This is a genomic window from Frankia sp. AgPm24, assembly GCF_023243055.1.
In the GTDB taxonomy this organism is placed as follows: domain Bacteria; phylum Actinomycetota; class Actinomycetes; order Frankiales; family Frankiaceae; genus Frankia; species Frankia umida.
On the sequence record NZ_JALKFW010000165.1, the window covers coordinates 1 to 56,654 of the forward strand.

General features: G+C 71.8%; 43 protein-coding genes and 2 pseudogenes. 25 read left to right on the top strand and 20 right to left on the bottom strand.

Translation table 11 applies throughout. From position 1 onward, the window contains the following. Window positions 1-735: 735 nt before the first annotated feature. Both MXD61_RS09580 and MXD61_RS09585 read right to left on the bottom strand, forming a co-directional pair. Window positions 736-915, bottom strand: coding sequence for a hypothetical protein (locus MXD61_RS09580; protein WP_248812488.1), 180 nt, complete (start codon window positions 913-915; stop codon window positions 736-738). A 50-nt stretch (window positions 916-965) separates the two neighbouring features. After that, on the bottom strand, window positions 966-2,195 hold the full coding sequence (locus MXD61_RS09585) for a transposase (protein WP_248812489.1): 1,230 nt from the start codon (window positions 2,193-2,195) through the stop codon (window positions 966-968). Window positions 2,196-2,217: 22 nt separating this feature from the next. On the opposite strand from MXD61_RS09585, the gene tnpA reads away from it, so the two are divergent. After that, window positions 2,218-2,634, top strand: coding sequence for an IS200/IS605 family transposase (gene tnpA, locus MXD61_RS09590; RefSeq protein ID WP_248812490.1), 417 nt, complete (start codon window positions 2,218-2,220; stop codon window positions 2,632-2,634). Between the two features lie 40 nt (window positions 2,635-2,674). On the opposite strand, the gene MXD61_RS09595 is transcribed toward tnpA, so the two are convergent. Beyond that, entirely contained in the window at window positions 2,675-3,022 is a 348-nt protein-coding gene (locus tag MXD61_RS09595; protein WP_283096671.1) for a hypothetical protein, read from the bottom strand. 49 nt (window positions 3,023-3,071) lie between these two features. Further along, entirely contained in the window at window positions 3,072-4,499 is a 1,428-nt protein-coding gene (gene galT, locus MXD61_RS09600) for a galactose-1-phosphate uridylyltransferase (protein ID WP_248812491.1), read from the bottom strand. A gap of 417 nt (window positions 4,500-4,916) precedes the next feature. Between galT and soxR the strand changes: the two are divergent. The 3 genes and pseudogenes from soxR to MXD61_RS09615 all read left to right on the top strand — a co-directional run. Next, a pseudogene (gene soxR, locus MXD61_RS09605) lies at window positions 4,917-5,366 on the top strand (redox-sensitive transcriptional activator SoxR); the annotation flags it as partial. A 501-nt stretch (window positions 5,367-5,867) separates the two neighbouring features. Next, window positions 5,868-6,767, top strand: coding sequence for an NADPH-dependent FMN reductase (locus MXD61_RS09610; RefSeq protein ID WP_248812492.1), 900 nt, complete (start codon window positions 5,868-5,870; stop codon window positions 6,765-6,767). Window positions 6,768-7,142: 375 nt separating this feature from the next. Continuing rightward, on the top strand, window positions 7,143-8,435 hold the full coding sequence (locus tag MXD61_RS09615) for an ABC transporter substrate-binding protein (protein ID WP_248812493.1): 1,293 nt from the start codon (window positions 7,143-7,145) through the stop codon (window positions 8,433-8,435). Window positions 8,436-8,546: 111 nt separating this feature from the next. Here the strand turns inward: MXD61_RS09615 and MXD61_RS09620 are convergent, their stop codons facing one another. Together MXD61_RS09620 and MXD61_RS09625 are read right to left on the bottom strand one after the other, a co-directional pair. Beyond that, window positions 8,547-9,323 (bottom strand): ABC transporter ATP-binding protein, encoded by a 777-nt coding sequence (locus tag MXD61_RS09620; protein ID WP_374628699.1) that lies wholly within the window; start codon window positions 9,321-9,323, stop codon window positions 8,547-8,549. Then, on the bottom strand, window positions 9,323-12,535 hold the full coding sequence (locus MXD61_RS09625; protein WP_248812494.1) for an ATP-binding cassette domain-containing protein: 3,213 nt from the start codon (window positions 12,533-12,535) through the stop codon (window positions 9,323-9,325). The genes MXD61_RS09620 and MXD61_RS09625 overlap by 1 nt, the downstream gene beginning before the upstream one ends. A 407-nt stretch (window positions 12,536-12,942) precedes the next feature. Between MXD61_RS09625 and MXD61_RS09630 the strand changes: the two genes are divergently transcribed. Beyond that, window positions 12,943-14,040, top strand: coding sequence for a CAP domain-containing protein (locus MXD61_RS09630; RefSeq protein WP_248812495.1), 1,098 nt, complete (start codon window positions 12,943-12,945; stop codon window positions 14,038-14,040). Between the two features lie 101 nt (window positions 14,041-14,141). Here the strand turns inward: MXD61_RS09630 and MXD61_RS09635 are convergent, their stop codons facing one another. After that, entirely contained in the window at window positions 14,142-15,272 is a 1,131-nt protein-coding gene (locus MXD61_RS09635) for an amidohydrolase family protein (protein ID WP_248812496.1), read from the bottom strand. 110 nt (window positions 15,273-15,382) lie between these two features. Next, on the bottom strand, window positions 15,383-15,754 hold the full coding sequence (locus tag MXD61_RS09640) for a hypothetical protein (protein ID WP_248812497.1): 372 nt from the start codon (window positions 15,752-15,754) through the stop codon (window positions 15,383-15,385). 529 nt (window positions 15,755-16,283) lie between these two features. Here MXD61_RS09640 and MXD61_RS09645 point away from each other — a divergent pair. Beyond that, window positions 16,284-17,324: a hypothetical protein gene (locus MXD61_RS09645; protein WP_248812498.1), complete on the top strand. Its 1,041-nt coding sequence runs from the start codon at window positions 16,284-16,286 to the stop codon at window positions 17,322-17,324. 9 nt (window positions 17,325-17,333) lie between these two features. Here MXD61_RS09645 and MXD61_RS09650 read toward each other — a convergent pair whose 3' ends face one another. Then, window positions 17,334-18,674 carry an alkaline phosphatase PhoX gene (locus MXD61_RS09650; protein ID WP_248812499.1) on the bottom strand — a complete coding sequence of 447 codons (1,341 nt, stop codon included), beginning with the start codon at window positions 18,672-18,674 and terminating at the stop codon, window positions 17,334-17,336. 581 nt (window positions 18,675-19,255) lie between these two features. Then, window positions 19,256-20,185 (bottom strand): annotated as a pseudogene (locus tag MXD61_RS09655) (LysR family transcriptional regulator); the annotation flags it as partial. 167 nt (window positions 20,186-20,352) lie between these two features. Here MXD61_RS09655 and MXD61_RS09660 point away from each other — a divergent pair. From MXD61_RS09660 to MXD61_RS09675, 4 genes are all read left to right on the top strand, one after another. Then, window positions 20,353-21,018: a succinate dehydrogenase cytochrome b subunit gene (locus tag MXD61_RS09660; protein WP_372512033.1), complete on the top strand. Its 666-nt coding sequence runs from the start codon at window positions 20,353-20,355 to the stop codon at window positions 21,016-21,018. 13 nt (window positions 21,019-21,031) lie between these two features. Beyond that, window positions 21,032-22,969 (top strand): fumarate reductase/succinate dehydrogenase flavoprotein subunit, encoded by a 1,938-nt coding sequence (locus MXD61_RS09665; protein WP_163550416.1) that lies wholly within the window; start codon window positions 21,032-21,034, stop codon window positions 22,967-22,969. A 79-nt stretch (window positions 22,970-23,048) separates the two neighbouring features. Further along, entirely contained in the window at window positions 23,049-23,795 is a 747-nt protein-coding gene (locus tag MXD61_RS09670; protein WP_163550417.1) for a succinate dehydrogenase/fumarate reductase iron-sulfur subunit, read from the top strand. A gap of 157 nt (window positions 23,796-23,952) precedes the next feature. After that, window positions 23,953-25,194, top strand: a complete 1,242-nt coding sequence (locus tag MXD61_RS09675) for an FAD-dependent oxidoreductase (protein WP_248812540.1) — start codon at window positions 23,953-23,955, stop codon at window positions 25,192-25,194. A 333-nt stretch (window positions 25,195-25,527) separates the two neighbouring features. Here MXD61_RS09675 and MXD61_RS09680 read toward each other — a convergent pair whose 3' ends face one another. The 3 genes from MXD61_RS09680 to MXD61_RS09690 form a co-directional block, all read right to left on the bottom strand. Continuing rightward, entirely contained in the window at window positions 25,528-26,793 is a 1,266-nt protein-coding gene (locus MXD61_RS09680; RefSeq protein ID WP_248812501.1) for a hypothetical protein, read from the bottom strand. Window positions 26,794-26,889: 96 nt separating this feature from the next. After that, window positions 26,890-28,794, bottom strand: a complete 1,905-nt coding sequence (locus MXD61_RS09685; RefSeq protein ID WP_248812502.1) for a DUF4012 domain-containing protein — start codon at window positions 28,792-28,794, stop codon at window positions 26,890-26,892. Between the two features lie 242 nt (window positions 28,795-29,036). Then, window positions 29,037-30,929 (bottom strand): polysaccharide biosynthesis tyrosine autokinase, encoded by a 1,893-nt coding sequence (locus MXD61_RS09690; protein WP_248812503.1) that lies wholly within the window; start codon window positions 30,927-30,929, stop codon window positions 29,037-29,039. Window positions 30,930-31,046: 117 nt separating this feature from the next. Here MXD61_RS09690 and MXD61_RS09695 point away from each other — a divergent pair, with 117 nt between their 5' ends. Next, the gene (locus tag MXD61_RS09695; protein ID WP_248812504.1) at window positions 31,047-33,041 is read left to right on the top strand and encodes a nucleoside-diphosphate sugar epimerase/dehydratase; all 1,995 of its coding nucleotides are present in this window, start codon (window positions 31,047-31,049) and stop codon (window positions 33,039-33,041) included. A 254-nt stretch (window positions 33,042-33,295) separates the two neighbouring features. On the opposite strand, the gene MXD61_RS09700 is transcribed toward MXD61_RS09695, so the two are convergent. Continuing rightward, on the bottom strand, window positions 33,296-34,333 hold the full coding sequence (locus MXD61_RS09700; RefSeq protein ID WP_248812505.1) for an NAD-dependent epimerase/dehydratase family protein: 1,038 nt from the start codon (window positions 34,331-34,333) through the stop codon (window positions 33,296-33,298). A 197-nt stretch (window positions 34,334-34,530) separates the two neighbouring features. Here MXD61_RS09700 and MXD61_RS27980 point away from each other — a divergent pair, with 197 nt between their 5' ends. The 3 genes from MXD61_RS27980 (at window position 34,531) to MXD61_RS09715 (ending at window position 36,917) form a co-directional block, all read left to right on the top strand. Beyond that, window positions 34,531-35,394, top strand: coding sequence for a UDP-glucose 4-epimerase (locus MXD61_RS27980; protein ID WP_308222714.1), 864 nt, complete (start codon window positions 34,531-34,533; stop codon window positions 35,392-35,394). Window positions 35,395-35,601: 207 nt separating this feature from the next. Beyond that, window positions 35,602-36,357 carry a tyrosine-protein phosphatase gene (locus MXD61_RS09710; RefSeq protein ID WP_248812506.1) on the top strand — a complete coding sequence of 252 codons (756 nt, stop codon included), beginning with the start codon at window positions 35,602-35,604 and terminating at the stop codon, window positions 36,355-36,357. 35 nt (window positions 36,358-36,392) lie between these two features. Then, window positions 36,393-36,917, top strand: coding sequence for a lytic transglycosylase domain-containing protein (locus MXD61_RS09715; protein ID WP_248812507.1), 525 nt, complete (start codon window positions 36,393-36,395; stop codon window positions 36,915-36,917). 66 nt (window positions 36,918-36,983) lie between these two features. Here MXD61_RS09715 and MXD61_RS09720 read toward each other — a convergent pair whose 3' ends face one another. Then, window positions 36,984-37,190 carry an RNA-binding S4 domain-containing protein gene (locus MXD61_RS09720; protein ID WP_175084788.1) on the bottom strand — a complete coding sequence of 69 codons (207 nt, stop codon included), beginning with the start codon at window positions 37,188-37,190 and terminating at the stop codon, window positions 36,984-36,986. Window positions 37,191-37,412: 222 nt separating this feature from the next. Between MXD61_RS09720 and MXD61_RS09725 the strand changes: the two genes are divergently transcribed. From MXD61_RS09725 to MXD61_RS09750, 6 genes are all read left to right on the top strand, one after another. Then, a complete protein-coding gene (locus tag MXD61_RS09725; protein ID WP_248812508.1) occupies window positions 37,413-38,870 on the top strand; it encodes a CdaR family transcriptional regulator in 1,458 nt (485 codons plus the stop codon). A gap of 215 nt (window positions 38,871-39,085) precedes the next feature. After that, window positions 39,086-40,126: an ACP S-malonyltransferase gene (locus MXD61_RS09730; RefSeq protein WP_248812509.1), complete on the top strand. Its 1,041-nt coding sequence runs from the start codon at window positions 39,086-39,088 to the stop codon at window positions 40,124-40,126. Beyond that, a complete protein-coding gene (locus MXD61_RS09735; RefSeq protein WP_248812510.1) occupies window positions 40,123-41,061 on the top strand; it encodes a beta-ketoacyl-ACP synthase III in 939 nt (312 codons plus the stop codon). The genes MXD61_RS09730 and MXD61_RS09735 overlap by 4 nt, the downstream gene beginning before the upstream one ends. A gap of 106 nt (window positions 41,062-41,167) precedes the next feature. Further along, window positions 41,168-41,413: an acyl carrier protein gene (locus MXD61_RS09740; protein WP_163548692.1), complete on the top strand. Its 246-nt coding sequence runs from the start codon at window positions 41,168-41,170 to the stop codon at window positions 41,411-41,413. Further along, window positions 41,410-42,636, top strand: a complete 1,227-nt coding sequence (gene fabF, locus MXD61_RS09745; RefSeq protein WP_248812511.1) for a beta-ketoacyl-ACP synthase II — start codon at window positions 41,410-41,412, stop codon at window positions 42,634-42,636. Before MXD61_RS09740 ends, fabF begins: the two co-directional genes overlap by 4 nt. 297 nt (window positions 42,637-42,933) lie before the next feature. Beyond that, complete coding sequence (locus tag MXD61_RS09750) at window positions 42,934-44,337, top strand: carboxyl transferase domain-containing protein (protein ID WP_248812512.1); 1,404 nt, start codon at window positions 42,934-42,936, stop codon at window positions 44,335-44,337. Between the two features lie 156 nt (window positions 44,338-44,493). Here the strand turns inward: MXD61_RS09750 and MXD61_RS09755 are convergent, their stop codons facing one another. Continuing rightward, window positions 44,494-44,961 (bottom strand): DUF222 domain-containing protein, encoded by a 468-nt coding sequence (locus tag MXD61_RS09755; RefSeq protein ID WP_248812513.1) that lies wholly within the window; start codon window positions 44,959-44,961, stop codon window positions 44,494-44,496. Window positions 44,962-45,372: 411 nt separating this feature from the next. Here MXD61_RS09755 and MXD61_RS09760 point away from each other — a divergent pair, with 411 nt between their 5' ends. Beyond that, window positions 45,373-46,581, top strand: coding sequence for an MFS transporter (locus tag MXD61_RS09760; protein WP_374628716.1), 1,209 nt, complete (start codon window positions 45,373-45,375; stop codon window positions 46,579-46,581). On the opposite strand, the gene MXD61_RS09765 is transcribed toward MXD61_RS09760, so the two are convergent. Both MXD61_RS09765 and MXD61_RS09770 read right to left on the bottom strand, forming a co-directional pair. Then, window positions 46,512-49,049, bottom strand: a complete 2,538-nt coding sequence (locus MXD61_RS09765) for an AAA family ATPase (RefSeq protein ID WP_374628707.1) — start codon at window positions 49,047-49,049, stop codon at window positions 46,512-46,514. The two genes, MXD61_RS09760 and MXD61_RS09765, sit on opposite strands and share 70 nt — an antisense overlap. A gap of 2 nt (window positions 49,050-49,051) precedes the next feature. Continuing rightward, window positions 49,052-49,705 carry a hypothetical protein gene (locus MXD61_RS09770; protein WP_163548711.1) on the bottom strand — a complete coding sequence of 218 codons (654 nt, stop codon included), beginning with the start codon at window positions 49,703-49,705 and terminating at the stop codon, window positions 49,052-49,054. 400 nt (window positions 49,706-50,105) lie between these two features. On the opposite strand from MXD61_RS09770, the gene MXD61_RS09775 reads away from it, so the two are divergent. Further along, window positions 50,106-50,519 carry a hypothetical protein gene (locus tag MXD61_RS09775; protein WP_248812516.1) on the top strand — a complete coding sequence of 138 codons (414 nt, stop codon included), beginning with the start codon at window positions 50,106-50,108 and terminating at the stop codon, window positions 50,517-50,519. Here MXD61_RS09775 and MXD61_RS09780 read toward each other — a convergent pair. Continuing rightward, window positions 50,483-51,136, bottom strand: a complete 654-nt coding sequence (locus MXD61_RS09780) for a molybdenum cofactor guanylyltransferase (protein WP_248812517.1) — start codon at window positions 51,134-51,136, stop codon at window positions 50,483-50,485. The two genes, MXD61_RS09775 and MXD61_RS09780, sit on opposite strands and share 37 nt — an antisense overlap. A 20-nt stretch (window positions 51,137-51,156) precedes the next feature. Continuing rightward, window positions 51,157-52,143: a GTP 3',8-cyclase MoaA gene (gene moaA, locus MXD61_RS09785; protein WP_248812518.1), complete on the bottom strand. Its 987-nt coding sequence runs from the start codon at window positions 52,141-52,143 to the stop codon at window positions 51,157-51,159. 169 nt (window positions 52,144-52,312) lie between these two features. Here moaA and ppgK point away from each other — a divergent pair, with 169 nt between their 5' ends. The 3 genes from ppgK to MXD61_RS09800 all read left to right on the top strand — a co-directional run bounded on the left by ppgK (window position 52,313) and on the right by MXD61_RS09800 (window position 56,236). Next, on the top strand, window positions 52,313-53,182 hold the full coding sequence (gene ppgK, locus MXD61_RS09790) for a polyphosphate--glucose phosphotransferase (RefSeq protein WP_248812519.1): 870 nt from the start codon (window positions 52,313-52,315) through the stop codon (window positions 53,180-53,182). Between the two features lie 278 nt (window positions 53,183-53,460). Beyond that, window positions 53,461-55,878 (top strand): septation protein SepH, encoded by a 2,418-nt coding sequence (sepH, locus tag MXD61_RS09795; RefSeq protein ID WP_248812520.1) that lies wholly within the window; start codon window positions 53,461-53,463, stop codon window positions 55,876-55,878. A 157-nt stretch (window positions 55,879-56,035) separates the two neighbouring features. Beyond that, window positions 56,036-56,236: a hypothetical protein gene (locus tag MXD61_RS09800; RefSeq protein WP_163547434.1), complete on the top strand. Its 201-nt coding sequence runs from the start codon at window positions 56,036-56,038 to the stop codon at window positions 56,234-56,236. Window positions 56,237-56,654 lie beyond the last annotated feature (418 nt).

A 56,654-nucleotide genomic window follows, 5' to 3' on the forward strand; every position in this document is an offset into this window, starting at 1 on the left:
CCTCCGTCCCCCGCGATCCCGGCCCTCCGTCCCCCGCGATCCCGGCCCTCCATCCGCCTCCGTCCCTCCCCTCCCCACCGATCCCGGCCACCTCCAGCCGCCTCCGTCCACCCCGGCTGCAGCCGTCGCCACAAGCACCCAACCCATTACCATTGGCAACACCCATCCCTCGCCGCCGACGCCATTCGGCCCCTATCGCCGATGGCGTTTCCCCCGCCCCTTTCACGCGGGCCACAAAGGTCCTTGATCGAATCTGCCGGGGTCCAGTGAAAAGGATCGGCTCCAGATCCTTCGCCAAGCTCAGCAGAATCGCCTGAACCTCGGCGATGCGGTCGTCCGAAGCCGACCTTCGCACTCCACCACTCACCCGACGCGACCGAGAACCACGCTCCGCAACGAAGAAGGCGACCGGCGCGGCCCGCTCCAGCTCATGCCGAGGGTTGTTCGGTAATCAAGTGGCCCATTTCCCGAAAAACCCTCGGCGCGCCCTCGCATATACCTCGGCAACGGCGAGCACTCGGCATTCCACACCCAAAAGTCACCGGGCGCGCACCCAACGTCCAAAGAAGCTCGGACGCCACCCGGGGGGACGCCGCCCGGGAGACAGTCGGCCAGGTCAACCCACCGGGTCAGCCGGCCAGGTCCGGCTGCCGGGTTACGACGTCACCGGGTCACCGGGTCACCGGGTCGCGAGGTCACCGGGTTGGCGGATCACCAGATCACGAGAGCACCAGGTCACGAGGTCGCGAGGTCGAGAGTGGTGATGGAGGTGCCGTCGGAGGCCGCGCAGATGTGGAGGACTGCGCGACGTCCGGTCCGTGCGGTGTAGGCGGGACGGAACGTCGAGCCGAAGGCATCCACCTGGGTGCGGTCGACGATGGCGATCGCACATCCGGCGAAACCACCGCCGGTCATCCGGGCGCCTTGACATCCTCTCCACCCTGAAGGGTGGAGATTCCAGCCTGCTACGCCGCTGTGGGCGTGAGCTTCTGGCGGGTTCCCGTTTCGCGGCGCGATGCCGGCACAGGTGCCGGTCTGACTCGCACTCCACGGGCGTGTACGGTCTCCGCCTGTCCGGCGGCGACCCTGCGTCCTTCGGTCTGGATGTTCCGGGCCGCGTTCACCTCCCGGTCGTGGACGATGCCGCAGGCCGGGCACGACCACGCCCGCACGTCCAGCGGCTTCGGCCCGTCCTTCACCCCACAGGCCGAACACACCTGCGACGACGGAAAGAACCTGTCCACCTTCGCGAACGTCCGACCGTACCGGGCGGCCTTGTACTCCAGCATGCCGACGAACTGGGACCAGCCCGCGTCGTGCACCGACCGCGCCAGCCGGGTCCGACCAAGACCGGTGACACACAGATCCTCGACGTAGACCGCTTGGTTCTCGCGGATGATCGCCGTGGAGAGCTTGTGCTGCCAGTCCCGCCGGGCGTCGGCCACCTGCGCGTGTACGCGGGCTACCCTGACAACGGCTTTCCTGCGGTTACCGCTGCCTTTCTTCTTACGGCACAGGTCTTTCTGTAACCGGCGCAGCTTACGGTGCGCGCGGCGCAGGAACGTCGGTGAGGTGACCTTCGTGCCATCCGAGAGGATCGCGAAGTGCGCCAGACCCAGGTCGATGCCCACCTCGGCCTCGACCGCCGCCCACGGCTCGTCCGCCGTCCGCACGACGAACGACGCGAAATACCGTCCCGCCGCATCCCGGATCACGCTCACCGACGATGGTTCGGCGGGCAGGTCCCGCGACCAGCGCACCGCCACATCCCCGATCTTCGGTAGGCGCAGCTTCCGCCCCGCCGTGACCGTGAACCGGGCGTTCTTCGTGAACCTGATCGCCTGCCGGTTGTCCTTCCGTGACCGGAACCGCGGCGGGGAGACCTTCCGGCCTTTCCGCTTCCCCGACAGGGAGGAGAAGAAGTTCCGGTAGGCGGTGTTCAGGTCGGCCAGCGCCTGCTGGAGCACCACGGCGGACACCTCGCCGAGCCATGCCCGCTTTGGGGTCCGCTTCGCCTCGGTGAGGATCCGCCGGGACAACTCCCCGTCGCAGACATAGGCCAGCCCGGCCACGCGGGCGTCCTGCCGCAGTCTCAGCCCGTCGTTGAACACGACCCGGGCACAGCCCAACGCCCGGGACAACGCCGCCACCTGGCCCGGCGACGGGTCCAAGCGGTAGTTGTACCGAAGCTGCACCCCACCATCGTACACTTGGTCTATGGCTTCTGACCTCGACATTCGCACTGGCAGGCACTGCGTTTTCGTGCTCCACGCCCACTTGGTCTTCACGACCAAGTACCGGCACCGCGTGTTCGAGGACAGGCACCTGACCCGGCTCGAAGAGATCACGCGAGCGGTGTGCGCAGACTTCGACGTCGAACTGGCCGAGTTCAACGGCGAGAGTGAGCACGTCCACCTTCTCGTCAACTTCCCACCGAAGGTCGCACTCGCCCGACTGGTCAACAGCCTCAAGGGCGTCTCGTCCCGCAGGATGCGGCAGGAGTTCCCCGAACTCGCCCAGCACTACTGGCGGGCCAACCGGCTCTGGTCCGCGTCGTACTTCGCCGGCTCCGTCGGCGGGGCGCCGCTGACCATGCTCCGCCAGTACATCGAGCAGCAGGAACACCCGGCCTAGAACACACCCAGACCGCGAAGCGGCCTCCCCGAGCGGGCCTTCACCCCCGGCCTGAAGACCGAAGCACTCGCCCGCAACTTGGTAGCCCCGTGGCCGCGCCGACCCACTCGTTCTCCGCCCGCTGGCCCCATCGGGCCAGTTCCACCACATCCACCACGCGGGCCAGTCCTGACCCGTCCATCGGCGGCACCGTCGGCGGCATGCGTGACGGCGCGTCGGGAGAGGTCGTGCCCTGCTGGCCCGTCCGGGCCAGGGAGAGACCCGCCACCGCCACCGCCAGTTCGAGTGCGGCGGACGACGACAGCCCGGCTCCCACAGGTATGTCGCTGGTCAACGCACCGTGCCAGGCAGTCAGGTCAACGCCCGCGGCGGCGAGCTGGACGACCATGCCTTCCACGTACCGGGCCCATCCGCTGGCCCGTGCGGAGGGTGGGGGGTCACGGGAGGCGGACGGGGCCGGGCGAGGCGTTGGACAGGGCGGCGACCTGGGCCATGGTCAGGCCGGACGGTGGCAGGGTCACCGCGCTGTCCCAGGAGGCCGACATCACCGTGCGCAGGCGGCCGGCGGCGTCCTCGGGGGTCATGTCGCGTGCGGGCTCGGCGAACATCTCGTAGCCGACGACGTGTTTGCGGATCGTCGGTGACCGTAGCAGCGGCGGGTAGACATGGGCGTGCAGCTGCCAGACGGTCTCGGGGCGCTCCGCCGCGCCGACCCTGGTCACGGTGGGATGCGGGCCGGGGGCGCCGTGCCATCCCATGGAGAACGGGAACGGGTAGTCGAACAGGGCGTCGTAGCCGGTGAGCAGGCGGCCGAGGACATGGGCGAGGCCGCTGCGCTGGGTGTCGTCCAGTTCGGCGAGGCGGGTGACGGGACGGCGCGGCAGCAGCAGGGTCTCGAACGGCCACATCGCCCAGTAGGGGACCACGACCAGCCAGTCCTCCTCGTCCAGGACGATCCGTTCGGCGGCGGCCGTTTCGGCGCGGATGTAGTCCAGCAGCAGCGACCGACCTGACCGGGCGTAGTGCTCGCGCTGGTGGGTGTCCTCGGCGGCGGCTTCGTCGGGCAGCGCGTCACAGGCCCAGACCTGGCCGTGCGGATGCGGGTTCGACGCGCCCATCGCCGTCCCGCGGTTCTCGAAGATCTGCACCCAACGCCACCGGCGGGAGAGCTCGGCGTCCTGCGCCGCCCAGGTCTCGACGACGGCGCGCACCTCGGCGTGGGACATGTCGACGAGTCCCCGGCCGTGATCGGGGCCGAAGCAGATGACCCGGCAGGTCCCGTGCGCGGGCGCGCTACGCAGCAGCCCGGACCCGGTGGGATCGACCGCGGGAACGTCGCTCGCCCGCGCGACACGGTCGACGCCAGCGACACCTTCCCGCCCGGCGGCGCCGTCGGACGTGCCGGGGCTGCCGGACGTGCCGGGGCTGTCGGAGGCGGCGGGGCTGTCGGAGGCGGCGAGGAGGGCTTCCCGCGCGACGACGCCGGGTGCCGGGACGGACCCGGTGGCGGAGCTGGTCGGCGCGGCCGATGGCGAGGTCGACGCCGGAGGCTGGGACGGGAGCGGGAGATCCTCGACGATGTGGCCGGGACCGGGGTCGGGGCCGGGGGGAGGCGTGGGGTTCGGTGCGGGCTGAAGCGCCGGGAAGTCGTTGGTGAAGACGTACGTGCCGCGGTAGTCGGGGTTACGGGCGCCACCGGCGCGTCGGTTGCCGGGGCACAGGTCGCAGTGCGGGTCGTGGGCGGCTGGCGACGGTAGGACGGGGGCATCCTGGCCGCCGTGCCACGGGCGGCGCACACGGCCCGGGGAGACCAGGACCCAGCGACCGGTGAGCGGGTTGAACCGCCGATGCGTGGTGTCGTCCATCGCTTGGACAGCCTGCCATGGCGGGCGCGGGCACGCGGGCCTGTGTGGACCACCCCGGCGGGTCGGCGCGGACGGTCCAGGCGCACCGGCCCGCCCGTACGACCCTCGAACGACTACCCCGGGAGTTCCCTCGACCACGATGTGCTCACCAGCTGACCGGATGGGCAGCCGTACCGCAACCGCACGCCGAGGCCACGACCCCGGTGTGACACACCACGCAGCGCCGCCGGGCCGGTCCGGCGTGGGCCCTGCAACACGGATCACAGTGCACCCGGATCGCCGCCCGCCGGCCGACCGCACCCCCAGCCGGGTGGCACACCCCCCAGCCGCGGGTGCGCCGGAGGAACCGGCCGGCGGCGGCACAGGTTCGGCAAAAACATAAACCTGAACTCAACTTCACCTCCTTACACTGGGGCCATGCTTCCCACCGACCTGATGACCGTCGGCGACCTGTCCGCACGAAGCGGCTTCGCGCCGTCCGCGCTGCGTTACTACGAGCGACAGGGCCTGCTGACCGCTACCCGCACCAGCGGCGGGCAGCGGCGTTACGAGCGACACGTGCTGCGCCGCCTCGCGTTCATCCGGGCGGCGACCGCGGTCGGCCTGAGCCTGGACGAGGTCGCCGCGGCGCTGGCCGCGCTCCCCGACTCCCGCACCCCCACCAAGGCGGACTGGACGGTGATCTCGCGCCGCTGGCGGTCCCGGCTGGACGAGGAGATCGAGGCGCTCACCGCGCTGCGGGACGGCCTGGACGCCTGCATCGGCTGCGGCTGTCTGTCGCTGCGCCGCTGCCGGATCTCCAATCCGAATGACTGGGTCGGTGCCTACGGCTCCGGTGCCCGCGTCTTCCCCCCGGCGTTGCGCCGCGCGGGCCACGGCCACCACGGCGGCCACCGTCCGTCACCATTGCTGGGCGTCGAGCCGGCGGGCGAGCCGACCGGCGGGTGCTCCGACAGCGTCGTGGACGAGCCGGCCTGCCACCCGAGCGATGAGTTGGACTGTGCGACCGCGGGCGATGTTCGGGCCGGCGCGACGGTCACCACGGCCGACGTGATACCTGACGGGCCAGCTCAGGTGACTGAAACAGGCGAACCTGGCGGGATCCGCGGGACCGGCGAAACGCCTTTTGTTGACCGGCGGCGGACCTGCGCAAGCCAACAAGAAGATCACATTGCGAATTCGCCGCGACCTTGACACCGGACTGTCCAGATCTCGAAACTTCCGGCCGGGATAGTAACCCGTACCCCCCGTCTGTGCACGATCTCCACGGGTCCGATAGGAACAAAGGTGGGGGTTCGGTCGTCCGAGGGTGACCGGTAACCGACGGACACACGTGAAACGGCCGGGCACAGGGACCTAGGAGGGATCGTGGGGGATTCGTACGGCGCGGGGTGGTCGTCGGGAGGCGAGTCGGGCGAGCACACGGGCGACACAGGTCCGCTGGCCGCGTCCGAGGCGCCTCGCCCACTGCCCACGCGGACGTCCCGCCGCACCGGCCCGACCGGACCAGGCGGCGGTCTCGGCACTGGACCGTCCGACAGTGGGATGGGGGCCGGGGCGGCCAGCCCACTGGGCACACTGACCGCGAGCGATCTCGGGGCGCTCTCGGCGTCCGGGCCTGGCCTGGGCGGGATACCTGCTGGTGGGCTGAACGGGACGGCCTCCGGGGGCCTGGGGACGGTGCGGACCCGGCGACGGCGTCCGATGATCGTCGGGCTTGGTGGCACGACCCAGCCCAACTCGCTCACCCAGTGGCTGCTCGCCGGCGCGCTGGGCACGATGGCGCAGGCCGGGGCGGAGACGCTGCTGTTCGGGTCCGGTGAACTCGATCTGCCGATGTACGCCCCCGAGCGACCCGAGCGCGGGCCGGGGGCACTGCGGCTGCTGGCCGCCGTCGAGCAGTGCGATGCGCTGGTCCTCGCGACGACCGCGCATCACGGCAGGGTCTCCGGTCTGGTCAGCAACGCCCTCGACTACCTCGACGATCTGCACGGCGCACCCCGCCCCTACCTCGACGGTCGGCCGGTCGGGCTGATCGTCACCGCCCCGAACGCCCATTCGGCGGGGACGGCGATGACCGCGTTGCGCTCGACCGTCCACTCCCTGCGCGGCTGGCCGACGCCCCAGGGCATCACCCTCGACACCTCGGCCTCCCCCACCATCGCCGACGCCGACGGCCGCCTCACCGACCAGACCACCGCGAACGCCCTGGAGACCCTCGTCGACCAGATCATGGGCTTCACCTACGCCTGGTCCCAGGTCATCTGAACCCGCCGCGGTCCGCCGCGGTCCTCGCCGCCCGCGGGCCCTGACGCGCCAGCGCCGGGGCCCGCGCCGGGTGCGCCGGTCGCACCGCGGAAGTTCACCCCCCTGATCGCGCGGGGATCGCGCCGGTCTACCGTGACGGAACCTCGGTGGCACATCACCCGCTGCGTCATCCGGGGCTTCGCACCGTGGCCTCGGCGTGCCATCACATGGCGTGTGCGTAGCCCAGAGGTGCTACCCGCGACGCGACATCCGGTGCTCGACGCTCCTGTCGGGTTATCGAGGTAGTCAGATGTGTAGTCCCCGTAGGGGGCATCCCGGGCGCACGGTCGCTGCTCTCGGGCAGCGCGGTCAGGACACGAACGAGGAGGCGGCAGGGTGCGAGGACGATCCGGGCTGGGCAGGCTGGCCGTGACGGCGGTGGCCGCCGTTCTCGCGGCCACACTCGCCGCCTGCGGTGGCGGTTCCGGCTCGGACGGCTCGGCTGGCTCGAGTGGCTCGAGTGGCTCGACGTCCGGTTCGGGCGGAGCCAAGGGCTCGCCGGTCAAGCTGATGATCATCGCGCCGACGGGTACCGCCGGCACCAACTATCCCGACATGGTCGCCGCGACGAAGGCCGCCGTGCGTGGCGTCAACGCCCGCGGCGGCATCGGCGGGCACCCGGTCGTCCTCGAGCACTGCAACGAGCGCAACGACGCCGCCACCGCGAAGAAGTGCGCCGAGCGGGCGGTGGACGAACACGTGCTGGCCGTGGTCGGCGAGATCAGCGGGTCCGGCGGGATCATGCCCATCCTGGCCAAGGCCGGCATCCCGTCGATCGGCTCGGCCGGTGTCTCCGCGGACGGTTCCGAACTCAGCTCGCCGATCAGCTTCGTCATCAGCCCCCTGACCTTCTACCCGGCGGTCTGCCCGAGCCTGCTCGCCAAGGCCGGCGCCACGCACATCGGTCTGGTCGGGTACGACCTCAGCGCCAGCGACCGTCTGATCACGATGGCCGTCGGTGGCGGCAAGGCGGTGGGCCACCCGATCGACCCGAAGATCCGCATTCCGATCACCACCAGTGACTTCGCACCGACGATCACCCAGCTGTCCCGCTCCGGCGCGGACGGTGCGGTCCTCGTCGTGTTCGACCAGGCCGCCTACGCCGTCATCGCGAAGTCCGGCCAGCAGGTCCGCACCTGCCACGCCGCCGGCACCCTCTCCCCGACCTTCCTGGCCACACTCGGCTCGGCCGCCGACCGTCTCGTCGTCGCCACCGCGTTCCCCGAGCTCAGCCAGACCAGCCAGTACCCCGAGGTGGCCCGGATGGTCCGCGAACTCGACGCCGAGCAGGCCACCGGTGACGCCGACGCGGCCCCGGCCCTGCGCTCGAGCACGTCCACCACGGGCGCCTGGCTGTCCGTGCAGATCGCCGAGAAGGTCGGCAACCAGGTTTCCGGCGACCTGACCGCGGCGAGCCTGCTCGCCCAGCTGAACAGGACGAGGAACCTCGACCTCGGCGGCATCATCCCCCCGCTGGACCTGACGACTCCCACCCCGATCCCCGGAGCCGAGCGCATCTTCAACTCGACCCTGCGCGGCGCCCGCTGGGACAGTGCCTCGAAGTCCTTCGTCTCCCTGGGGAACGAGACCTACAACGGCCTCGACATCCTGCGCCGCGCCGCCGGCTAGCCCCCGCCCCGCCGCCGTCCTCGAACCGTCTCCCCCACCCGCACGGAGAGCACCGGGCGGCATCCCGCGCATCCCGCCCGCAGGTGGGTGGACGGTGACGTGGGGCGACGATCAGGGTGTGTCGAGGGGGAGGTAGGCGCCGAGCAGCAGGTCGCGGTCGGCCTTCGCCTCGGCGGCCGTCCCGGACCAGGCCACCGTGCCGTGGCGCAGCACGTGGACCCGATCGGCGACGGCCAGGGCGCTGCGCACGTGCTGTTCGACGAGGACGACGGCGAGCCCGGCGTCAGCCGCGGCGCGCACGGCCCCGAGCAGACGCTGGACGACCTGGGGGGCGAGACCGAGGGACAGTTCGTCGGCGAGCAGGATCGTGGGCCGTCGCGCGAGGGCCCGGGCGAGGGCGACCATCTGCTGCTGCCCGCCGGAGAGCAGACCGGCCCGGCGGTCGAGGTGTTCGCCCAGTTCGGGGAAGATCCCCAGGGCCAGGTCGGGGTCGCACCGCCCGACCCGCAGGTTCTCCCGCACGGTCAGGCTCATCACGACCGAACGCTCCTCCGGCACCAGGCTCAGACCCCGCCTGGCCCGTTCGTGCAGGGGCGCCCGGGACGGCTTCCCATCGATGTGGACGGCACCGCCCATCGGGACCAGGGCGCCGGCGAGGGCCAGCAGCGTCGTCGTCTTGCCCGCCCCGTTCGGGCCCAGCAGGGCGACGACCTCCCCCACCCGGACCTCCAGGTCAAGGTCCCGCACGACCGGCCCGGCCCCGTACCCCGCGGACAGCCCGCGGGCGGCCAGCATCACCGGCCGGCCGCTGATGTCAGCCCCGGCACCCCGGCCCCGGGACGCCTTCGCACCCGGGCCCGTGGCTCCGCGCGACAGCAGGCGGGCCATCAGACCTTCTCCACCCGGGTCGGCCTTGGCGACGAGAACATCGCCGAGGAGACCGCACCCGACGAGGACGACGGACGGTGACGGGTCGCCGGCTCGTCGGTACCCGGATCGCCGAGATAGGCGGTGCGCACGCGTGGGTCGGCGGCCACCCTGGCGGGTGGTCCCTCGGCGATCAGTTCGCCGGCGTCGAGCACCACGACCCGGTCGCAGACTCCCATGATCACATCCATGTCATGTTCGTTGAGCAGAATTCCGAGTCCCCAGTCGTCGGCGAGCCGGCGCAGCAGGGCTGCGACCTCGGCGCTTTCGGACTCGTCCAGTCCCGCGCACGGCTCGTCGAGCAGCAGCACCCCCGGCCCCGCGGCGATGGCGCGGGCGATCGCCAGCAGACGACGACGTCCGTAGGGCAGGTCGGAGACAGTACGCAGCAGATCGTCGCGCAGGCCGAAGGCGTCGATGGCGGCAAGCGCCGGCGCCGGCAGCGGACGTGACCGCGGCAGTACCAGATCGGTGAGATAGGCGGCGGCGTCGCGACGATCACTGGCAGCCTGGATGTTCTCGAGCACCGTGAGGTCGTCGAAGAGCTCGAGGTTCTGGAACGACCGGCTGATCCCGGCCCGGGCCCGACGATGCGCGGACAGCCGGTCCACCCTGATGTCGCCCAGCGTCATCGACCGCACGGTGGACGGCGTGTAGCCGGTGATCGCGTCGATCACCGTCGTCTTGCCCGCGCCGTTCGGGCCGATCATGCCGACCACCTGACCCGGTTCGACCCGCAGGTCGACGTCCCGTACCGCCGCCACCGCCCCGAACCGGACCGTGAGCCCCCACACCGACAACGTCGCCGGTTCCCCCGATCGGCCCCCCCGCCCCGACCAGCCCGCACCCGGCGACCCGGCCGTACTCACCGAACCGGCCGTACTCACCGGGCCTGCCGTACTCGCCGGGCCGGTGCCCTCGTCCGACCGGGAGGTGGGGCCCAGGGCGCGGTGCAGGCGGGTGGCGTCGGCGCGGCCGCGGCGTTCGGCGGCGCGCGGGACGAAGCGGTCGTAGAGCGCGGCGGCAGCGCGGGCGTTCTCCGGCGCCATCCCACCGCCGGAGCGGGACAGGACGACGACGAGGATGATCCCGCCGATCAGCGGCACGTACCGGTCCGGATGGGTCAGTACATGTCGCAACGCGCCGCTGAGCAGGGCCGCGATGGCCGCACCGAGAACGGCGCCGAGCCAGAGCAGCGGGCGGCGGGCGCCTGGGCCGACCAGGCGGTGCCCCGCGCCCAGGCGGTACGCGGTGCGCGGATCGCGGTGCAGCGCCGCCATCCCGGCGAAACCCAGCAGGCCACCGACCGCGGCGAGCAGCACCCGAAGCAGCCATCCGAGCCGACTGATCCACCCTCCCAGCGCCATCCCCGCACGGGCCAGCAGGGCCCCGGGGGCGAGCAGCGCCCCGGTGAACGCGCCGCTGACCCAGCCCACCCCGCCGACCACCGCGTAGGAGATCAGCAGGATCGACGGGAACGGCGAGAAGTTCCCATGGCCGTAGTCGATGTTGCCGTTCTCGCCGAACAGGTAGAACGCGTAGAGCACACCGCCGAATCCGGCGATCGCCGCCGAGAGCGCGAACGCGTACAGCTTGGCGCCGACCACGCTGATGCCCAGCGCCGCCGCGGCCCGCTCGTTGGTACGCACGGCGATGAGGCGGCGTCCGGCCCGGCCCCGACGCAGGTTGGCCACCGCGAGCGCGACGAGCACGAACGCGACCACCGACAGGGTCGCGAAGCCCCGCGGATCACCCAGCGGGTCCAGCCGCACCCCCAGGAAACGCTGGTGGCCCACCACCGTCCCCTCCGGACGGGCCAGGTCACCGAACAGCGAGCCAAGCCCACCGGCCCCGTCGGGGGGTGGCGAGTGGTAGCCCCGTTGGAACAGCAGCGCGTCGACCGCCGCACCGAGGCCCAGCGTGACCACGGCCAGCTGGAGCCCCCGGGTGCGCAGCGCCGGGAGCGCGAACAGCAGTCCGACCAGCGCGGTCCCGGCGACACCGACGGCCATCGCCGCCTCCAGCGGCCAGCCACGGGTCGCCACCAGGCGTCCGGCGATCAGCGCGGCGATACCGGAGAAGGCCAGCTGCCCGAGCGAAAGCTGCCCGGTGAACCCGACCAGCACCACCACCGACAGCAGGATGAGCGCCCACAGGGCGTTCGCGTCGAGCGCGTCCACCCAGTCGGTGGGCAGCACCCACCACACCGCGGCGAGCGTGGCCGCGAGCACGACAGCGAGGGCGCGCGGATGGACCCGTCCACTGCCGAGCACCGGATGACGTTCGGCGACATGGCCCCGTTCGGGCAGGCCACGGCCACGCACCGCGAGGTAGAAGACGATGACGGCCAGCGGGATGGCCCGGTCGACGCCCCGCCAGAACGGGTGATGCGCCACCAGTTCGTACTGGGTCTCCACCTCGACCAGGCCGAGGACGAGCCCGCCGACGAGCACCACCGGAAACGAGTGGAACCGTCCGATCAGGGCCACGGCGAGCGCCGGCACGATCAGCAGCAGCAGGTTCGCCGAGGACAGCGGGTTCTGCAGCGGCGCGAGCAGCACACCGGCGAGGCCCGCGAGGCCCGCGCCGACACCCCAGGCCGCGGCGGCCAGCGCGTCCACCGACCAGCCGAAGGTCTCCGCGGCCCGCGGGTTCTCGGTGGCGGCGGTCGCGGCGAGCCCCAGCGTGGTGAACCGGAACACCGCCCACAACGCCCCGACCAGCACCGCGACCGCGCCGAGCCGAACGAAGATGCTGACCTCGATGTCCGTGCCGGCCAGTTCCACGCTGCCGCGGGGCAGCACCGCCGGGGACGTTCGCACGGCGCCGGCGAACATCAGCGTCAACGACGACTCGAGGATGATCAGTAGCCCGAGGGTCGCCATCAGCCGCAGCAGTGCCGTGGCCTCCCGCAGCGGGCGCATCACCAGGATGTGGAAGGCGACACCGATCGCCGAGGTCGAGGCCACCGCCAGCACCGCCGCGGGCAGCAGGGGCAGCCCCCATGGCCCGTGCAGCCCATGCAGGACGTAGGCCGACCAGGCGACCAGCGCGCCCTGCGCCATGTTGAGCACGCCGGCGCCACGGGCGATCACCACCACCCCGGCGGCGACCAGTGCGTAGAGCGCACCAGAACCAAGACTGAGCAGGGCGAAACCCATGACGTCGTCCACGACCGGTCCACATCTGCTCTGGACGCGTGCCTCCCGGCCGCGCCCTACCGTTATCCCCCGGCGGTTCCCCCCACCGCCGTATCCCGACCACGCCCGATCACACCAGGGCCTACCTGATCATGCCCGATCGCGCGTGGCCTGGTCGGGGCAGGTCGGCAGGAGACCTGGATTCCCGATCACGGCAACGGACGTGACGGTACGACCCTCCGAACGGGCCAGACAAGCAAACCGCCCACAACGGCGACCACGGACGGGCCCGCCCGGGCGGGCCATCCCCCGGATGGCACTCGCACCAGTTCGTAGGGTGTCGTCGCCCGGACCGGGGATGGTGATGCCGCTGTTCACCCGGTACACCTAGAAGGGACGGACGTGGCGCCTGCCTGGTCCGGCGGACGAGAGTGGGACGGATGACTGAGCTGGTGCCAGGCGCGAACGCGCCGCTGCCTCCGGGCCCCGTCCTGGTCCGCCTGCGCGGGCCGTTCGACCTGTGCGCGCTGGTCGTCTCGGTGAACGGCAAGGTCAGCGGCGACGACGACTTCGTCTTCTACAACCAGCCACGCACGCCCGGGGTCACCCTGGCCGACACCGAGATCACCATCGATCCGGCGGCGCTGCGCCCCGGCGCCGAACGCGTCGTGCTCGCGGCCAGCCCCAGGGACGACACCTCCTCCTTCGGCCAGCTACCGCCGCCCGTGGTGACCCTGCACAACCTGCGGGGGACCCTGCTGGTCCACTTCACCCCGCCGCCGCTGTCCCGCGAGACCGTTCTCACGCTGGTCGAGATCTACCGCCGTGGGCAGGACTGGAAGGTCCGCGCCGTCGGCCAGGGCTACGCCGACGGGCTCGCCGGCCTCGCCCGCGACTTCGGGGTGGTGGTCGACGACGACGGTCGCGCCGCCGCACCCCCACCGGCCGCCCCGTCGCCCCCCGCGATCCGGCCGCTGTCGCCACCCCAGGCCCCGTCCCAGGCCCCGCCTGGTCCCGGGCCGGCGCCGACATCGTCTGTTCGGATCCCACCCGGGATGGGGTCACCGGGCGAGGCGCACCAGCCGGTGGGGTTCAGGTCCGGCGCGGCACCCGCCTGGCACGGTGGGGCGGCGTCGTTCGGCGACGGCCTCCCGCCGATGCTCGCCCAGGTCGTCACGCTGACGAACCTCGAACGCGGACGGGCCGGGCTCTCGGCGCTGAGCATCGACCCGGTGCTGACCGCGGCCGCCGACGGGCACAGCACCGACATGGCCAGACGCGGCTTCTTCGCCCACACCAGCCCCGACGGACGCACCGTCTCCGACCGGGTGACCGCGCTCGGTTATCGCTACTCCCGCGTCGCCGAGAACATCGCCGCCGGTCAGACGTCCGCCGAGGAGGTCGTCGCCGGCTGGATGGACAGCCCCGGTCACCGCGCGAACATCCTGCTGCCGCAGCTACGCGAGATCGGCGTCGGCTACGCCGTCGGCGGCGAACACGGCACCTACTGGACCCAGGTCTTCGGCACGAAGCTCTGACCGACCCCGACCCCGACCCCGACCCCGACCAGTCCGGCCCGGGCCCGAGCGGTCCGGTCCGGACCGACCCAGTCATGGCCAGGCCGGGTGACGAACGACGATCACCCGGCGATCGGACGTCCCCGCAGGATGACGAGCTCGGGGGCGGCGAGGACGCCCAGGTCGGCGCGGGGGTCCTCGGGGTAGACGACGAGGTCGGCGGGGGCACCCTCGGTGAGGGCGGGATGGCCCAGCCAGGCCCGGGCGGACCAGGTGGCGGCGGCGAGGGCCGCGTCGGTGGGAAGGCCGGCGCGGTGCAGTTCGGCGACCTCGGCGGCGACCAGCCCGTGGGGCAGGCTGCCGCCGGCGTCGGTGCCGACGTAGATGGGGATGCCGGCGTCCCAGGCGGCGCCGATGGTCTCGTAACGGCGGGCGTGCAGGTCGCGCATGTGCGCGGCGTAGGCGGGGAACTTCGCCTCGGCGCCACGGGCGATGTTCTCGAAGGTGGCGATGTTGACCAGGGTGGGGACGATGGCGACGCCACGCTCGGCGAACAGGGGGATGGTGTGCTCGGTGAGTCCGGTGGCGTGTTCGACGCAGTCGATGCCGGCGTCGACGAGGTCGGCGAGCGCGGCCTCGGCGAAGCAGTGGGCGGTGACGCGGGCTCCGGCGGCGTGGGCGGCGTCGATGGCGGCCCTGGCGACCTCCGGTGGCCAGCAGGCGGCCAGATCACCGAGGTCACGGTCGATCCAGTCGCCGACGAGCTTGATCCAGCCATCGCCGCGGGCGGACTGGGTGAGAACCTCGGCGACGAGATCGTCCGGCTCGACCTCGGCCGCGTAGTTGCGGATGTAGCGGCGGGTGCGGGCGATGTGCCGGCCCGCCCGGATGAGTCGTGGCAGGTCAGGACGCTCGTCGACCCAGCGGGTGTCGGCTGGGGAGCCGGCGTCCCGCAGGAGCAGGGCGCCGGCCGAACGGTCGGTGCGGATCTGCTGTTCGGCGGTGGGCTGGTCGACGGCGCCGTGCGCGTCGAGGCCGACATGGCAGTGTGCGTCCACCAGGCCGGGCAGGGCCCAGCCGGTCACGGTCCGCACATCGCGGGCGGCGTCGCCGAGGGGTGCGGTGAGACTGATCCGCCCGCCGATGACCCACACCTCGTCGAGCGTCTCCGTCGGCCCGACGAGCACCGTCCCGCGGATGTGCAGCGTCGGTCCGCCCGCGACGGTGGACGCCCCATCGCTCGATGTCACCATCGCGCCTCCTCGGCCGACCGGGAGCCTGAGTCTGTCGGCTCCCAGTCTGCCCGCCCGGCAACCGAACAGGCCGACCGAGAGGCGCACCGAACACGGCGTCGCGTACGGGTCTAGACGTCGAGCTGGCCTTCGATGGAGCGCAGGCGATGACGGGCGAGGGCGAGATTCGAGCGGCTCTTGTCGAGCACCAGGTAGATGAAAAGGCCACGGCCGGAATGACTCTGCAACAGGCGGATGAGATGGTACTGGCGACCCAGGGTGATCAGGATGTCCTCGATCGTGTCCTGGAGGCCGAGGCTTTCCATCGTGCGCAGCTTTGCCCGGATCACCTCGGTGTTGCCGGCGGCGGCGATCTCCAGGTCGAGCGAATGGGGATTGCCAGCCGTACCGAGGGTCATACCGCTGGTGAAGTCGACGAGCGCGGCTCCGAGTGCGCCCCCGATCTCCAGCGTCTCCTTCAGTGCGATGTCGACACTGTTCATATCTCCTCCAGCTTGCCTAGGGTTTTTGGCTCGTCCGCCGTCGCCATCACCGGCAACCGTCACCAGGTCACGCGAACCGCGTGTCGACACACGTCCCCGCATCACAGTCCCTTGCCGACTAGAAAACGTCCGATCTCCGACTGCCAGGACGAAGTGTAGCCAACGACAACCGGAGCACACCAGACCGGAAGAAAAAGAAAAAGGACATGCGGACAGGAAGACAACACGCCCCTCCAGGCCGAATACGGAAAGTATCGTCCAACTATTGATCGACCAAAAAGAAAACTGATCTCATGTATTTCTCGAAGACCAATCAGATGCCTGATACAAAGCGGTAGTGGATTTCTGGGCAGCCCGTGGACGCCGATACCGAACCGTCCGGCCAGGGCCGACAGGCACCGTCTACGGGGTGATCGCCCACTTCGTGGGTAGAAGCGCCGACATGGCCGATCGGGACGCACCGGAACGCCACACGACGGCGCCAGGACCAGTGCCGACATCGCCGCGAGCGTCGCGGGCATCGCGTCGGGTGCCACGACGCGTGTCGCGTCGGGTGGCGTCCGCCCTGCTGGTGATCGTGAGCGCGGTGCTGCTGTGGACGAGCTGCGCGGACGGATCGTCCGCCGACGGATCCGCGGTGGCACCGGGAACGGCCCCCACGGCGGCCGGCGCATCCGGACGGTCACCGGCCGCGCGGCCAGCCGGCGACGGGAGCGGACGGTCCCGCGCGACCGCGCACGGCGATGATCCGGGGCCGGCGGGATCGAGCGGGCAGCGGGCCGACATGGCGCAGGAGCCGATGGGTGGGCGGACGTTGCTGCCGCACTACCGGATCGTCGCGCACTACGGATCGGTCGGCGGTGGGGCGCTCGGCGTGCTCGGCGAGGGAACACCCGAGCAGGCGGCGCGGCGGGTGCTGGCCGCGGCGGCGCCGTTCGGCGCGGGTGATCGGCCGGTGCAGCCGGCGATGGAGCTGATCACCACGGTCGCGGCGGCCGCACCGGGTGCGGACGGGCTCTACAGCAGCACGCTGTCGGACGACGCGATCACGCCGTATCTGACGGCCGCCCGCGCGCACCGGATGCTGCTCATCCTGGATCTGCAGCCGGGCCGCGCGCGTTTCCTGGACCAGGCGAAGCGCTATGAGCGTTTCCTGCGGGAACCGGATGTCGGGCTTGCCCTGGACCCCGAATGGAAGATGGGGCCGGGTCAGGTTCCCGGCCAGCGGATCGGCAGCAGCGATGCCGCCGGCATCAACGAGGTGTCCGACTGGCTCGCCGGGATCGTGCGCCACGACCGGTTGCCGCAGAAACTGTTCGCGGTGCACCAGTTCACCCAGTCGATGCTGCCGGACCGGGCGAACATCGTGGCCCGGCCGGAACTGGCCACCATCTTCCACATCGACGGCTTCGGTGCCCGCCCGGACAAGCTGGAGAAATACGCCCTGCTGCGCGCCGCGCCGCCGTTCTTCACCGGAGTGAAGCTTTTCCTCACCCAGGACTCGAACATCTTCAGCCCGGCGGAGACGCTCACCTTCACGCCCCCGCCGGACCTCGTCACCTACCAGTAGAACAACGGATCAGCCGCGCCACCAGGGGCCGGTGATGGCGACGGTCAGACCGTCCCCCTGGATGTTGGCGTAGAGCCACTTGCCGTCGGCGGAGAAGGTGGCACCGGCCCATTCGCTGTCGCTGCCGGCGTTGCGGGCCAGCGGGTAGGGGGTGCCGTCCGCGGACGGGGCGACCAGGTAGTTCTCGCCGTCGCCGTCCTCGCACAGCACGATCCCGCCGAACGGCGAGACGGTGATGTTGTCCGGCGAGTCGAAGCGTCCGCCGACCTCGAGGCGCAGCACCAGTTCGAGGGTGGCGCGCTTCGGGTCGAACCGCCAGACCTGCCCGGAGTGGTCGAGGGCCGCCCCCTCGGACACCTTCGCGTAGCTCGACACGAGGTAGATGACACCGCGCGACCAGAAGATGCCCTCGGCCTTCGGCACCCGGGTGACCTTGGCGTTGTCGAACTGGGCGCGCACCGAGACGGTGGTGGCGTCCGGGTCGGGCACGTCCACCCAGGTGACCGAGAGCCTGGTGCCGAGGTCACGCACGGCGGACAGATCCCGCACGGCCGGGACCTGCAACGCCTGCAGCTTCCCGCCGGCGCGCAGGCTCCCCGGCCCACCGTGCGCCCGCTTCGGCTGGAAGCGGTACACCAGGCCATAGGGCTTCGCGGCGTCCTCGGTCAGGTAGACGGTGCCATCGCGCGGGTCGATGGCGACGGCCTCGTGCGGGAACCGACCGAGCGCGGTCAGCGGCACCGGGGCGTCGTCACGCAGGCGGCCGAACGGGTCGACCTCGAAGACGTACCCGTGCTTCTTGGTGAGCCCCGCCTCGGACGCCGGGGTCGCCTCGGTCTCCTCGCAGGTCAGCCACGTGTTCCACGGCGTTCCGCCACCGGCGCAGTTGCGGTAGGTGCCGGCGAGGCTCGGGACGTGCCGCAGCAGCCGGTCCCCCGCGACGGTGAGGGTCGTCGTCCCGCCCGGGGTCGCCGGGTCGTAGACCAGCCCCGGGCGCTGCGGCACGATCGGGTCCTTCGTCCCCGGGGACAGCTCGTGGTTACGCACCAGGACGCTGCGCCCGATCCCCGCCGGGAACGCCCGCATCCCGTCGTGCGCGGCCGGCACGAGCCCGCCGCCGGGCCCGTCCAGGGTGTCCTTACCCGCCTTCGAGAACACCGTGTAGCGGAACCCCTTCGGCAGGTCCACCACCTTCTTCGGGTCCGCGACGAGCTCTCCGTACCCCTTGAACGCCGCCGGGGTCGCCGCGTTCGCCGTCCCCGCGAACACCGCGTCCACCGCACCGGCGAGCGCGAATCCAAGCCCTGCTGTCCCAGCTCCGGCCATCAGCTGTCGACGGTTGACTGACATGCGTCTCCTCCTCGTGGACGCCGCTGTCCCGTCGGCGCCCCGAGCGACGCTCACAGCCGAAGATGTCCGGAGATCAACGCCGACCGAAACGTCAGTACACGTCCAACCATCCGATCAGCGATCTCCCCGCCCGCCACCCGCCCCGCACCCCCACCAATCCGAACAAAACGGACGCACTCACACCCCACCGGCCACCGATCATCCTGGGCGCGGCCGCATGCCGAGGGTTGTTCGACCCCCTGCCGAGGGTTGTTCGGTGTGTCGAGGCCGAAATTCCCGATCAACCCTCGGCAGGAAGGGTGTTGGCTTCGGCGGCTCGGTGACGTGGCCGTTCAGGGTGCGCCGGGACGGGCGGCGAGCTACCTGGTCGTGGTGATCTCGGACCGGCGCCGGGGCTTCGCCGAGGGGCAGGGGCCGCGGGCCACCGAGGAGCCGGGGCCACCGACCGGCGGCTCGTCCAGCGGGTCGAAGCCGCCGCCGTCCACCGGCGGCAGGGGGCAGCCGGCGTCGGGGAGGTCGAGGCTCAGGGGGGCGGCGAGGGGGGCGGCGGAGTCGAGGGAGATGGCGGGGTCGGAGCCGGGGCCGCGCAGCAGGCGGGTGCCGTCGGGGAGGTTGCCGGTGGTGGCGGCGTCGCGCAGGTACTCCCACAGGGCGCGTTGGAGTTCGACGGCGGCGCGGGTGGGTTCGACGTCGCGGCGGCGGGCCAGGCCGATGGTGCGTTGCAGGCCGGGTGGGGAGAACGGGGTGACCCGCATGCCCAGGCGCCGGGCGACCATGCTCGGGATGACGGCGCTGCCCAGGCCCGCGGCGACGAAGCCCAGCACGGCGTCCATCTCGCCGCCCTCGATGGCGAAGGTGGGGTCGAAGCCGGCCTCCCGGCAGGCGGTGACGGTGGCGTCACGCAGGTCGTAGCCGCGGCGGAACATCACGAGCGGATGGTCGCGCAGGTCGGCGACGTACAGCGGGCGGCCGGTGACCAGCGGTGGCTCGTCCCGGGACGTCACGAGGACCAGGCTCTCGCGGATCAGCGGCGAGGTGGCCAGGGCCGGGTCGGAGCTCTGCAACGGCAGGATGATCAGGGCGAGGTCGAGGTCGCCGCCGGCGAGGTCGCGGATCAGGTCGCGGGAGCCGCCCTCCTCGACGAGCAGACGGATACCGGGGTAGCGCTGGTGGAACAGGCGTAGGACGTCCGGCAGGAACCCGGTGCACAGGCTGGGGGTGGCACCGAGGCGGACGGTGCCGTGGCGTAGGTCCAACAGCTCGTGGACGCGCTGGCGAGCCGTCTCCGTGTCGGCGAGGATGCGGCGTGCGAGCGGCAGGAGCGTCTCGCCGGCGGCGGTGAGGCTGATGTTGCCGCGGGCGCGGTTGAACAGTGGTGCTCCCAGCTCCTGTTCGAGCGACCGGACCTGCTGGGAGAGTGAGGGTTGCGCCACATGCATGCGCTGCGCGGCCCGGGTGAAATGCCGGGTCTCCGCGACGGCGACGAAATAGGCGAGCTGGTGGAGCTGCACATCCGTCAGCGTAGCCCTCCATAGCGCCCGGCTATGGACTCGAGCTTTATCATGTCTTGGACCTCTGCTGGCCACGGCTCTAGGGTGCGGGCGTGGCTGTAACAACCCCGACGCGACCGGCGCCCGCGGCACGCCCAGCGCGACCCGCTCGGTCCTCCTTCGCCCCGTTGAACTTCTGGCGTTCGACGATCGGCAAGAAGACCGTGATGGCCGTCACCGGCCTGCTGATGCTGGCGTTCCTGCTCGCACACATGCTCGGTAACCTGAAGATCTTCTATGGCCGTGATGATTTCGATCACTATGCCGACTGGCTCCGCACGATCGGGGAACCGGTCCTGCACGGAGCTTGGTATCTGTGGATCCAGCGGTTCGTCCTCACGCTGGCGGTCGTCCTGCACGCCGTCTCCGCCTACCAGCTCAGCCGACGCGATCTGAAGGCCCGTCCGGCCAAGTACGCCCACAAGCAAAGGGCGAAGGCCGGCTACGCCGTGCATGTCATGCGTTACGGTGGCATCACCCTGGCGTTGTTCATCATTTACCACATCCTTGACTTCACCTCGCTCACGTTGAACCGGCACGGGGTCGAGGGCGCCGCCTACGACAACGTCGTCTCGAGTTTCAGCGTGTGGTGGGTCACCGCCATCTACATCCTCGCGATGATCTTCCTGGGGCTGCACATCCAGCATGGTTTCTGGAGCGCGGCGCAGACGCTGGGGCTGAACCGGCCGAGCCGTGACCGCGCGGTGCACGGCATCGCCACGGGGCTCGCCGTGCTGCTCACCGTCGGATTCCTGATCGTTCCGGTGGCAGTCCTCGCCGGCCTGGTGGACTGAGAAGAAGGCTGATATGACGTTCTTCAAGCTCGGCGACGACATCGCCGACACGCGCGCGCCGGACGTCCCGATCGAACAGCGCTGGGACAAGCGCCGCTTCGACGCCAAGCTCGTCAACCCGGCCAACCGCCGCCGCCACTCCGTGATCATCGTGGGGACGGGCCTGGCCGGCGGGGCCGCGGGGGCGACCCTGGCCGAGCAGGGCTACCACGTCATCCAGTTCTGCTACCAGGACTCGCCGCGGCGCGCCCACTCGATCGCCGCGCAGGGTGGCATCAACGCGGCGAAGAACTACCGCAACGACGGCGACTCCGTCTACCGGCTGTTCTACGACACGGTCAAGGGCGGTGACTTCCGCGCCCGGGAGTCCAACGTCTACCGGCTGGCCCAGACGTCCACGCAGATCATCGACCAGTGCGTCGCGCAGGGCGTCCCGTTCGCCCGCGAGTACTCCGGTCTGCTCGACACCCGTTCGTTCGGTGGTGTGCAGGTCGCCCGGACGTTCTACGCCCGTGGCCAGACAGGTCAGCAGCTGCTGATCGGCGCCTATCAGGCGCTGTCGCGTCAGATCGACGCGGGCAACGTCGAGATGCACGAGCGCACCGAGATGCTCGACCTGATCGTCGTCGACGGCCGTGCCCGCGGCATCGTCGCCCGCGACCTGGTCACCGGGCAGATCTCCACCTACCTCGCGGACGCGGTCGTGCTCGCCACCGGCGGCTACGGCAACGTGTTCTACCTGTCGACGAACGCCAAGAACTCGAACGCGAGTGCGATCTGGCGGGCGCACCGGCGCGGCGCGTACTTCGCCAACCCGTGCTACACGCAGATCCACCCGACCTGCATCCCGCGGTCCGGCGAGTACCAGTCGAAGCTCACCCTGATGAGCGAGTCGCTGCGTAACGACGGCCGGATCTGGGTGCCCAAGAAGGCCGGCGACACCCGCTCCCCCGACCAGATCCCCGAGGAGGAGCGCGACTACTACCTCGAGCGCATCTACCCGGGCTTCGGCAACCTGGTCCCCCGCGACATCGCCTCGCGTGCCGCGAAGAACCAGTGCGACCTCGGTCGCGGTGTCGGCCCCGGCGGCCTGGGTGTCTACCTCGACTTCGCGGACGCCATCCGCCGCCTCGGCGAGGACAAGGTCCGCGAGAAGTACGGCAACCTGTTCGAGATGTACGACCGGATCACCGGCGAGGACCCGTACAAGGTCCCGATGCGGATCTACCCCGCCGTCCACTACACGATGGGCGGCCTGTGGGTGGACTACGACCTGCAGAGCACCATCCCGGGCTGTTTCGTCGTCGGTGAGGCGAACTTCTCCGACCACGGCGCCAACCGCCTGGGCGCCAGCGCGCTGATGCAGGGCCTCGCGGACGGCTACTTCGTGCTGCCGCCGATGCTCGGCAACTACATCGCCTCGAGCAAGTTCGACAAGGTCACCGAGGCCCACCCCGACGTCGTCGAGACCGTCAACGAGGCGACCGGCCGGCTCACCAAGCTGCTGTCGATCAACGGCGAGCGCACGGTGGACTCGTTCCACCGCGAGCTCGGCGAGATCATGTGGGACGAGTGCGGCATGGCCCGCAGCGAGGACGGCCTGCGCAAGGCGCTGGGCCGCCTGCCCGAGCTGCGCGAGGAGTTCTGGCGCTCGGTGAAGGTGCCCGGCACCGGGTCCCAGGTGAACCAGAGCCTCGAGCGGGCGAACCGGGTCTCGGACTTCCTCGAGCTCGGCGAGCTCATGTGCGTCGACGCGCTGCACCGCGAGGAGTCCTGCGGCGGCCACTTCCGGGTGGAGAGCCAGACCCCCGACGGTGAGGCCCGCCGCGACGACGAGCGCTTCGCCTATGCCGGCGCGTGGGAGTTCGGCGGCACCGGTGAGCAGCCCATCCTGCACAAGGAACCGCTGAACTTCGACTACGTCCACCTCGCCCAGCGCAACTACGCGTGACGGCGGGCGTGCACGACGTGGCAGCGACAGACTCCCCCTTCCTACCCGACCACGACAGCGAGAGCGCGAGGAGCGGAACGTGAAGCTCACCCTGCGGATCTGGCGCCAGGCCGGCCCGGCCGACTCCGGCCGCATGGTGGCCTACGAGGTCCCCGACGCCAACCCGGACATGTCCTTCCTGGAACTGCTCGACGTGCTCAACGAGCGGCTCACCCTCGAGGGCGACGACCCGGTGACCTTCGACCACGACTGCCGCGAGGGCATCTGCGGCGCCTGCGGTGTGGTCATCAACGGACAGGCGCACGGGCCGCGTGAGCGGACCACCACCTGTCAGCTGCACATGCGCGAGTTCTCCGACGGCGACGTGATCGACGTCGAGCCGTGGCGCTCGGTGGCGTTCGGCGTGGTCAAGGACCTCATGGTCGACCGGTCCGGCCTCGACCGGATCATCCGGGCCGGCGGCTACGTCAGCGTCAACACCGGCAGCGCCCCCGAGGCGCACGCCACCCCCGTGCCGAAGCCGATCGCGGACACCGCGTTCGACAACGCCACCTGCATCGGCTGCGGCGCCTGCGTCGCGGCCTGCCCGAACGGCTCGGCGATGCTGTTCACCTCGGCGAAGGTGACGCATCTCAACAGCCTGCCGCAGGGCGCCCCCGAGCGGTCCGAGCGTGTCCTCAACCTCGTCGAGGCCATGGACGCCGAGGGCTTCGGTGGCTGCACCAACACCGGCGAGTGCACCAACGCCTGTCCGAAGGGCATCCCCCTGGACAGCATCGCCACCCTCAACCGCGAGTACCTGCGCGCCTCCCTCGGCCGCAAGTAGGCACCCGCACCACCCGCACCACCCGCGCGGCTGACCGCCCCGGGTGGGGGTGTGGGGAACTGTCGAGATGCGGGCACGACGGGAACGGACGGACAATAGGCGGGTGCAGGGGCGTAACGGGAAGGTGCCGGACCAGGTCGCCATCGTGGGCGGGGGGATGGTCGGGCTGTGTGTCGCGTGGTTCCTGCAGGAACGAGGGGTGCGGGTCGTCGTCTTCGACCGGGACCGGTTGACCTCGGGGGGCGAGCCGGCGGGGGCGGGGTCGTCGTGGGGGAACGCGGGCTGGCTGACGCCGGGGCTCGCCACACCACTGCCTGACCCGGCGGTCCTGCGCTACGGGCTGCGGGTGCTGTGGCGCTCGGATTCGCCGGTGTACGTGCCGCCGGTGGCCGATGCGCGGCTGGCCCGGTTCGTCGCGGGGTTCGTCCGGCACAGCACGCATCGGCGGTGGCAGGGCGCGATGCGGGCGCTGGCCCCGCTGACCAGTACGGCACTCGAGGCGTTCGACGAGCTGCGCTCGGGTGGGGTGGACGCACCGACCCGGGCGGCCGCGCCGTTCCTCGCCGGTTACCGGGAGCGCGCCGACCTCGACGAACTGCTGCGCGAGCTGGACGGAGTGCGCGCCGCGGGCCAGCCCGTCGACGTCGAGGTACTCGACCCCCTCGCCGCCCGCGATCTCGAACCCCTGCTGAGCGCGCAGGTCCGCCACGTCGCCCAGGTGCACGGGCAGCGGTACCTCGATCCGGGACGGTTCGTCGCGGCGCTCGCCGACGCGGTGCGTGAACGCGGCGGCATCATCCACGAGTCCACCCCGGTACACGGCGTCCACGCCGCGGGGGCGGGCTACGTCGTGGACACCGTCCCCACAGTGGACGGCTCCGCGACGGACGGACGGTTCGACGCGGTGGTGGTGGCGACCGGGGCATGGCTGCCACGGTTGACCAGGTCCTTCGGGGTGCGGGTGCCGGTGCAGGCGGGGCGGGGATACAGCTTTCACGTGGCGACGCCGCGGCCGCCGGTCGGACCGATCTACTTTCCCGCGTCGAGGGTGGCGTGCACGCCCGTCGGGGACGGGCTGCGCGTCGCCGGGATGATGGAGTTCCGCCGCCCGGACGCGCCGGCGGACCCGCGTCGCATCCAGGCGGTGGTCGAGGCAAGCCGTGGCCTGCTGGCCGGCGTCGACCTGGACGTGCGCACCCACGAGTGGGTCGGCCCGCGCCCCTGCACCCCGGACGGCCTGCCCCTGATCGGCCGGACGACGGCACCGGGCGTCTTCGTTGCCGGTGGCCACGGGATGTGGGGCATCACCCTCGGACCGGTCACCGGCAGGCTCCTGGCCGAAGCGATCACCACGGGAACCCCCGCCACGGACCTCACCCCCTTCGACCCGCTGCGCTGAGCATCCCCGCACCGCGCCACCCTCGCCGACCGCGGCCCGACCAGCATCGCGACCGAACAGCGACCCACGCGAGAATGGCCGCCCCCCGCATCAGTCGGGGGGCGGCCGGGTGGTCATCGCCGTGCGCCGCGGGACCGCAGGCTGCAGACGGCGCGACCAACGATCAGGGCCAGGCCTGGCATGGCCGTCATGCGAGGGAGCCGACGAGCCGGGTGTCGGGTCAGGGACGCCCCGGGTCGGTACCAGGCCTGGTCAGCGACCGGGCTGACAGGAAGCGCATCGGGTCAGGAACGGATCGGGTCAGCGACCGGTCGGGAAAGACGACGGGTCGGGTCAGGCTTCGGTGCGGGTGGCGGTGCCGGTGCTGGTGACGGCGCTCCGGCGCCGACGGGCGGCTACCCGCAGCAGTGCTCCGCCGCCGAGCAGGGCGACGGCGATCGAGGCCATGGCCCCGGTCTGGACTCCGGTGAAGGGCAGGGTGTTGCCGGCCGGGGTCGCGGCCGCGCCGCCGACACCACCGGCGCCGCCGCCGGCGCCGAACACGCCGACACCGACCCCCGCGACCACGCAGTTCGGGCCGCCGTCACCGTCCTTGTCCTTGTCCTTGCCCCAGTCCCCGTCCTTGTCCTTGTCCCAGTCCTTGTCCTTGTCCTTGTCGGAGAACCAGTCGCCGACCTGGGACAGCCAGTCCCCGTCCTTGTTCTCGGTGACCTTGTCCTCGGCAGTCTTGTCGTCGGCGAACTTGTCCTCGGTGACCTTGTCCCCGGTGGTCTTGTCCTCATCGAGGCCGGCGGCCTGGGCCTCCTTCAGCCCATCCTTTCCACCGTCCTTGATATTGTTGACGTCCTTGTTGACGTCCTTGTTGACGTCCTTGCCGTCCTTGTTGACGCCGCCGAAGCAACCTTCGTCGGCGACACCGCCGCCGCCGTGCTTGTCGTCGTCGTCCCAGTCGTGGTGGCGACCGTCCTTGTCAAGGAAGCCACCAATGAAGTTGGCGACCCAGGCCGGGTCGAACGGCAGGCCCTCGATGCCGTTCTCGCCGAAGCCGATGACGGTGACGGAGGCGTTGACGATGCGCGGGTCGATGTCGCTGCCGACCAGGTTCTGCTGGCCGGCGGTCGGGAAGTTCACCGGCACGGCGAAGCGTCCGGCCGCGTCGGCGATCACGGTGTTGATCAGCTCACCGTTGACCTTGATGTTGACGGAGTCTCCCGGGATGAATCCGCAGCCGCTGAACACGACGCTCTCGCCGGCGAGCACCACGGACTTGCTGACGGAGCCCGGGCCGATCAGTCCCGAGCAGTTGGTGGGCGGGTAGGCCTTGTCGTCGCCGAGGATCGGCTTGTCCAGGATCGGCTTGTCCAGGATCGGCTCGTCGAGAGCCGGGCCGCCGATCAGTGACTGGCCGGCCGCCGCCTGAGCAGCAGCCGCCTGAGCAGCAGCCGCCTGAGCGGGGTCCGGCTGGCCGAAGATGGGCAGGTGGACGTCCGGCGGGTTGACGACCGGTAGGTCAAGAGCCGATGCCGAGGCCGCCGGCAGGACGGCGAGCACCATGCCGCTGCCGGCCAGCACTGCGGCTCCGAGAGGTCGGAACTTCATACAGGCACTCCCTGCGGATGATCACGTCAAGTAGATGAACGATTGACGTGACGGAGAGTACGCAGCAACTACTCTCCGTGTCCACGACCTCGAGAGCTAGTTAGTAACTCTGCGTGACCATGGCGGGACGACCTGGACACCCTGGACGAGAAGTTCCTCGGGGATGGGAAGCGGTTGTGGACGGACAGCCACCACCGGCCCGGCATGCGGTTCGAGCACCTTGACCGTCAGGGTGCGGGTGACACCACGGTCGAGGGTCAGATAGGTGGAGACGACCGGCAGGCCACTCTCGGTGCCGGCATCCATGCCGATGGCGTGGCCGTCCACCTGGGCACCGGCGAACAGGCTGCCCCGTCCGGTGTAGATCGACAGCCAGATGTTGTTCTGCGCCAGGGGATTGCCGTTGGGGTTCGGCTCGTCCTCGCGGTTGCGGACGTAGGCCGACAGGCCGTCGGGGGCGGTGTTGGTCAGCTTGATCACGATGGTCACGGCGCCGCCGCCACCGGGCATTCGCTGAACCTGGTAACTGACCCTGCGTCGCAGCCAGTAGTCAAGCTTGCTCGCCGTCGCATTCTGCGTGACGACGGCGAGGTAGGGGCCGTCCCCGGTGGGCAGCGCGCCGCCCAACGCCGTCCCGGAAAGAACCTCCTGCTCGTCGGCGTGGTTGCTGGACACGAGAAGTCGCCCCTCACCAGCGGCGCGGGACAGCGCGGTCAGCAGCTTCGGTGTGTTCCCACTGCCCGATTCCACGGCCGCATAGGCGGCCTGGCCGACCTCGGCGAAGAAACGGTCGCGGCCGGCCACCGTCGGTATGCGCGCGTACACCTTCGACTCGACCAGATCGACCAGGGAACCTGCGGTCACCACCTCGCCGTCCGGCAACACCGCCGGACGGCTCGCCGCCAGCAGATAGGCCAACGTGGTCGGATCGACACTGATCGTGCCGTCCACATCGATGCCGGTTCCGGCCCGGTACAGGCCGGTGTAGAGGCGGCCGGCGGTCGGGTAGTCGGGCGTCAGGTTCGCGTTCGCCCACACCCGGTCCGGCCAGAACGCGCCGTAGCGCGCCGCGAACGGGCCGTTCAGGGCCACCGCGGGGTTTGCCTGGGTCGGACCGCCGGGAAGCGATCCGTTACCGGCGATGTCATCCAGGGACAGCTCGCCTCGCCGCGCGGTGAGCAGGCCGAAACCGCCGATGATGCCACCGTTCGCCCGGGACTCGGCCGGGTTCTGCACGATCAACAAGTAGCGCCGCGTCCCCTGCGCGCCCAGCATCCCCGGGCCGATCCGGGCCGCCAACGCCACACTGTCCAGGGCGTCGGAGAGGCTGGTGCCGCGCTGGATCACCTCGGCGCGGGCCGCGTCGACACCACTGATCCGGCCCGTCCAGCCGCAGTGTGGGCTGGCCTGCGCGGCCGTGCGCAGCGCCTCGAGCGCCGCCGTCGCCCGCTGCGCCGGGACACGGGCCGCGGCCAGCGCGTCCACGTTGATGCTCATCTGCCGCCGCAGCCGAGCCGGGTTGAGATCGTCACCGAGGTCGGCCACCGCGGGCAGTCCGGTCACCGCCATCGTGTCGAACGCCCGCACGAGCTGGGCCGCCGAACGCAACGGGCAGCCCGCCCAGGGCACGTGCCCGAAGGCCGACCAGACCGGGTCGTCGGTCAGCGCACGCGCGGCCCGGGCCTTCTCCCCGATCGCGGCGACCTGGGCGCTCAGCTGCGCCCGCGCCGGCAGATCGCCCGCCAGCACCTGCTGCTGCAACACGGCGACACGCTCACGCGCCTGGTCGAGCTGGGCCCGGACCAGCAGGGCGCGTACCCCCACCCAGCCGAGCAGCCCCACCGCCACGACGCCGAGCACGATGGTGCCCCCGACCAGCCGGCGATGCCGAGCCCACCAGCCCGGCCCCGGCTCCCCCGGTCCCGCGGGGTCCTTCGGTTCGCCCGTGCGACGGTCGGCGCCGGGCTCCCGCGGTACGCCGGGATCCTCCGTGGACGTCACCGACGCCGCGGCCGCCCTGGGGACCGGGACCGTGGCGGGAACAGGAACAGGAACGGGAACGGGAACGGGAACGGCCGAGGTGGCGTCCGGGGCCGTGTCCGCGCCGGGCTGACGAGGGACGCCCAGGTCGGTGTGCGGCGGCTCCAGGCGGGTCGCGCCCGGGTCGAACCCCCGCGTCGCCGATGGTGCTGGTGGTGCTGGTGGTGCTGGTGGTTCCTGCGGTTCCCCCGAAGCCCGCGCCGTCACCGATCCGAGCCGGCGTCGGCCGGCTGCTGCCCGGACTGTTCGGCGTCGATCGGTTCACGCGCGGACGGCACCGCGACCCCCGCGGCGTCTCGGCCACCGCCGGACTTCCCGCCGCGGCCGACACCACGGCGTCGTCCGGCAGCGGAACCCACCGCCGAACCGGCCTGGTCGGACCCGCGAGCCGCCCGTCCACCGGCCCGACGCTCGGTACCTTCCAGCTCGGTACCTTCCAGCTCGGCGCCCTCCAGCTCGACCGCGTCCAGTTCGGCCGCGTCCGGATTCGCGGCCCTGGTGGTGTCGCCACCGGTGCTGTCGTCGGAGTCGAGGTAGGCGTCCCGCGTGCTGCGGATGCGGACGGCGGCCGCGTCCTCGGTGTTCGGGTGGGCGAGGGTGGCGTCCGCGTCGGAGTCGGACAGGGGGTAGCTCGTCCCGGGCGGCCGCGACGGACGCACGCCGGCCTCCGTGGCGGCCGCCGAGCGACGGGCCCGTTCGGCGCCCCGGGTGTGCCGTCCATGCGGGGCGTAGCTGGTGTACTGGCCGTAGTAGGGGGCGTCCGGACCCTTGGTCGGGACCATGTTCAGGACGGTGCCGACCACCCGGGCGTCGACGGCACGCAGCGCGTCGGCGGCCTGGCGCAGCTGCTCACGACGGGTCTTGCCGATCCGGGCGACGAGCAGGACCCCGTCGGCGCGGCTGGCCAGGACCGCCGCGTCGGTGACGGGCAGCAGCGGCGGAGCGTCGATGAGGACGAAGTCGAACCGGGCGTGCAGGACGTCGAGCAGGTCGGCCATGTTGCGCGAGCCGAGCAGCTCACTCGGGTTGGGCGGGACCGGTCCGGAGGCGAGCACCTCGATGCGTCCGGAGCCGACCCGACCCTCGCCCCAGGGCTGTAGCACGTCGTCCAGGTCGGCGGCGCCGATGAGGACCGAGGTCAGGCCCGCGGCCGACTCGACGCCGAGGTAGGCGCTGAACGACGGGCGGCGCAGGTCGCCCTCGATCAGGCAGACCCGGTGGCCGCTCTGCGCCAGGCTGATCGCCAGGTTGCAGACGGTGGTCGTCTTGCCCTCGCCGGGCACCGCGCTGCTGACGATGATCGAGCGCGGGTCGGCGTCGACGTCGACGAACTGCAGGTTGGTGCGCAGCTGGCGGAACGCCTCGGCGCGGGCCGAGTGCGGGCGGGCGCTGGTGATCAGTGGATGCTGTGCGGTGTCCGCGTCAAAGATGATCATAGCGAGGTTCGGCAGGTCGGTGGCCTCCCGCGCGTCCTCCTGGCCGGTGAGGCTGGTGTCCAGGCGGAAGCGCAGGACGGCCCCGCCGACCCCGAGGATCAGTCCGAGCAGGATGCCCAGCGCGTAGTTGCGGGTGGGCTGCGGCGAGACCGGCGAGGTCGGCAGCTTCGAACGCTCCCAGACACTGACCCGCACCGTCGGTGGACTCTCCGAGTCCGTGGGTGCCTCGATCTCGGCGACGGCGCGGGAGAACTCTGTCCCCACCGCGTCCGCGATGGCCTGCGCCTGGCGCGGGTCACGATCCTGGATGGTCGCCTTGAGCAGCACCGTGTCCGGCACCGCCGCAGCGATGATCTTCGAACGCAGCTCCTCTGGCGTGGTGCGCAGGCGCAGTCGGTCGATGACCGCGCCCGCCACCCGGTCGCTGGCGACCAGGTTGGCATAGGACTTCACGCGCTGCTGGGACAGCAGACCACCCTGATAGGCGGACGCGGCGCCATCGGCGTTGTCCGGCGAGGAGACGACCATCGTCACCGAGGCCGCGTACACCTTCGCGGAGCGCCAGGTCAGCAGGCCCGCGAGCCCCCCGCCGAGAACCACGATGGCAAGTATGAGCATCCAGCTGCGGCGAAGGACGCGGACATAGTCGCGCAGTTCCACTCGTCGACCACCCTCCCGGGACGAACACCCCGACCACCCACCGTCATTGAGTACCCCCCCAACATACTCGATGAGTAGTCATTATTTTACTCTGAGTTACCCTTACTCTATGACCTCATGTGGAGACGTAGAGTAGACGGCGCGGTAGGTGCTCGGTGGACGGCGCACTTCGCGCGGCGCGTGTCGCGCCTGGAGCTGCGCCAGCGCGTCGGATTGCAGATCGTGCTCGACAGCCTGGCGATGGTCCTCGGACTCACCGCGGCGCAGATCGGACGGTTCGACCTCACCCTCGGCGCACTGTCGAGCCTCGGCTTCTGGGTGATCTGCGCGCTGGCGGTCTGCCTGCTCCACTTCCTCGGTACCGCCCTGCACCTCTACCTGGGGCGCTACCGGTTCGGTGGCTTCGAGGAGATCCTCGGCCTTCTGGTCGCGGTGGTCGCGACGATCGTCGGACTCATCATCGTCATCGCCGCGTTCGGCTCGCCCCGGCCGATGCCCCTGAGCGTTCCGCCGCTGGGCGGCACGGTGACCCTGGTGGTGATGTTCGGGGTCCGGTACTCCTGGCGGCTCGTCGAGGAGCAGCTGTTGCGCCCCGATCGGGCCAGCGCCGAACCACTGCTGGTCTTCGGCGCCGGAGCCGGCGGCGAAAGCGTGCTGGCGGCGATGCTGCGCACCGCGGACAGTCCATACTACCCCGTCGCACTGCTTGACGACAACCCGAAACTGCACAACCTGCGCCTGTTCGGCGTGCCCGTGCGCGGCGGGCGGGAGGCGATCGCCGCCACCGCCGACGCCAGCGGCGCCCGCACCCTGCTGGTCGCGATTCCGAGCGCCAACGCACACCTGCTGCGGGAGCTCACCAGAATCGCCGAGGACTCCGGGCTCGCCGTAAAGGTCGTACCCCGGGTCGCCGACCTGATCGACGGCCGGGTCGGCGTCGCCGACATCCGTGACCTCGACCTCGCCGACCTGCTCGGACGCCGCCAGGTCGCCACCGACATGACCGCCGCCGCGAGCTACCTCAGCGGCCGCCGGGTGCTCGTCACCGGCGCCGGTGGCTCCATCGGCTCGGAACTGTGTCGACAGATCTCCGCCTTCACCCCCGCCGAGCTCATCATGGTCGACCGGGACGAGTCCGCCCTACGCGCCGTCCAGCTGTCGATCTCCGGGCAGGCGATGCTCGACGACGAGTCGATCGTGCTCGGTGACATCCGCGACGTCGACCTGATGACCCGGCTGTTCGAGCAGCGCCGCCCACAGGTCGTCTTCCACGCCGCGGCGCTCAAGCACCTACCGCTGCTCGAGCGTTTCCCCGGTGAGTCGGTGCAGACGAACGTCTGGGGGACGCTGACCATCCTGCGCACCGCCGCGGCCTGCGGCGTCGACCGGCTGGTGAACATCTCCACCGACAAGGCGGCGAACCCGGTCAGCGCCCTGGGCTACTCCAAACGGATCACCGAGCGTCTCACCGCGCACGTCGCCGCCAGCGCGACCGGCACCTTCGTCAGCGTCCGCTTCGGCAACGTGCTCGGCAGCAACGGCTCCGTACTGACCGTGTTCGCCGGCCAGCTCGCCGGCGGCGGCCCCCTCACCGTCACCCATCCCGACGTCACCCGCTACTTCATGACCATCCCCGAGGCCGTCCAACTCGTGCTGCAGGCCGCCGCGTTCGGTGCGCCCGGCGAAGCCCTCGTCCTGGACATGGGCGAACCGGTCCGCATCGCCGACGTCGCCCGCCGCCTGGCCGCCCGCGAGCCGCGTCCCGTCGACATCGTCTACACCGGACTGGTCACCGGCGAGAAACTGCACGAGGAGCTCTTCGGTGACGACGAGTCCGACCAGCGCCCGCACCACCCACTGATCTCCCACGTGGACGTGCCCGCGCTCGACCCCACCGCCGCCCTCGCCCTCGATCCCTGGGCTCCCCGCGCCGAGGTCCTCGCCGGTCTGGCCGCCCTGGCCCACCCCGCCATCACCCCCGCGCCCACGTCCGCTCCCACTCCGGCTGCCGCGCCCGTCCCGGCTTCTGTTCCCGCCCCGGCCGCTGGGCTGATCCCCCGCCAGCCGACCCAGCAACGCTCCGATCCGGCCCGTCCCACGACGCCGTCCTGACCGGCCACGGACTCCGCGTCACATCCGACCTGGTTCGTCGCCAGAGAACGGCCAGCGGGCTCTCCCTGGTGAGTCCGGCCTGGTGAGCCCGCCGGACGGAGACGTCCAGCGCGGACGGCAACGGCGCCAACGGATCGGGGGGACACCGCGCGCATGGCAGCGACAGGACCACCATGCGCGCACCCGCGGTTTCGCCATGACAGCCCATGGCTGATCTCGTGGATGACAGGCGGAGGTCATCCACGAGAAGCGACCTACCGCGAGTCGGAACCCGGGGGTTCGGTGTCTGCGGGATGGGCGGAGCGGGCGGTGTCGGCGGAGCGGGCGGTGTCGGCGGAGCGGGCGGTGGGGACGGAGCGGGGGGGAGTGAGGCCGCGCTCGGTGTACCAGGCGACGGTGGCCTCGAGGGCGGTGGCGAGGTCGACGCCGTCGGCGTCGGGGAACAGCGCGCGCATCGTCGCGGTCGCGGCCTGCGAGTCACGGACGTCACCGGAGCGCGGCTCGTCATGGCGGACCGGCAGGGCGCGACCGAAGATCCTCTCCAGCTCACGGACCACCGTGAGCAGGTCGGTGCGGGTGCCGAAGGCGATGTTGACCGGGTCCGGGTGGCTCAGGCGGCGGAGCGCCGCGTCGCACAGCAGACCGGCGACACCGGAGACATAGGTGAAGTCGCGGGTCTGGCGGCCATCGCCGTGGACGGTCAGGGAACGACCGGCCAGCGCGGCCTCGATGAAGGTGGGGACGACCGCCGCGTAGGCATGTCCCATCGACTGGTACGGCCCGAACACGTTGAACAGGCGCACGGCGAGCACCGGCAGGCCGAAACCGGCCCGGTAGCCCAGCGCGTAACCCTCCGCCGCGAGCTTGGAGGCGGCGTAGGGACTGCGCGGCCGGCAGGGGGCCGTCTCGACGCGGGGCAGGGTGCCGCCCGCGCCGTACACCGAGGACGACGAGGCGACCACGACGTGGGTCTCGTCCCGCTGGGCGACGTCGAGGACGGTCAGGGTCCCCGTGGCGTTGACGGCATGGGTGGCCATCGGGTCGAGCAGGGAACGTTGCACCGACGGCCGGGCGGCGAGGTGCACGATGCTGTCCGCACCGAGGCAGGTCTGTTCGACCGTGGTCCGGTCGGTGACGCTGCCGACGACCAGCCGCACGGGCAACCCGGCGAGGTTGGCCACCGCGCCCGTGCTCAGATCATCGAGCACGACCACCTCGGCGCCCGCGGCGAGCAGCGCCCTGGTCAGGTGAGCACCGATGAAGCCGGCCCCGCCCGTCACGACTACCTTCACCGATCATCACCCTTCGAGTTCATAAGGATGCCGATAGTAGTCAGTTCGGACCGGCGTCACCCACCACAACCACTCCGACACTCCGCTCCCCCCTTCGCCCCCTTTGCCGCCCCCGCGCTACCAGCCACCCGCACCCCCAGATTGACACTCTGCGTGTTGTGTTGATTGCAGAGAGTGCCGAATCTAGTGTGCGGCGAGTGCCATGCCTTCCTCGACCACTGGTGATCGTGGGCGCCGGCGGATACGGCCGGGAGCTGCTGGATGTGGTGGAGGCCGTCAACGCCACGCGCGCCCCGGCGCCCTACGCCTTCCTCGGGTTCCTCGACTTCCCCGGCGGCCTGATCGATGACGACGCCACGCCGGACGAGGACTCGAAGGCCCTGGTCCGCCGCGGCGCCGAACGTCTCGGCGGCCTGGACCTGCTCGGCCGGCTCGACGCCGACTACCTGATCGGCGTCGAGGACGCCACGGCCCGCCAGCGCATCGACCGGTACGCCTCGCTGCACGGACGGCGCCCGGCCACCCTCGTGCATCCCCGGGCGAACCTCGGCGGCGATGTCCGGCTCGGCCCGGGCACCATCGTGTGCGCGCTGGCCAGCATCACCACGAACGTGCGCACCGGCCGGCACGTCGTGGTCAACATCGCGGCGAGTGTCGCGCACGACTGCCGGCTCGGCGACTACGTGACCGTCGCGCCGGGTGCCCGGATCGCCGGCGGGGTCGCCGTCGGCACTCAGTCCTGGATCGGCGCCCAGGCGAGCATCGCCGGTCCGCGCCATGTCGGCGACCGGACCGTCGTGGGCGCCGGCACCGTCATCACCGAGGACGTCCACCCGTCCACCACCACCGGCAACGCCGGCAGCACCGGAAACGCCAGCGGCACCAGGAACGCCAGCGATACCGGGAATGCCAGCGATACCGGCGATACCAGCGGTACCGGGGACACCCCTGTCGCCCGGGGCCCCGGGGATGCCAGCGGCGTCGGGGACGGTCCGGCCGAGTCGTCCCGTTCGAACCGGGGGGTGCCCCCCGAACAGCGCGACGCGCCGCTGGCCGGCTAGGCGGACATGTGGATCCGGGGCTGGCGCGGTCAGGGTCCGCGATGTGGTCGCTGGGCACGTGGCGAAGGTGGCGTGGGTGGTCGAAGATCCACGAGAGGCGATCCGCGCCTCGTGCGTCCCGAAAGCGCGCCTGGGTGACCCCAATCCGTCGATTGAATGCCGTGAAAGGGTGGGTGACCGGGCACACGGGCGGCCTAGGATCGACTCGTGGATCGCTGGTTCAATCTGACAGGCTGCGACAACGTCCGCGACCTGGGCGGTCTGCCGACCGTCGACGGCTCCCTCACCCGCTACGGCGCCTGTCTGCGCGCAGACTCGGTGCAGATGCTCACCCCTGGCGACGTCAGCCTGCTGCGCGGCTCCTTTGGTCTGCGCGCCGTCCTCGACCTGCGGGCCAAGGAGGAGGCGCTGCGCGAGGGGCGTGGGCTGCTCGCCGAGGAGGACGTCGCCTATCACCACCTGTCGTTCCTGCCCGGAGAATGGGTGATGCCGGACGATCCGCGTTTCCCCGCGATCGTGCGCGACCTCAGAACGCAGGACCGGGTGGAGCACTACCTGGACTACCTGCGTCTGGCCGGCCCCGCCGTCGCCACGGCGCTGCGGGTGCTGGCCCACGCGGATACCGGCCCGGCGCTTTTCCACTGCGCCGCCGGCAAGGACCGCACCGGCGTGCTGGCCGCGATGCTGCTGAGCATCGCCGGGGTCGAACGCTCGGCCATCATCGACGACTACACACAGACCAACGAGCGGATCGAACGGGTCAACGCCCGGCTGGCGGATCGGCCGTCCTACCAGCGCCAGATCAAGCCGGACAGCGCCGGGCAGCTGTCCTGCCTACCGGAGGTCATGGTGGGCTTCCTGGCCGGGGTCGACGAAGGCTGGGGCGGTCCGGCCGCCTGGGCCCGCACATCCGGCGTCACCGAGGCGGAGCTCGCGGCCCTGCGCACCACACTGGTCGGCTGATCCGGTCCGGCGCGCCGCACCGGACCGCCTGGCCGGTGCCCGCACGAGCGATCATCGCCGTCGTGCTCACCATCGTGGCCCTGTCGACCTCGGTGGGTTGCGATGTGCTGCGCCGTAACCGGCACGTCCCCGCGGATCTGGTTCCCGTGTTCCAGGCCGCCGTCGCCCGCTACGGCGGTGGGCTCACCGCGGCTCAGCTCGCGGCGCAGGCCCGGGTGGAGAGCCGGTTCAACCCGCGCGCCGTCTCCCATGCCGGCGCCCAGGGGATCATGCAGTTTCTACCCGCCACCTGGCGGGAGGTCGGCCTGGACGGCAACCAGGACGGGCGGGCCGATCCGATGGACCCGCACGACGCCATCCCGACCGCCGCCTACTACGAGTCGCGGCTGGCCAGGCAGGTCGCGGGCCTGCCCGGGGACCGCATCTCGCTGATCCTCGCCGCCTACAACGCCGGCCCCGACGCGGTGCGCACCGCCGGCGGCATCCCCGACATCGGGGAGACCCGCCACTACGTCGCCCGCGTCCACGACTGGGCCAGCACCTACGCCGACCAGCTCTGACCCCCGACCAGCTCTGACCCCCGACCAGCACCGACCCCCGACCAGCACCGACCGCCGGTCCCTCACTCAGCCGACCCGCAGTTCCTGACCGGCCACCACGACCTCGTCCCCGGGGACGAGCTGACGCCCGCGGCGGCTCTCCACCTCGCCGTTGACCCGCACCACACCCCCGGCCAGCAGCCCCTTGACATCCGAACCGGCGTCGACCACATCGGCGAGCTTGAGGAACTGGCCAAGCCGGATCGCGTCACCCTGAATACTCACGTCTCGCATCCCCCCAGCATCACCCATGGACGCCACCCCGCTGCCGGGGCCGCCCGTCCATCCGCGGTCCGTACGCGCTCCACCGCGTACGGACGGGTCCCTCGGCGTCAGCGCGCTTGACAGCGGCAATACGACCCGACCGGGCGCGGCTGAGGCATGCTGACGAGCGTGGCAGGTATCCCCCCGGATGCGTCCGAGTCGCCAACGCCCGACGATGCCAGACCGGCACCCGTGGAGCCGCCGGCCGGCGGTGACCTTCCCGACCAGCGCACGGCGACGTCCCGCTCGCTCGGCGCCGGTCCGGCGAGCGAGCAGGCGGTGCGGCGGGTGGAGCTGGCCAGCGGGATGCTCGCCTCCCGCGCGGTCGCCCGGATGCACGAGGTGCTGCCGTGGTTCCCGGCGATGTCGGCACGGCACCGGGCCGGCATCCAGCTCGTCGTGCAGGCCGGGATCTCCTCGTTCGTCTGGTGGTGCCGGCGGCCGGAGCACGCGCGGGAGCTGTCCGAGGACGTCTTTCGGGTCGCGCCACGCGAACTGGTCAGGGCGGTGACGTTTCGTCGGCTGGTGGATCTCGTCCGGGTCGCGGTGGAGGCGATCGAGAGCGAGGTGCCGAACCTGGTCGGGCCGGACGAGGAGCAGCGCCTGCTCGCGGACGTGCTGCGCTACTCGCGCGACATCGCCTTCGCCGGCGCGGTCGTCTACGCCCGTGCCGCCGAGGAACGCGGTGCCTGGGACGCCCGACTGGAGGCGCTCATCGTCGATCACGTGGTGCGTGGGGAGGCGGACCGGGCCCTGCCGTCGCGGGCCGCCGCGGCCGGGTGGCGCAACCCACCAGCCGTGACGGTGATCGTCGCTCGGGCCGGCAGCGACGCGCCGGAGGTGGTCGTCGACGAGGCGCACCGCCTCGCCCGGCTGACCGGCCTCGAGCTGCTGGCCGGTGTCCACCACAACCGCCTGGTGATGATCGTCGGGGGGACGTTCGCCACCGCGGACGACGGCATCGGACGACCCGAGGACGCCGCGGTCCTCATCCCGGCCGGGACCGCCAACGGCGGCGGCGGTGCCGGCGCGGCGGGTGCCGGCGCGGCGGGCAGTGGTGGTGTCGGTGGCGGCGGCGGTGGCGCCGAGGCAGGCGAGGCAGGCGCCGCGGCGGCCCGGCTCGCCGCCGCGGCGGCCCGGCGGGGTACACCGAAGATCGAGGTGCGCACCGCGCTGGACGCGGCGCGGGCCCTGCTGCCGGTGTGTGAACCGGGACCGGTCGTGGTCGGACCGGTGGCCACCGACCTCACCGGCGCGCCCCGCTCGGCGCGGATCGCGCTCGCCGCCACCGACGTGGTCGCGGCCTGGCCGGCGGCACCCCGACCGGTGCGGGCCCGGGCGCTGCTGCCGGAACTCGCCCTCGCCGGCGATGCCGACGCCCGCCGCTCGCTCATCGACGAGGTGTACGTACCGCTGCGCGACGCCGGCTCGCCGCTGCTGGAGACCGCCGGCGCCTACCTCGATTTCGGCTCCTCGCTGGAGGCCACCGCGCGCGCCCTCTACCTGCACACAAACACAGTGCGTTACCGTCTGCGGAAGGCGGCTGACGTCTGCGGTCTCGACCCCGCAGATCATCGGGAGCGGTTCATCCTGCATGTCGCGCTGGTCCTGGGGCGCCTGGACGGTATGTCATCTACAGGGCAGGTCTGACTTGCCCCACCGTCACGCACGCGGAGCACCGCGCTGCGAAACCCGTCACATCCGGCGATTTCGCTGCTCTTTCCCGCGAAGGTGACCGATACGCGCAGCAGGAACGATGCACTTCGTCCTACTGATGAGTTTGTAGGACGTCTACAAAGCCCGGTCGACACATCGGTGAGTCGCCGCCAGCGACAAGTGGTCCTCGCGAAGGGTTAGGTAAACAGGTGCTCGCGATCCTCGCACCCGGCCAGGGTGCACAGACTCCCGGACAGCTTCGTGCCTGGCGCGATCTCCCCGGGGTGGAGGACAGACTGCGCTGGTGGTCAGCCGCGGCGGGCGTCGACCTGCTGGCGGCCGGCTGCGACGCCGGGGCCGAGGCGATCCGGGACACCGCGATCGCCCAGCCACTGATCGTTGCCAGCGGCCTGGCCGCCGCCGAGCAACTCGGTCTGCCGCTTCGATCCCTGGCGGCTCCCGAGCACGGCGCCGCGGTCCCGGGCGTCGAGCTCGGCTCCCTGGTGCTGGCCGGCCACAGCGTCGGGGAGATCACCGCGGCGGTACTCGCCGGCGTGCTGACGATCGAGCAGGCGCTGGTGCTCGTGGCGCTGCGTGGACGGGCGATGGCCGAGGCATCGGCGCGCACGGCCACCGGGATGACGGCGCTGCTCGGCGGCGACCCCGAGGTGGTCACCGCCCGGCTCGCCGAACTGGGCCTGACCGCCGCGAACCGCAACGGTGCCGGTCAGATCGTCGCCGCGGGCACGATGACCGATCTGGCCCGGCTCGCCGAACAACCGCCCGCGGGGGTGCGGCTGCGCTCGCTGTCGGTGGCCGGCGCCTTCCACACCCACCACATGGCTGCGGCGCGCGAGACGCTGGCCGCGGTGGCCGGTGGGCTTCGTCCCGCGGCCCCGGAGGTGGCCATCGCGTCCAACGCCGACGGGGCGCTGATCGCCGACGGCGGTGAGCTGCTCACCCGGCTGGTCACCCAGGTCGCCGCGCCGGTGCGCTGGGACCTGTGCCTGGCCACCCTGCGCGAACGGGGGGTGACGGCGATCATCGAGCTGCCACCGGCCGGCACCCTGGCCGGGATCGCCCGCCGTGAGCTGCCCGGTGTGAAGATCCTCGCGGTGAAGTCCCCCGAGGACCTGAGCGCGGCCCGCGACCTCATCGCCGAGCACGCGGGCCCACCGCCCAGCGTGCCCGACGGGGTGCGACCACGCATCTCCGCCGAGGACGACGCGCTCGTCGGGAGGCAGGTATGACCGGCGCCAGGATGCTCGGGCTCGGGGTGTACCGCCCGGCCCGGCTGGTCACCAACGACGAGATCGCCACGCGGGTCGACACCTCCAACGAGTGGATTCGTTCCCGCACCGGCATCGTGACCCGCCGGATCGCCGACGACGAGGAGACCACGGCCGTGATGGGCGCGGTGGCCGCCGAGAAGGCGCTGGCCTCCGCCGGTCTGACTGCCGACAGCATCGACCTGGTCATCGCCGCGAGCTGCACCTCCCCGTCGCAGATCCCCGGGGTCGGCCCGCAGATCGCGCACCGGGTCGGCGCGTTGCGAGCCGGCGCGTTCGATCTCAACGGCGGCTGCGCGGGCTTCAGCTACGCCATCTCCACCGCGGCCGACATGGTCCGCGGCGGCGGTGTGCGCCATGTGCTCGTCGTCGCCACCGAACGGCTCTCCGACTACACCGACTGGGATGACCGTTCCACGTGCATCCTGCTCGCCGATGGCGCCGGCGCGACCGTGGTCGGCGCCTCGGACACCGATGAGATCGGCCCGGCGGTGTGGGGCCACGACGGCTCCCGCCACGAGGCGATCCAGGTGCCCGGCGGCGGCGACAACCTGTTCCGGATGTCCGGCCAGTCGGTGTTCCGCTGGGCCATCTCGCTCGTACCGGCGGTGCGGGAGGTCTGCGAGCGGGCCGGCGTGGCGCCCGAGCAGCTCGCGGGTATCGTTCCGCACCAGGCCAACCTGCGGATCGTCGAGGCACTCGCGACGGGCATCGGCGCCACGAACGCCGCCGTCGCCCGCGACGTCGTCGACTCGGGCAACACCTCCGCCGCGAGTATTCCGCTAGGGCTTGCCCGCCTGCTCGACGCCGGCGAGATCCGCCGCGGCGACCCGGTCCTGCTGTTCGGTTTCGGCGCCGGCCTGACCTACTGCGGTCAGGTCGTGCGCTGCCCATGACCAGCACCACCACCCTGACCCCGACCCACGTTGCGCGGCCGGCGTCCGAAGCGGTCGGCTGACCGCTGGCGCACCCGCCAGACCACACTGCACAGGAGGCACCACCATGTCCCAGGACATCCTCGCCGGTCTCGCCGACATCCTCGAAGAGGTTGCCGGTGTCGACCCGTCGGACGTCACTCCGGACAAGACCTTCATCGATGACCTGGACGTCGACTCGCTGTCGATGGTCGAGGTCGTCGTGGCCGCCGAGGAGAAGTTCTCGGTGAAGATCCCGGATGACGACGTGAAGTCCCTCAAGACCGTCGGCGACGCCGTGTCGTACATCCAGCGGGCGGGTGTGGCGGCATGACCACCACCCCCAGGCAGGTCGTCGTCACCGGCCTCGGGGCAGTAACTCCCCTCGGTGGCGATGTCGCCACGACGTGGGAGGGGCTGCTCGCAGGCCGCTCCGGCGCCCGACGCATCACCGAGGACTGGATCGACGAGCTCCCGGTCCAGATCGCCGCGCCGTTGGCGGCCGAACTCCCCCTGGGCCGGGTGGAGGCGCGCACTCTCGACCGCAGCCAGCAGATGGCTCTGGTCGCCGCCCGGGAGGCGTGGGCCGACGCCGGCACCCCCGAGGTCGACCAGGAGCGCCTCGCGGCCTGCGTCGCCTCCGGTATCGGTGGGGTGCTGACGCTGCTCACCCAGCACGACGTGCTGCGGGAGAAGGGACCGCGACGGGTCTCCCCGCACACGGTGCCGATGCTCATGCCCAACGGCCCGGCCAGCACGATCGGGCTCGCGTTCGGGGCGAAGGCCGGGGTACATGCCCCGGTCAGCGCCTGCGCTTCGGGCTCCGAGGCGATCGCGCTCGGCCTGGACATCATCCGGGCCGGGCGGGCGGACGTGGTGATCGCCGGTGGCACCGAGGCGGCGATCGCCGCGCTGCCGATCGCCGGCTTCGCGCAGATGCAGGCGCTGTCCCGCCGTAACGACACCCCGCAGACCGCGTCGCGACCGTTCGACAAGGCCCGCGATGGTTTCGTGCTCGGCGAGGGCGCGGCGATCGTCGTGCTGGAGGCCGCCGAGCACGCGGCGGCCCGAGGCGCCCGGGTGCACGGCGTGCTGGCCGGCGCCGGGATCAGCTCGGACGCCTACCACATCGCGGCGCCCGACCCCGAGGGTGCGGGTGCGGCCCGGGCGGTGCGGGCGGCGCTGCGTTCGGCGTCGCTCACGGCCACCGACGTCGTGCACATCAACGCGCACGCCACGTCGACCCCGGCGGGCGACCTCGCCGAGGCCGTGGCGCTGCGCTCGGCGATCGGCGACCATATCGACCAGGTGGCCATCACGGCCACCAAGTCGATGACCGGGCATCTGCTGGGTGCGGCCGGCGCGGTCGAGGCGATCGCCACGATCCTCGCGCTGCGCGAACGGATCATCCCGGCGACCCGCAACCTCGACGCGCTCGACGACGAGATCGCCCTCGATGTCGTCGCGGTCGACAACCGCACGATCACCCGTGGCGCGGCCCTGTCGAACTCGTTCGGCTTCGGCGGCCACGACGTCTGTCTGGCCTTCACGGTGTGAGGGGCCTGCCGGGCGGAGCATCCCACCGCCCGGCACGGCCTGCCGCCGACGCCGCGGCCCACCGGCCCACAGCGCGACCGGGACCGCCGCGGCCCGCCCCGACCTCCTCCGCCACCCAGCGCTACCTATTGCCGTGACGCGGGCAGCTCCCTGTTGGCACGGCCACACCCGGCCCACGGGCGGGTGCCCATCGTCGCCGGACCGTGAACAGACGGGAACCGGCTAGCAGGCCCGGACGGTCGCCCGTCGACCTTCCGCCGATTCCAGTCCCACGCCGTCCAGGCAAGGAGACGCACGGTGAGTCTTTCCACACTCGACCGAGTCGACCCACGCACGCCCGAGGCTCGGCTCGCCCGGTTCTTCGACCCCGACACACTGTCCGTGTTCGCGGCGACCGACCGCAGCGGCGTGGTCGCCGGCCATGGTCTGGTCCGCGGCAACGAGGTCGTCGCCTTCGCGACGGATCCGACGGTACAGGGTGGCGCGATGGGGCGCGACGGATGCGCCCGCATCGTCCACGCCATCGAGTCCGCGGTGCGTCTGGGCTGCCCGGTCGTCGGTATCTGGCACTCCGGCGGCGCACGGCTGCAGGAGGGCGTCGCCTCGCTCGACGGTGTCGGGCGCATCTTCGCCGCCACCGTCCGCGCCTCCGGGCGCATCCCCCAGCTCTCACTGGTGCTCGGTGCGGCCGCCGGTGGCGCCGCCTACGGCCCGGCGCTGACCGACATCGTCATCATGGGACCCGAGGCCAAGGTGTTCGTCACCGGCCCGGACGTGGTCCGCTCGGTGACCGGCGAGGAGTGCACCGCCACCAGCCTCGGCGGCCCGGAGGTGCACTCCAAGCGCAGCGGGGTCGTGCACGTGACGTGCGACTCCGAGGAACAGGCGATGGAGCGCACCCGGGAACTCGCCGAACTGCTCGCGGACCAGCGCGACATCGGCGAGGTGCCCGACCGCGAGCTCGCCGACCTGCTGCCCGAGAACCCGCGCCGGGCCTACAACGTGCGCCCGCTGGTCAGCGCGGTGCTCGACGGTGAGGGTGTCGAGCTGCACCCGAAGTGGGCGCCGAACATCGTGACCACCCTCGGCCGCCTCGGTGGGCGCACCGTCGGTGTGGTCGCGAACAACCCGCTGCGCCGCGGCGGCTGCCTGGACTCGACCTCCGCGGAGAAGGCCGCCCGCTTCGTGCGCATGTGCGACTCCTTCGGGGTGCCGCTGGTCGTGCTCGTGGACGTGCCCGGCTACCTCCCGGGGGTCGGCCAGGAGTGGGAGGGCGTCGTGCGCCGCGGTGCCAAGCTGCTCTACGCGTTCGCCGAGTGCGCCGTGCCGCGGGTCACCGTGGTCACGCGCAAGTCCTACGGCGGTGCCTACATCGCGATGAACTCCACCTCGCTGGGCGCCACCGCCGTCTATGCCTGGCCGAACGCGCAGATCGCCGTGATGGGCGCCGAGGCGGCCGTCGGCATCCTGCACCGACGCACGCTCGCGGACGTGCCGGCCCAGCGGCGACCCAGCGTGCTCGCCGAGCTCACCGAGGAACACGAGCGCACCGTCGGCGGGGTGGACCGCGCCGTCGAGCTCGGCGTCATCGACGCGGTCATCACACCCGGCAACACCCGCGGTGTCATCGCCTCGGCCCTGGCGGGCGCCCTCGCCGACGCACGGGCGCACAAGAACGTGCACGGCAACATCCCGCTGTAACGGCCCACGGCTGCGACCTGGCCCGGACCTGCCCGACCCCCCTGCCCCAGGGGCCGCGGCGGCCCGAGCGCGCTCCGCCAGAACCAGCTCCACCACACCCCGACCTCCACCACACCCCGACCCGCCAGGCCAGCGCCTGGCTCCACGGCGACGGCCTCATTCGTCCGCCAGTTGCACCCAGGTGCGCACGACACCGCCCATCTGACGCGGATTCATCCACAACGCCGCCCGGGCGAAGATCGGATCCGCCCGCCGCGCCCTCTCGAGGCGCGTGGGCTCCACCGCCGGCGCGATCGCCCGCAGATGCTCGAAGCTGATGTCGCCGGCGCGAAACGCGCCCCCGGTCGCCGGCAGGGCCCGCGCCGCCCGCGCGACCAGCAGAGCCGAAACCGTCGTCGGATGCACCAGCCGACATTCACGCCGCAGCCAGGCCACCGCCGAACGGGCACCGTCGGCCCGCCACAGCTCGCGCCGATCGAACTCGGCGAGCGCCCGCGCCCACAGCGCGTCGGTCGCGTCGACCAGCCGCCGCAGCTCGACGACCAGCGCCGCGACCTCCGCATCGGGGAGCTCGCTCACCTCGGCTGCGACGACGCCCCCCAGCATCGCCTCGACGTCGATCATGGCTGACCACCTTCCCCGTGGACCCGGCGCACGAGCGGGTCGACAGCCGCCCACACGATCACGATCACCATCACCGGCCGCCACCATCGACCCGAAATCGAACACATGTTCGGATCATAGGTCACACTTCCAGGCATGCCAAGGGATCCCACGCGGCATAATATTTACCTGACATGAAATAACGATCGCGCCAGCGGCGTTCCCGCTGCTGGAGGTGCATGGATGGTGCCGCAGGTGGACAGTCCCGGTCGGCCGTCGAGAGCGGCGACCCCACCCGCCACAGCGACCCTGCGGGTGATCTCACCGCCGCCGGCCTGCGCGCCCCCCGCGGCAGCGGCAGCGGCAGCGGCAGCGGCAGCGGCAGCGGCAGCGGCAGCACAGCGGGAGCAGTCGAACAGCACGTTCGCCGCCCTGCGCGTGCGTAACTTCCGGCTGTTCATCGCCGGCCAGCTCGTCTCGTTGTGCGGGACCTGGATGCAGACGATCGCGCTGGGCTGGCTGGTGCTGTCGCTGGGCGCGTCAGGAACGACGTTGGGGCTGGTCACGGCCACACAGTTCCTGCCGGTGCTGCTGTTCGGGCCCTACGGCGGGGTGATCGCCGACCGGTCGGACCGGCGACGACTACTGATGATCACACAGACCGGATCGGGGCTGGCCGCGCTCACCCTGGGCATCCTGGACCTGACCGGTTCGGCCCGGCTGTGGATGGTCGCTGTCACGGCCATGCTCATCGGGCTGTGCAACGCGGTGGACAACCCGACCCGGCAGACCTTCGTGCAGGAGATGGTCGGGCCCGAGTATCTGCCCAACGCGATCACCCTCAACTCGGTGACCATGAACGCGGCCCGGATCATCGGGCCGGCGCTGGCCGGGGCGATCATTCTGGGCATCGGCACCGCGGGCTGCTTCCTGTTCAACGCCGCGTCCTTCGGCGCGGTACTGATCGCGCTGCGCCGGATGAACACCGCCGAACTGCACGCCCGCACACCCGTGCACCGGGCCCCGGGGCAGCTGCGGGCGGGGCTGCGCTACGCGTGGCGAACCGGGACGCTACGCGTCCCGCTGGTCATGATGATGGTCATCGGCGCGCTGTCCTACGAGTTCCAGGTGGTGCTGCCACTGGTCGCCCGTGAGACGTTCGACGGCGACGCGGCGACCTACAGCCTGATGACCGCGGCGATGGGTTCGGGTGCGGTGGTCGGCGGGCTCGCCGTCGCCCGACGGCGGCGAGTGGGCGTACGACCCCTCGGCCTGATCGCGGCGGTGTTCGGCGGCGTGCTGCTGCTGGCCGCGATCGCGCCGACGCTGCCGGTGGAACTCGCCGCCCTGGTGCTGGTCGGGGCGGGCAGTGTGGCGTTCATCTCGACCGGCAACGCCACCGTCCAGCTCGCCGCCGACCCGGCCATGCGGGGCCGGGTGATGGCGCTGTGGTCGGTGGCGCTGCTCGGGTCGACGCCGGTGGGTGGGCCGATCGCCGGCTGGGTGGCCCAGTCGTGCGGGCCGCGGGCGGGTCTGGTGCTCGCGGCGGTCGCGGCGTTCGTCGGCGCGGGCTACGCGCTGCTCTCCCTGCGTTCCCGCTCGTCGACGGACACGGCGGCACCGGCGGCCCCTTCGGCCTGACGGGCACCGTCCACCTGACGGGCGGCGGCGCGGCCGAGTTCCGGCAGTCGGTGCACCTCCCGGGTCTGACCACGGTGCGCGCTGACCGCGTTGGAGTGGTACCCCTCGAAGACGGACAGGAAGTCCGGCTCCCGGTAGCGACGGCCGTCCACGGTGGGGCCGAGCCCGCCCTCCATGATGGCCTCGACGTCCTCACCGGTGATCGTCTTGTGTTCCTCCAGGGCATGGGTGAGTGCCAGGATCTCCCGCCGGTTGTCCTGCAGGACCACCTCGGTGCGCTCGTAGAGTTCCCGCAGCTTGGACTCGATCTGCTGGCCGAAGGGACGGTCCGCGTCCAGCGACAGGCTGCCCATCTGCTGTTCGAGCATCGCCAGCCGGGACGAGAGCGTGTCACCCATCGCCGCGGACGACAGGTAGCTGGCGACCAGGGTGGTGGCACTGCGCAGGTCGCCGCCGACACCGACGGTGTTGTCCCCCTCGAAGAACATCCGCTCACCGGCGAGGGAGGCGAGCGAGACCATCACCTGGATCTCGATCTCGGACTTCCACATGAACATCCGGTCCTCGACCGCGACATGGGCGACGAACCCGCCGACCCCGCCGCGCCGCTCGATGGTCGCGAGGTCGATCACCCGACCGCGCTGCATCCGGTAGGCGACGACGGCATGGCAGGCCTCGTGCAGGGCGATGCTGTGCCGCTCCTGGTCGATGTGCTCGTGGTCGTCGGCGAGGCCGTACTCCTTGATCACCCGGGCGCGCAGCATGTCCTGCCAGGTGATCGCCTCCCGGCCGTCCTTGACCGCCTGGACCAGCGCCTCGTTGACGGTGTCCTTGATCGTCGCGCCGGTGGCCTCGGGACTCATCACGGCCAGCCGGTCGATTTGCCCGGGGGTCAGCTCGTGGCGCACCTTCGCGAGGTATCCCTCGAAGGTGCGCACCCGCCCCTCCTTGCTCGGGTAGCCGACCTTGTACTGGCGGTCGATGCGGCCGGGGCGCAGCAACGCCTCGTCCAGGGACTGCGGCATGTTCGTCGCCATCATCACCAGGATGCGGTACTTCGGCGGTGGCTTCGGGCGCATCCCGAGGGTGCGCCGCACGACCCGGTTGAAAAAGCCGCGGGGCTTCTTCAGCCCGGACATCTCGGCCAGCAGCGCCTGCAGCGTGCCGTCGAACCCGCCGCCACCCCCACCGACCACGAACTGCTCGCGGGCCGTCTCGCGGCCGATCTCCGCCTGGGCCGCCGCGCTCAGGTACGACAGCCCGTTGCAGCCCGGTCCGGCCGTGTGCCCATCGGCCAGCGACCGTCCAGGCGAACGGGACGAACGGGATGAACGGGACGGCGAGGTGGCGGCCGGTGTGCCCTGCCGGGCGAACCAGGAGCGGGCTCCGGTGCCGACACCGCCACCACCGAAGTTGCCGCCGAGACCACCGCGGCTACCGAGCGTGTCCGCCTCGTCAAAGAAGACGATCACACCGCCGTAGCGCAGCGCGAGCTTACGCAGCTTGCGAAACAGTGATTTGACCTTGAGCAGGCCCACACCGACGAACATCGCCGAGAACGCACCCGGATCGACGAAGACGAACGGCTTGCCCGTCTCACCGGCCACCGCCTCGGCGAGGAGGGTTTTGCCGGTACCGGGCGGGCCCCACAGCAGAATTCCGCCGGGCACATGGCCACCGCGGCTTTCGATCTCCTCCGGGCGTTCCAGATAGAAGACGTTCTCCCGGACCCGGCTGACAACGTGGTCCTGGCCCCAGACGTCCGCGAAACGGGTGGTGATGTCCTCGGGGAAGTACGTCTCGACGCCGCCCTTGGACAGGAACCAGAACATCACCACGAACTGGCCGACGACCAACAGCATCAGCAGGACGATCTGCAGCACCATGGGAATCGCGTGCCACAGATCGCTGGGGATGTTCACCAGCGCGTCGAAGACCGAGGTGTGCGACAACCGGGCGTAGACGAACAGGGCCAGGGCAAGACCCACGATCCACTTGACCGCCCGGGACAACCGGAACCGGTTCCAGTCGTTGATCCTCAGGAATCGCCGCTCCAGCCGACCGAACACCCGCTCGGTCCAGAACACGTAGTAGGCCGACCAGCGTTCGCCGACGAACATGTGCACCTGGCGCAGCACTTCCATGCCGAGCAGGACCAGCACCCAGGCGCTCCGGCGGGCCTGGATGCGAAAACCGTCGCTCCAGGTCATCAGCGGATCGTCGGAGACCTCCGCGGCGACCACGAACAGGAAGACCGCGCCGAGCAGCAGCAGGAACTTCGACCGGTCCCACAGCGACAGCCGGCGGCGCCGGGGTCCCTGGGGGGACTCCGCGTCGCGCGAACCGGGGCCCGAGGCCGGCGGGCCGGCCAGCGAGGACGAGCCGCCCGAGGGCCGCGGGCCGGGATCGGGGAGATCAGGGAGATCGGTCAGGTCGGTGATCCGGTCTGCGTGGTCCATCACGCCCATCCCTACTGCCCCTGGTCCGTGGGCTTGATCGTGAAGGACTTGGCCACGTCGCCGATCTGTGCTCCGTGCTGGGCGTAACACAGCGACGAGCACGCGAGAATGAGCTGGTAGAGCACCGCCTGGCCGTTGTCGAGCAGGCTCGTCTGGTCGATCGTCACCAGACCGGCGTCGGTCCTGACCTGGTAGACCAGATGCACGCCGTGCACACCGTCCTTCTTGTGCACGACCTCGTCGGCGAGCAGCAGGAAGCTCGGCTCGAGTCGGGCGCCGTAGGGGTCGGTGCGCACCGCCTGTTCCTGGGCGGCCTGGGCGTCGTCGACCGAGAGCACGAAGTTGCGCAGGTCGTTGGTGGACACCGCGTTCGCCTCCTCGGGCAACAGGTGGCGCACCTGTGCGAACCCCTTGGGCACGGCCGCGTCCGGAACCAGCAGCCGGGTGGCGTCAAAGCGGGCACCGGCGTCCAGGCCGACAACCCATTCGCGTGACATCAGCCCGCGCAGCATCTCCGGGCTGACGTTGCGGGCGTCGATCCCGAACAACGCCGGGCCGGGCATCTCCTGGTGGCTCCAGCTATTCGGGACCCGCAGAAACGCACCATCCTTCTTGTTTGTCACATACTGGTAACTTGGCGAGCCGCAGCCGCCCGCCGCCAGCAGCACCGTCGCCACCACGCTGAGCAGCACGAAAGTGGCGTAAACGGATGTTCGGCGCGGACTGGTCGTCCGGCGTCGAGCCTCCACGGCAAACCTCCAGCCTGGCGAGGTTGAACACATGGTGCGCCGTCGGGCCATGGTCCTTCGCATTCCTGGAAAGTGTGGCCCAGAAGGCCGCCAGTGCGCACAACCTTCACCAGAAAGGGTGACCGGTCGTACCCTCCGCTGTCGTCGGGCTGGCGATACCCGGGGCGCACGGGCCGAATCCGATCACCATGGGTGGTCGGACGTACTCACCCATGCCGAGGGAGTGCGGGCGGGAGCACGCGAGGGAGCGGCTGACCGGCAGGGGGTACCCGACAGGCGGGTACCCGACACTGTCGGTGTCCGGCACACTGGTGGTATGGCGCATTATCGGCGCGGTCGTAAGGTTCCGGCGCTTCGTCCCGGCCGCCGTCATCTCGTCGGCGGGGTCACCGTGGTGGCGGTGTTCGCTCTGGTCGGGCTCTCCGCGTGGAACCCGGTCGTGGCGCTGCCCGCGCTCGGGGTGATCGTGGTGCTCGGGGTGGTCGACTGGGCGATCGTCACCGCCGCGCCCGGCAGTGCGGAGCTGCCCTCCGGCCCGGCCGCCTTCGCCGGCGACGAGCCGGACTGGGACGCCAGCATGGACACACCCACCCAGGTGCTGCCCCGGCTGACCTTCGGCTACGCGCGTGGCGGCGAGGCGTACGAGGAGCCCGACCACGACGCGGTGCACACGATGGCGATCGACATGCGTGGCTACCTGAACGAGGCCGGCCACGGCCGGATGGGCTGAGTCACCCAGCCGCGGGCCCGGGCCACCTCCGCGTCGTCGTCGCAGTCCAGGCAGGTACGGGCGTCGGCATGGACGGCGGCCACCTCCCGTCCGGTGGACGGGGTTCGGCCGGCGAACAGGGCGCGCACCGGTGCGCCAGCGGGGTCGGCGGGCAGCGCCGCGCGCAGGCGGGCCGTGCGCCACACCGCGGCGAGGTACTGCGCCCGACCATCCGGATCGACCAGGACGGCGACGTCCACCCCGGGTTCGCCCGCCGCACGGCGCAGCGCCCTCAGCACGTCCTCGGTGACGAACGGCAGGTCAGCGGCGAGAACGGCGACGAACGCGGTGTCGACGGCCACGAGCCCGGCGGCGATCGCGGCGAGCGGGCCGCCTCCGGGCGGGTCCTCACGACACCAGTGCACCGTGGTCGCGGGTCCGGCCAGGTCACGCCGGGGGCCGACCACGATCCGGCGGCGTGCGGCGACGGTGGCCGCCAGCACCCGATCCAACAGTGTCGCACCGCCGACCACGACGGCCGGCTTGTCCCGTCCGCCGAGCCGGCGGGCGGCGCCACCCGCACAGATCAGCGCGCTCCAGTCGCCCGTGTCCACATCCCCGGGCCGGCCGACCGTCATCGACCCACCAGCGTCATCGGTCAGCCGCCGATGGCGGACATCGGCCGGTCGGGTTGCTGGAAGTCGGGTGCGCCGATGCCATGACCGGCGTGTTTACCCCAGACCGCGGTCCGCCAGCGGCCGGCGATGTCCTCGTCGCTGGCACCGGCACGCAGCGCGGTGCGCAGGTCGCTCTCGTCCCGGGCGAACAGGCAGTCGCGCACCTGCCCGTCCGCGGTCAGCCGGACCCGGTCGCAGGCCGCGCAGAACGGGGCGGACACCGAGCCGATCACCCCGACCTGGCCGGGACCGTCGTCCACCTCGAACAGTTCGGCCGGCGCACTGCCGCGACCGGGCCGGGGCCGCAGCGTGAACTCGGTGCGCAGCGCGGCGAGGATCTCCTCGGCCGTCACCATCTCGGCGCGGCGCCAGCCATGCTGGGCGTCCAACGGCATCTGCTCGATGAACCGCAGCTCGTACCCGGCCGCCAGCGCCCAGCGCAGCAGGACCGTGGCCTCGTCGTCGTTCACCCCGCGCAGCAGCACGCTGTTGACCTTGACGGGGGTGAGTCCGGCGGCGGCCGCGGCCCGCAGGCCGGCCAGCACATCCTCGAGACGGTCACGACGGGTGAGGGTGACGAAGCGGGACGCGTCCAACGTGTCAAGCGACACATTCACCCGGTCAAGACCGGCGGACCGCAGCCGCGTGGCGAGTTCGGCCAGGCGCAGGCCGTTGGTGGTGAGCGCCAGCCGCGGCCGGGGACGCAGGTCGGCCAGCCGGGCCACCAGACCCACCAGGCCGGGGCGCAGGGTCGGCTCACCGCCGGTGAGGCGGACGTCGGTGACGCCGAGGTGTTCGACGGCGATACCCACCAGACGCACCACCTCGTCGTCGGTGAGCAGGTGCGGGCCCGGCAGCCAGGGCAGACCCTCGGCCGGCATGCAGTAGGTACAACGCAGATTGCACCGATCGGTCAGCGACACACGCAGATCAGTCGCGATCCGCCCGAAGGTGTCCACCAGCCGCACCAACCCAGCGTATAGAGGCCCGCATCCCGGCTCGGGGAGGCGGTTCGGCCCTACAGCACCGCTACAGCCGCCGGTCGGGCGGCTCGCCGCGACCGGGCGGGCGCCGCCAAGGTCCACCGGCCTGAGACACTTGTCCTCTCGCACGCCATCGGCACGGGAGGGCTCGGTCATGCAGGTCTTCGGGGTTGACGTCGGGGGGAGCGGCATCAAGGGCGCGCCGGTCAACGTCGAGGACGGAACGCTCGCCGCCCCTCGGCACCGGATCGCCACGCCGCAGCCGGCGAGTCCGGACGCGGTGGCCGCCACCGTCGCCGAGGTCGTGAGCCACTTCGACTGGTCCGGGCCGGTCGGTGTCGCGCTGCCCTCGGTGGTGAAGAACGGTGTGGCGCTGACCGCGGCGAACATCGACGACACCTGGATCGGCACGGACACGGTGGCGGTGCTGTCCGCCGCCTTCGCCCAGGCCGGGATCGATGCCACCTCGGTGCCATCCCCGCCGGCGCCGGCCACCGCCGCGTCCGACATCACCACGGTCAACGACGCCGACGCCGCCGGCATCGCGGAAATGGCCTTCGGTGCCGGCCGCGACGTCAGCGGACTTGTGATCATGACCACGTTCGGGACGGGCATCGGCACCGCGCTGTTCCTGCACGGCCAGCTGCTGCCCAACACCGAACTCGGGCATCTGGAGATCCACGGGCACGACGCGGAGACCCGCGCCTCGGACGCCGCCCGCGAACGCGAGGACCTCTCCTGGGAGAAGTGGGCCAAGCGGGTCGGCCGCTACCTCGGCACGCTCGAGGCGCTGCTCTGGCCCGACCTCATCATCATTGGTGGGGGTGTGAGCAAAAAGGCCGACCGTTTCCTCGATGCCCTCGAGATCCGGACGAAGGTGGTACCCGCCCAGCTGCAGAACGAGGCCGGCATCGTCGGGGCGGCACTCGCGGGCCTCGGCGACCAGACCCGGCCACGTCCGAGCGCACGTCCCGCACGTCGACGTGGCCCCGCCACCCGCCCGCCGGGCGGTCGCCGTCCCTAGGACCATCCGGCCTTCGCCGGCCCAAGCGGACCGGCCCGACCCGGTCAGACTTCGCGTGTCGCCCGCCGACAGCCGCCCGAGTGGCCATATCGATGGCAGGCTGTCATCTACCGGGACGCACTCGCCGAAGGCGGGTTCCGGTGCGTCCTGTCGAGCTGCCCGCTGGGACGGCCCCCGCTGTGTGTCCCGCCTCGGGGGCGATCCGACGGGCACGGCTGTCCGCGCGGGCGGGGCACATCGGTGGGGCAGGGCACGGCTTCATGAGATCAGGAGGCGCCATGCGTGAGCTGCGGGCGGTCGCACTCAGCGAGGACGGCGGCTATCTCGTGCTGGCGGACGCGGCCGGGCGGACCGACGGTGAACAGTTCCGGGTGCCGGTCGACGACCGGCTCCGGGCCGCCCTGCGCGGTGTACGCCGCAGCGAGGTCCGCACCGAGAGCGCGCTGACCCCGCGCGAGATCCAGGCCAGGCTGCGAGCCGGTGAGACGGCCGCCGAGGTGGCCCGGGCCGCGGGCATCCCGGTGGAACGGGTGGAGCGGTACGAGGGTCCGGTGCTGGCCGAGCGGGCCCGTGTCGTCCAGGAGGCCCGCGCCGCCCTGCTGCCGAAGGATCCCGGTGGCGGCCCGGGGCGTCCCCTCGGTGAGGTCGTGGACGCCCGTCTCGTCGTCGCCCAGGACAACCCTGCCTCCGCGCAGTGGGACGCCTGGCGTCGCGTCGACGGCATCTGGCTGGTGCAGCTCACCTCGGAGAGCCGGTGCGCGCGCTGGACGTGGGACCCGGTCGTGCGTCGGGTACGTCCGCACGACGACGCTGCCCGCTCGCTGGTGGCCCCGGAGATCGTCGAACCACCGGCACCACCCGTGGCACCGATCGCTCCCGCGGCGCCCGCCGGGCCGGCGCCACGAGCCGGCGCCCCGGCACTGACCCTCGTTCCCGACCAGGGCCATCCCACGCAGGGCCATCCCAACCAGGGTTCGGGCAACGCCCCCGCCCGGCTGCCGGAACCCCCCGCTCCCCGCGCCCACCCCCAGCCCGCCGCCGCCCAGCGCTGGGAGTCGACCGCGGTCGACCCGGCCCAGCCCACCGCGCCCGCGGCCGCGTACGAGCCGCCCGCTTCGCCGCGCACCAACGGTTACCTCCCCACCGCGTCGGGCATGCGCCCCGCGGCCGGCCCCGCTGGCCCGCCGGTGGCACTGCCCGGGTCCGCGCCGACCGAGCGGCCCACGGTGGCCGCTCCCCGGCCAACCAGCCGACCGGCGGCGCCGGCGGCCTTCGGCGGCACCGGCGTGCGCCCCGCGGCCTCCGGCCCGGCGCCTGTCCGTTCGTATCCACCCGCGGCCGACTCGGGATACCCCACCGCCGGTGCCGACGGCCGCACCGAGGCAGCCGCCGGGCACACCTATGGGCAGGCGCCGACAGCCGCGCCGGACCTCACCCACGGTTATCCGCCGGCCGACAACCACTACCCTGACCGTGCCCCGGCGGCCGCGGCCTACCCGGACGCACGGCGCTACGAGCCGACCCGCGGCGACGAGCCGGCCCAGCGATACGAGCCGGCCCAGACCTACGAACCGGCCCAGACCCACGAGCCGGCCCAGACCCACGAGACCGCCGCGACCTTCGAGCCGTCCCAGGCGTATGAGCCGTCCCAGGCGTATGAGCCGTCCCAGCCCCAGCGGCCAGCCCAGACCTACCAGCCAGCCCATGCCTACCTGCCGGCCCAGACCCACGAGGCGGCGCGGTCGCCGGAATCCGAGTCCTCGTGGGCTCCGGCGGGTGCCCAGGACGCACCGGACGTGGCTGAACTGTCAGCGTTCGAGGCCCCGACCCACACGGGGCCCGCGCAGGGCGCCACAACGCAGCCAGAGGCCGCGGCTGGCGAGCCCCTGCCTGAGGAACCGGAGTCTGCGGATTCGACCGCGGGTGGCCAGATCAGCCGCCCCGAGCCGCAGGCGCCGCGGCGGACGGCGGCCAGTCGGGTCAGCTCACTGCCGCGCAACACCGGGCGCCGGGTGCCCACCGCCCCGGTGACCGCCCGACCGGCCGTCCCGAATCCGGCCACGCCGGCACCAGCCACCCCGGTACCCGCCGCTCCGGCCGCCAGCGCCGTACCGGCCGTGGTGGGCAAAGCGGCCGTCGCCGCCGCGACCCGCCCCAGCCAGCCAGCGGAGAACCCTCGGGCCGCCGTGGCCCAGGCCGGTCGGTCGACTGTGACTTCCACCACAGCGACGCTGTCGGGGTCGGTCAGCCCGGGCGCGGACCACGCTGCCGAGGCCGCGACTCCGACCGCCACGCCGGCCGCCGCCCACGCCGAGGAGCGGCTCGCGAGCGCCGCAACGGCCACCACGGCGGCGGGTTCGGCTGCGGCCGAACCGGCGGACGCCTCGGCGGACGACTCCCCCGCCGCATCGGCCAGCGGCGATCCCGCGCCGTCAGAGGCCCCGGCCCCGGCCGGTGGGCGCCGACAGGCCGGAAACCCCGCGGCCACCAGCCGGAAGCCTTCCGTTACCCAAAAAGATGACCCGAGCACGGAAAGCGGGGACGACGCGAACACTGAGAAGCCAAACGGACCCGGTGCGTCACGAGGCCGCCAGAACAACGGCACCCGTGGGGGGGATCGCCCCGCAGGCGGTCGACGTGGACGCAAGTCAGTGCCAGCATGGGATGACATCGTGTTCGGTGCTCGACGGACCTGAACTTCCGGCGACGCCGAAGCGATAACAGCCCGCGGGGGCAGAACCCGCCGCGGGCACCACGCCGCTCTGGATGCAAAGACGCCACGAGAGCCGGCTGTGAGTAAACCGTCACATGGTCAGCCGGAACGTCTGACCGCCTAACACAGTTGGAGTAGATGTGACAGGGACTACCACGAAGCCGACGCTGACCAACCTCGATCGTTGCGACCGGTGCGGTGCCCAGGCATACGTGCGGGTGGTGCTGCCGGGCGGCGGAGATCTTCTGTTCTGCCGCCACCATGCCAAGTCTCATGACTCCAAGCTGCGCGAGATGGCGGTCGAGTACCACGACGAGACCGACAAACTCACCGTTTCCTGACACCTCCGTCAGATTTCCGAAAGGGCATGTCACGGCGCCGTGACGTGCCCTTTTTACTGCCCGGAGCACGGGTCGGCGAAGCGGGCGGGCCGCGACTGACCGGGTTCCGGGAGGGCGCCATCTCGCTGGCGGGCAGACTTCTGGGCCATCGTCCGGGTGCCGCGGGCCGGGCGGCACCCTACCAGGCCATACGGTGGCACTGTGGCCGTCAGCGGTAGTGGCCCGCCCACCTCGGTGGCGGATGACCGAGCACGCCGTGCCTCGGTTCTGCTGCGGCGGGCGGCGAGCGCCGGTGCCACACCCGGACTGGTGGCGCAGGCGCGCCCCCGCCCGGGGGGCGCGGGGGGCCAAGGTGGCCCCCCCGGCCAGTTGCCCCCGCGGGGCGGGGCCGCGGCGACCGCGCCGGCTACCCCACCCG

Excerpts from the sequence above, each read along its gene's own strand:
- MXD61_RS09580 (WP_248812488.1), bottom strand. The coding sequence starts at position 915 with ATGACCGGCGGTGGTTTCGCCGGATGTGCGATCGCCATCGTCGACCGC.
- tnpA (WP_248812490.1), top strand. The coding sequence starts at position 2,218 with ATGGCTTCTGACCTCGACATTCGCACTGGCAGGCACTGCGTTTTCGTG.
- MXD61_RS09595 (WP_283096671.1), bottom strand. The coding sequence starts at position 3,022 with ATGGTCGTCCAGCTCGCCGCCGCGGGCGTTGACCTGACTGCCTGGCAC.
- galT (WP_248812491.1), bottom strand. The coding sequence starts at position 4,499 with ATGGACGACACCACGCATCGGCGGTTCAACCCGCTCACCGGTCGCTGG.
- MXD61_RS09620 (WP_374628699.1), bottom strand. The coding sequence starts at position 9,323 with ATGGCCCGCCTGCTGTCGCGCGGAGCCACGGGCCCGGGTGCGAAGGCG.
- MXD61_RS09630 (WP_248812495.1), top strand. The coding sequence starts at position 12,943 with ATGACTGAGCTGGTGCCAGGCGCGAACGCGCCGCTGCCTCCGGGCCCC.
- MXD61_RS09635 (WP_248812496.1), bottom strand. The coding sequence starts at position 15,272 with ATGGTGACATCGAGCGATGGGGCGTCCACCGTCGCGGGCGGACCGACG.
- MXD61_RS09640 (WP_248812497.1), bottom strand. The coding sequence starts at position 15,754 with ATGAACAGTGTCGACATCGCACTGAAGGAGACGCTGGAGATCGGGGGC.
- MXD61_RS09650 (WP_248812499.1), bottom strand. The coding sequence starts at position 18,674 with ATGTCAGTCAACCGTCGACAGCTGATGGCCGGAGCTGGGACAGCAGGG.
- MXD61_RS09665 (WP_163550416.1), top strand. The coding sequence starts at position 21,032 with ATGACGTTCTTCAAGCTCGGCGACGACATCGCCGACACGCGCGCGCCG.
- MXD61_RS09675 (WP_248812540.1), top strand. The coding sequence starts at position 23,953 with ATGGTCGGGCTGTGTGTCGCGTGGTTCCTGCAGGAACGAGGGGTGCGG.
- MXD61_RS09680 (WP_248812501.1), bottom strand. The coding sequence starts at position 26,793 with ATGAAGTTCCGACCTCTCGGAGCCGCAGTGCTGGCCGGCAGCGGCATG.
- MXD61_RS09695 (WP_248812504.1), top strand. The coding sequence starts at position 31,047 with ATGTGGAGACGTAGAGTAGACGGCGCGGTAGGTGCTCGGTGGACGGCG.
- MXD61_RS09720 (WP_175084788.1), bottom strand. The coding sequence starts at position 37,190 with ATGCGAGACGTGAGTATTCAGGGTGACGCGATCCGGCTTGGCCAGTTC.
- MXD61_RS09735 (WP_248812510.1), top strand. The coding sequence starts at position 40,123 with ATGACCGGCGCCAGGATGCTCGGGCTCGGGGTGTACCGCCCGGCCCGG.
- MXD61_RS09740 (WP_163548692.1), top strand. The coding sequence starts at position 41,168 with ATGTCCCAGGACATCCTCGCCGGTCTCGCCGACATCCTCGAAGAGGTT.
- fabF (WP_248812511.1), top strand. The coding sequence starts at position 41,410 with ATGACCACCACCCCCAGGCAGGTCGTCGTCACCGGCCTCGGGGCAGTA.
- MXD61_RS09755 (WP_248812513.1), bottom strand. The coding sequence starts at position 44,961 with ATGATCGACGTCGAGGCGATGCTGGGGGGCGTCGTCGCAGCCGAGGTG.
- MXD61_RS09765 (WP_374628707.1), bottom strand. The coding sequence starts at position 49,049 with ATGGGCGTGATGGACCACGCAGACCGGATCACCGACCTGACCGATCTC.
- MXD61_RS09775 (WP_248812516.1), top strand. The coding sequence starts at position 50,106 with ATGGCGCATTATCGGCGCGGTCGTAAGGTTCCGGCGCTTCGTCCCGGC.
- MXD61_RS09780 (WP_248812517.1), bottom strand. The coding sequence starts at position 51,136 with ATGACGGTCGGCCGGCCCGGGGATGTGGACACGGGCGACTGGAGCGCG.
- ppgK (WP_248812519.1), top strand. The coding sequence starts at position 52,313 with ATGCAGGTCTTCGGGGTTGACGTCGGGGGGAGCGGCATCAAGGGCGCG.
- sepH (WP_248812520.1), top strand. The coding sequence starts at position 53,461 with ATGCGTGAGCTGCGGGCGGTCGCACTCAGCGAGGACGGCGGCTATCTC.